Below are 49507 nucleotides of genomic sequence, written 5' to 3' on the forward strand. Positions count from 1 at the left end.
TGGTTGTTGGAATAAATGGAAGTCCCAATAAAAATGGAAATGTTTCATATCTTCTTGAGGTTGCTTTAGATGCCGCAAAAAGGAAAGGGGCAAGTGTTTGCATGGAACATGTTTCTGATGCTCTTAAGGGACAAAGAAAGCCATATTGTGATGCATGTTCGAGCCCGTGTAATAAAAGTTGTTTTAAGAATACATCTTTGGAAAAATCGTTTGAATATTTAAAAAAAGCCGATGCGATTATTCTTGCAAGCCCGGTTTATTTTGGGAATGTCTCATCACAAATTAAGGCTTATTGGGATAAAACGAGATGGCTAAGGACAGAAAAAAATCTTTTAGGTAAACCAGGCGGAGCTATAGCTGTTGGGGCTTCAAAGTTTGGTGGGCAAGAGACCACAATAAGAGCGCTTCACGATATGATGTTAATCCAAGGAATGAGTATAGTAGGAGATGGGGCAAAGGAATTTGATGTCGGTCACCAAGGTGTTTGTGGAGTAAAACCGACAAAAGATGATTTATATGCGATTAAACGAGCAAAGATATTAGGGGCAAGAATTTTTGAAGAAGCAAGTAAAGTGGTAGATGGCAGATAGCAGATGGCTAAAAGCATAGAGCAGAGAAAATATAGAGCATGGAGTATAGGGTGTGGAGTATAGAGATTAGAGCGGAGAGCTTAGAGCAGAGAGAAAAACCAGCAAGCCAACCAGAAAACTCCCAACTGCCAGCTGCCAACTAATAACTCCCGACTGATGGCTGATGCTTGCCCGTCGCTGGTGGGACTAATGGAATATAGAACATAGAGTATAGAAGAAATAAAAAACGAAGAATGAAAAATCATAATTAAAAATTAAAAATGTTTTAATAACATTTTAAGAATTTTATCTTTTAGGATTCGGTTTTCAATTTTAAATTTTTATATATCATTTTTCTTTTTTCACTTTTATTTAATCGACTGGCGACTGGAAGCTGGTTTTGGGGTAAATAATGAATATTCGTGAGGTATTAGAAAAAAAAGAAAAAGAGTTTCTTTCTCCTCGTGCCCAACTTAGTGAAAACTCTAAAGGTCGCAAGATTTTTGTTAAACAATGCCCTATCAGAACGGAGTTTCAACGAGATAAGGATAGAATAATTCATTGCAAATCATTTAGACGTCTTTCTCACAAAACTCAGGTTTTTTTGGCTCCTAAGGGTGATCATTACCGCACTCGTTTAACTCATACTTTAGAAGTTACTCAAATATCTCGTACGGTTGCCAGAGCGTTAAAGTTAAATGAAGATTTAACAGAAGCTATTGCTTTGGGGCATGATTTAGGGCATACACCTTTTGGTCATACCGGCGAAGGTGCGTTGACTAAATGTTTGCAAGAGATAAAAGATGATTATAAAGGTGTTCCTGAATTGTTTGAGCATAATAAGCAGAGTCTTCGTGTTGTTGATTATTTGGAATATGAAGGCAAGGGGTTAAATCTTACGTGGGAAGTTAGAGATGGCATATTAAACCACACGGGGAATAATTTACCCTCAACCCTTGAAGGACAAATTGTAAGGATTGCTGATAGGGTAGCTTATATTAATCACGATATTGATGATGCTATACGGGCAAAAATGGTCAAAGAAAAGGATTTGCCGGACAAATCCGTAAAGATTCTTGGCAAACATCACGGGGTAAGGATAAATAATATGGTTTTCAATATGATTGAGGCGAGCAAGGACAGCAAGCAAATAAAATTAAGTAATGAGTTTACAAAAGCGATGGATGAGTTGCGCAATTTTCTCTTTGAAAAAGTGTATATTAACTCTGCTGCAAAAACCGAGGAACCCAAAGCTAAAAAGGTTATTGAGATGCTCTTTTTCTATTATTTAAATAATTTAGACGAGATGCCTCAGGAATTTCAAACGGATAAAAGAGCTGAACTTCCTATAAAGATTTGTGACTATGTGGCCGGAATGACTGATAGATATGCGCTTAACAAATTTAAAGATTTTTTTATGCCCAGGGTATGGATGGCATAGAACGTGGCTTTTTCCCAAAAAATTGTTTTAATATATTAATGCTATGTGCTAATATTATTAAATTATTTTAAATGAAAGGAGATTGTTAAATGGTTGAAAATTTAGGTTTTCTCGCTCCTCTTGCCGGGGTAATAGCTCTAATTTTTGCCGGTTGTTTTGCTAGTTCGGTTATGAAGCATTCCCCGGGAAATGAGAAAATGCAAGAAATTTCAAAGGCAATTCAAGAGGGAGCTATAGCTTTCTTGACTCGCGAGTATAAGGTTTTGAGTTTCTTTGTCTTAATTATGGCTATTTTGCTCTTTGTTTTCATCAATCCCTTTACAGCCGTGGCCTTTGTGGCTGGGGCCGTCTTATCGGCTACTGCTGGATTCATTGGTTTAAGCATTGCCACCAGGGCAAATGCTAGAACCACGAACGCTGCAAAGGAAGGTGTGGCTCAAGCACTAAGCGTTGCCTTTAAAGGCGGAGCTGTAATGGGAATGTCCGTTGTCGGTCTTGGGCTTTTGGGTTTAGGTATATTTTTCATGATATTTAAAGATTATACTAACGGGTATGAAATTATTAACGGTTTTGCTTTAGGCGCCAGCTCAATCGCTCTCTTTGCTCGTGTCGGCGGAGGTATTTACACCAAGGCAGCCGACGTTGGAGCTGACTTAGTGGGTAAAGTTGAGGCCGGTATTCCTGAAGATGACCCGAGGAACCCCGCTGTTATAGCTGACAACGTAGGGGACAATGTCGGTGATGTAGCTGGTATGGGAGCTGATTTATTTGAGTCATACGTGGGTTCAATAATTGCCGCAATGACTTTAGGGTGTATTGTTTTGAAACCAGTTGGTATGGCCGCAAACGGGATGTTGCTACCATTTTTAATTGCAGCAGCCGGGATTATATGTTCGATTATAGGAGTTTACTTCGTCCGAGTTGGCAAAGATGATACTCATCTACATAAAGTTTTAACCAGAGGGACTTATGCTGCCGCGGTTCTTGTAGTTATTGTCTCTTTTGGTTTGGTTTACTGGGTTTTAGGAGCTGATAAAATATCTTTCTTTTGGGCAATTGTAGCGGGACTTATGGCTGGAGTAGCAATAGGATTTGTAACGGAGGTTTATACCTCTGCTGCATACAAACCTGTAAAAGATATAGCTAATTCAGCTAAGACCGGACCGGCGACAACCATTTTGACCGGATACTCTATTGGATTAAAGAGTACGGTTTGGCCGGTTATTTTAGTTTGTTTAGCTATTTTTGTAGCCTATGTATCTGGTGAGGATGCAATGCAGGGTGGTGGAGTGTATGGGATATCTCTTGCAGCCCTTGGTATGTTGGCTACAACCGGTATTGTGGTTGGGGTTGATGCTTATGGGCCCATTGCTGATAATGCTGGCGGAATTTCCGAGATGGCTGGCTTAGGACCTGAGGTTAGGAAAGTGACCGATAGCTTGGATGCTGTTGGAAATACTACAGCTGCCATAGCGAAAGGGTTTGCTATTGGTTCAGCGGCCTTAACTTCACTTGCCTTATTTAGTGCTTACTCGATGGCTGTTGGATTAAAAACTATAGATATTTTAAATTATAAAGTAATAATAGGTATTTTTATTGGAGCCGCGTGTCCTTATCTTTTTGCTTCTTTAACTATTCAAGCTGTAGGGAAAGCTGCTTTCTCGATGATAGAAGAAGTGCGGAGACAATTTAGGGAAATTACTGGCTTAATGGAAGGAAAAGCAAAGGCCGATTACGCTAGTTGTGTGGATATTAGTACAACAGCTGCTTTAAGAGAAATGGTTCTTCCAAGTCTTCTCGCGGTAGGTGCTCCCCTTTTAATGGGTTTGGTTTTTGGAGCTGAAGCCTTAGGCGGGTTACTCGCGGGGGTTCTTACCTCAGGATTTTTAATGGCTGTTATGATGTCAAATGCCGGAGGAGCTTGGGATAATGCCAAAAAATATATAGAAGCCGGCAACTTAGGCGGAAAAGGTTCAGATGCTCATAAAGCAGCTGTTGTGGGTGATACCGTTGGAGATCCATTTAAGGACACAGCGGGGCCATCCATGAATATTTTAATTAAGATTATGAGTATCGTGGCACTTGTTTTCGCTCCTATCTTTGTGAATTCACTTATTCATTAAGAGAGGGAGTTTGATATGAATAAAAAGAGAGCGCGGTCGCGCTCTCTTTTTGTATTCTAAACCAGCGATCCTGTGGCCGGTGGTAATTTACTTTCAAGGATTATTAATTTTCATGTCGAATAATAATAAAACTGAATGAATTATATTGATGGCTATGTTTTGTATCTGCGAAAATTTCAAAATTTTATAGAACATATTGCGGAGTGGGTAAAAGTATGTTTGGGCACATAAAAGAAGAAGACATAAATGAAATTAGAGAAAGAAACGACTTGGTTGAAGTTGTGTCAGGGTATGTTAATTTAAAAAAAACGGGAAGGCTTTTTAAGGGTCTTTGTCCTTTTCATAAAGAAAAAACTCCCTCATTTATAGTTGATCCCATAAAACAGCTTTACCATTGCTTTGGTTGTGGAGAAGGGGGAAATGTTTATAATTTTTTAATGAAAATTGAAAATATTGATTTTCCCGAAGCTGTTCAAATGCTTGCTGAAAAAGCAAATTATTCTATACATTACGAGCAGACTAGTGATTTTAAAGCTGTTTCGCACAAAGAGAAAATGTATAGCATAAACGAGCTGGCTCAAAAACTTTATAACTACGATTTATTCAAGACCACAGAGGGAGAAAGAGCAAGAGATTATTTAAAAAAACGAGGATTTCAAGAAAAGACATTTAATGATTTTAAATTGGGTTTTGCTTCAACAGACGGAAAAAGAATCCTAAAATTTTTAATGGAAAAAGGATATGATTTGCAAGAGCTGGTCGATGTTGGCCTGGTGGTCAAAGGGGAGAGAGGCCCTCACGACTTATTTAGAAACAGGATTATATTTCCAATACTTAATTTAAGAGGTAAACCTATTGCTTTTGGGGGAAGAGTGGTGGGTCAAGGGCTTCCGAAATATATAAATTCGCCCGAGACGACAATTTTTCACAAGAGCTCAACGTTGTATAATCAATCTCTTGCAAAAAGTGAAATAGTAAAATTAAACTATGCCCTGGTTGTAGAGGGGTATACTGATGTTATTTTACTATATCAGGCTGGAATAAAAAATGTTGTTGCTACGCTAGGAACGGCCTTTACCTCGGATCATTTACATCTGCTGTCCAGGTTTACAAACAAAGTTGTTCTTCTGTTTGATGCGGACAAGGCCGGGATGGCAGCTGCCGAGAGAGGATTAAACTTGTTTGGACAGTCAAAAGTAGATATATTCGTTGTTTCTTTGCCAACCGGCAAGGATCCTGCGGATTTTATCATTAGCGAAGGGAAGGATGCTTTTAAGGAGCGATTAGATAGCGCCATCCCTTTAATTGAATTTTGTATAAATCAGGTACTTCAAAAATATAATTTAAAAAAGCCTTTAGAAAAAGCAAGGGCAGCGGACGAAGCTGTGGGCATAATTGCTCGCTTAGAAAACTTTGTTTTAAAAGAAGATTATTTAAAAGAATTGGGCGATAAATTAAACATCTCATACGATTCACTTTTAGCTCAACTAAAAAAAATAAAAAGGAAAGGGTTTGAGAGCAAGGAATCTATTGTAAATGTATCGTTAGATGTTCAAACTAAGTGCGAGAAGGAAGCCCTGAAATTTATCTTGCAATATCCGGATGAGGTAAGTCGATATTTATCTAAAATCTCGGAAAAGTATTTTATTTTCCCTCCATATAGAGATTTGCTTAATTTTTTAAAAGGGTTGCCCAAAGAGAGTATAAATTATGCTAATTTAATTAATTTAATTTCTGAAGAAAAACTTATTAATTTAGTTACGGCTCTTGCTCTTGAGCCAATTAACATTGATGCCGATAATTGTAATAAATATTTTTTAGATATTTTAATTAGACTCAAGGATTTTCATATCGAACGTCAAATTAATAAATTGAGGGAAAAATTAAAAGAATCTGAAAAAGAAAAATTAACAAGTAACACAGAGACAATCGATTTGATTTTCAATGAATTAAATGAATTAGAAAAAGTGAGAAGAAAGTTAAAACAACAAATTTAAGTACTTATTTAAGACAACAATTGTTTGGAGGATTGAATAAGATTGAAAAAGAGTGAGAACGAGCTTGAGTTAAAAAAAGTAAAGCAGCTTATTTCGGAAGGGAAAAAAAATGGGAGCATCACGACCGATGAGATTGTGGAGGCTCTCCAAGACGTTGATCTTACACCAGAGCAAATAGAAAACATCTATTCTAAGCTGGCAAGCATGAATATCGATATTGTCGATTCAACGGATTCATTAGACCTAAAAGATACCGAAGAAGAGCCGGAGGATAATAAAAGCAAGACGAAAAAGGTTAAAAGAAACTTTGAAGCTTCAATAAAAACCGCAACCAATGATCCGGTGCGGATGTATTTAAAGGAAATAGGAAAAGTATCTCTTCTTACTGCAAAAAAAGAAGTTGAGCTGGCAAAAAAGATTGAAGAGGGTGAAAATGCGGAGAAAAAGTTAGAAGAAGAAGAGGAAGTATTGACAACCCTTGAAAAAAGGCGTTTGAAAAGAGTGGAACGTGAAGGCCAGGCGGCAAAGAGGAAGTTAGCGGAGGCAAACCTAAGGCTCGTGGTCTCAATTGCAAAGCGGTATGTAGGAAGGGGAATGCTTTTTCTTGACTTGATTCAAGAAGGAAATTTGGGTCTAATTAGAGCAGTTGAGAAGTTCGATTATCGTAAGGGTTATAAATTTTCAACCTATGCTACATGGTGGATTAGACAAGCCATAACAAGGGCTATAGCGGATCAAGCGAGAACAATTAGAATTCCTGTTCATATGGTTGAAACAATCAATAAACTTATTAGGGTGCAAAGGCAATTATTACAAGATTTAGGACGAGAGCCAGTGCCCGAAGAGATTGCAGAAAAAATGGATTTTACTCCCGAAAAAGTTCGGGAAATTTTAAAGATATCTCAAGAGCCTGTATCATTAGAAACTCCAATTGGAGAAGAAGAAGATAGTCAGCTTGGCGATTTCATTGAAGACAAAGAAGCCCAGGTGCCGGTGGACGCGGCCTCATTTAGACTTCTGCAAGAACAATTAAGAAATGTGTTGTCGGAATTAAACGAAAGAGAGAAAAAGGTTATTGAGCTTAGATTTGGTCTTTTAAATGGATATCCTCGAACATTAGAGGAAGTAGGTCGCGTTTTTGGAGTAACTCGTGAGCGTATCAGGCAGATAGAATCAAAAACGTTGGGCAAACTTCGTCATCCTTGCCGAAGCGAAAAGCTTAAGGATTATTTAGAATAAATTTAGATTATTCGTTAACAGATTTCAAAAACATTTTGTCTTATTTGTTTTATGCAAATTTTGCACTTGAAATCCCCATTTCTCTTATCGTATAATTCACTGGTGCTAAAAATAAACCGGTAAAATTTATTCCTCGGTAGCTCAACAGGTAGAGCGGGTGGCTGTTAACCACTAGGTCGTAGGTTCGAATCCTACCCGAGGAGCCAAAATAATAAAAAAATGCCTAATAACTGGGCATTTTTTTATTATTTCAAAAAAAATCAGATTTTAAGTATTACGAGAAAGTTGAAATAAACATAGTTTTTTATTAAATCTTTGTAAGTGTTGATGTTGAGAAAAAAGAAGAATTAAATTTGTTATCAAGCAATCTTTATTTTAATATAGTTTATGAGAACAATACCCCGGGAGGTAATTTTGTGCAGGTAAAAAAAGGTGATAAGGTAAGCGTACATTATACAGGTCTTTTTGAAGATGGGCAGGAGTTTGATAGCAGTAAAGGTAGAGATCCTATAACTTTTGAAGTTGGCAGCGGACAGGTTGTAATTGGATTTGAAGAGGCCGTGTTAGAAATGAAAGAAGGAGAAAAAAAGGAAGTTTCCTTTTCCCTGGAAAAGGGATACGGAGAATATAAAAAAGAGCTCATAAAAGAATTTTCGCGAAGTGTACTCGGGGATTACCAAACATCGGTTGGCCAGGTTGTTCAACTTAATACTCCTGAAGGTCAAGTTGTTTCTGCAACGATTAAAGAGATAACCGATGATGCTGTAACTTTTGATTTTAATCATCCTTTAGCTGGAAAAACTCTTTGTTTTAAACTTGAATTGATTAATATCGAAAAATAGTTTATAACAAATAAAGTAAGCATCGTTAGATACTTTTAAATATTTAAGGAGATTAGTTTTACCATAAAAATTTTTTTAATTTAATACTTACTAAAAAGGTGTAAATATAGGAAAATTTGCTTAATTAAACAAAGCCTTGCTTTTCTATTATTATAAAAATGGTAAAACTAAGTTTAAAATCCACATAGAAATGAGGAATCAGGATGATAGCAACGGTGACTTTAAATCCTGCGTTAGATAAGGTTTTTATTCTTCCAACTCGCTCAATAGAGAGATTGAATTATGTTGAAAGGGGAATAAGCATTCCGGGTGGTGATGGTATAAATTCAGCATATGCGATTCAAGCGTTGGGAACAGAAGCTATTGTTATGGGATTTATTGGAGGAATAGCTGGTAAATTTATAGAAGAAGAGCTCGGAAAAACCCAAATTAGCACCAATTTTACATATATAGAGAAACAAACTAGAACAGATCATATTATTTTAAATAAGCGGAACAGAGTTTTAACTCAGATAAATGAAAAAGGGCCATGGATTAAACCAAAAGAGATAGAGTCATTTAATGAAAGTTTTAAAAGAATGCTTTCTCGCTGTGAAATGGTTTTGTTTTCCGGCAGTGTTCCTCAGGGGGTTGGTGCAGATATTTATGCTCGTTTAATATCTATTACTCAAGAAAAAAAAGTTCGTACTGTTTTGAATGCCACAAAAGAAGCATTGCTACACGGAATTGAAACCGGCCCCTATATGGTCTTTGCCGATCTGAAGGGCATAGATGTTTTAATGGGAGTAAAAATTAATACTATTAAAAAATTATTAGAGGCAGCACAGAAAATTTTAGATAAAGGGACAAAAATTGTAGTTTTTAATTTCAATGATAATAAACTGGTGGTAACTTCCGAAAAAGTTTGGAAAATTAATTTACCGGATATCAAAGTAGTAAATTCTGTTGGTATGGAAGATGCGTTAATTGGAGGCATGATGCATATTCTTAAAGATAGCGAAGATTTATTTGAAGCTATCAGATGTGGGGCTGCTGCATCTATTGCTAGCGCGTTACAGGTTGAAGCAAAAGTAAAAAGCAAAGAGCAGGTAGAGCAGTTTCTCGACAAGGTTGAGATAAAGGAGCTGAACTTATCTTGAAAGCAAAAGACATAATGACCAAAGATTTAACTTCTGTTACAGAAACAGCTACATTAAAAAAGGTTGAAGAACTACTTTCCAGAAGCAGGTTAAGCGGAATCCCCGTTGTGGATGATGAGGGGAAAATTATAGGCTATATTTCTGAAAAAGACATAATAGAGTCGGCATTTCCCGCATTAGGTATGGGGACCGATATGCTTTTTGTACGTAACTGGGCCAAAAATTTTCTTCGTCTTAGTCAGGTTGGGGAAAGCTTAGTTAGAGATTATATGACCAGGGAGCCGGTTTGTGTAACGGAAGAGGCAAGTGATTTTGAGATTGTTGAAAAAATGATAACTAATCATAGAAAAGTTCTTCCTGTTATAAGAGATGGTAAACTTGTCGGTATAATTACTCGCTCGAATTTAACGAGGGCTCTAATGGAGAAAAAAGAAGAGCAATAAAACAAGAGTTGTTTTCTAAGAGACCGCTAATTAAATTATTCCCTCGTAAGTACAGCATATTTCCTTATGTGTAGGTAATCAATTGCATAAGAGGTTTAATTAAAATTAAAGATGTTTTAAATCCCCGGTTTTAAAAAAACGAATTTTATCCACTTTAGCAATAAAAAACACCCGGATTTTATAATAATAAAGAGATTGTGGCTAAGAATTTTTTTGTGATGCTCATCTATCGAGAGTATTATTGGTTAAAAATAAACAAAATGTTGATGTGGGAGAGTATTTGTTAATCGATAACGAAAGCTGTAATACAAAAAATCTTATGGGAAGCAGAAAAATTGAAAGTCACAATAGTTTACGATAATGAAGTTTATTTAAAAAACATGAGGTTGAAACCATCATGGGGATTTTCGTGTCTGATAGAGACAGAGGACAAGAAGATACTTTTTGATTCAGGTTGGAATGGGGGAATATTAACTTCAAATCTGGAGGAGCTTGGTTTTTATCCAAAGGACTTAGATTTTATTATTATTTCTCATCAGCATTGGGACCATATAGGTGGCTTAAACCATATATTGGATGCAAGTTCGAATATCGAAGTTTATGTCCCAAAAAGTTTTTCCCGACATCTAAAAAACGAAATAAAATCCCGGGCTAAACTCATTGAAGTTTCAGGTGGCAGGGAGATTTATCAAGATGTTTATACAACTGGTGAGCTTGGCGCAACCATAATCGAACAGTCCTTAATTTTAAATACTCCGAAAGGTTTAATGATAATTACGGGCTGCGCTCATCCTGGTGTAGAATCTATACTTCAGGCGGCGAGCAAGAAAGGTAAGATATATGGCTTGCTTGGCGGATTGCATAATTTCAACAATTTAGAATTGCTGAAAAATTTAAATTTAATCGTCCCTTCGCACTGCACCAAATATAAAGACGAGATTTCAAAGGCTTTCCCGGACAGTTTTAAGAAGGGTGGAGTTGGTAGGAGCATAACTATTGATTGAAAATTTTTATCAAGTTAAAGTTCTTGCCTGTTAAATATAAAAATTCCCAGAGTCAAGAGAGAAACAATTAGGATAAAAGATGCAATAATTGGCCAGGTTGCCTCGGAAAAAGATGCCTCACCATAGATAATTTTATTTCCAATACCCAATAAACCCGCAGGAGATATTTTATTTAAGTATTTGGTCTTTTGTGCCGATATTATACGTTGATATTATAGTTTTCTAAAAGAGGGTTACATGAAAACAAAAAGCAATTTTTTTTCTGATAAAAAGAAAGAAATATACATAGGGTTAATTTTATTGTGTGTCATCATCGAGGCAATTTGCCATTTTGTTTTGAAAACTGAAGTTGTTTATACTCACATTTTTTATATTCCAATTATTTTGGCTGCTTACTGGTGGGGCTTAAGGGGTGGATTGTTAGCAAGCTGTTTTCTTTCTTTATTGCATATAATTCCAAATTTATTGGGATTGTCCAATATTTCGAATCTTCAAATTATAGAGACGTTGACAAGGGGGACTTTTTTTATTTTAGTCGGTTTTTTTGTGGGACGTATAAGCGAAAACAAACTTAATATAGACAAAGAGTTGATTCAGTCAAAAGAAGATCTTAAATTATGGGGAGAGACTCTTGAAAAAAAAGTTGATGAGAAAACGAAGGATTTATCGCTATTATTTAAAGTTAACAGCATTGCTTCCTCTACGATGAACTTGGATAGTCTTATAAAGAAAATTTTAAATATTTTTGTGAAAATAACTGATGCAAAAAGCGGAATTATCTCGCTTATTGATTCAAGCACCATCCATCATTGTTGGGAAATTAAAAGATGTTTTAATTTTGAATGCCCGGCCTTTGAGATAACTAAAAGTAGATGCTGGGAAATACCGGGAACGCCGTGTTATGAAAATTATTTCAAAAAGGCTAAAGATAACCAAACCATGTGTATTGGTTGCGAGGTTTTTCAAGAAGCCGAAATTGTTCCTTATGCAAATAAAGGTTTAAAAAAAGAGATGCTGAACGAGTTTAAAGGGAAAGTTGAGGATTCTATTTGTGGCAAAATAATTGCAAAAGAGAAACCTTCAATTTTACTTTTTAAGTCGAAGAACAAAAATTGTAACTTAGATTTTAATAACGAAAACTTTTTAGGGGTTCCCCTTGTCACAAGAGAAGGCGTAATTGGGGTTATGTGTCTCTTTGGAGTTGATGACGAAAAATTCAACAAAGAAAAGATGGATTTAATATCGACTGCCTCTATGCAGATAGCAGTAGCTATCAAAAATGTTCAACTGTATGCTGCTGCGGAAACCTTGGCTTTAACTGACGATCTTACAGGGCTTCATAATTACCGGTCTTTTCAAAACAAATTACTGGAGGAAGTGGAGAGGGCGAAACGAGGCAATTGTCCTTTGACGATGGCTATCGTAGATGTTGATGGTTTTAAGATTTATAATGATAACTTGGGTCACATGGCGGGAAATAAAACTTTAAAGAAACTTGCTTTTTTACTCGAAAATGAAGTGCGTGTTTACGATATAGTTGCTCGATACGGAGGAGATGAATTTTGCATTATTTTCCCAGGGACCGATAAAGAAGAAGCCCTTGAAATTGCCGACAGAGTGAGAGCCTCTGTCGAGAAGCATAAATTTTCTATGGAAGATGCAGTCCCCGGGGGAATAACCTTAAGTACCGGTCTAGCGACTTACCCGTCAGATGCAAAATACATAGAAGACCTCATTGGATGCGCGGATAAAGCTCTTTATGAGGCAAAAAATGCTGGGAGAAATTTAATACGAGTTGCAAAATCTCTTGATAAAAGAGCCATGTAATAATCTGAGCAATTTCTTAGGATTTTTGTTAAAGATTAAATTTGCGTTTGTGCCGAGTAATTTTTTGAATATATTCACGTTTTTCTTTGCGGTCTCTAAAAGGGAAGTCTTTTTCAAATAAGACTTTATTTATATCGATTTTATCAATCAACCTTAAGATGAGTTTATCTTCAATGTTCCCCAGAAGGTAAGCTGTGTCGAAATAAACATTCTCGTATCTCAAAAGTGTTTCCAAATTGTCCCAAGCAAGGTAACCTCCCAGATGAGCAAGGACTATCTTCACTTACAATTTTTATGTATAAATGATTGGGAAACATTTTTAAACTCAATTTTTTAAATCGGAGGCATTGTTTTGGAATGGGACACATTAGCTTTAAAAAGATTACACTCAATTAAGGCGAAAGCTTTGAGCATTGTACCCGAAAAGCTTAAAAAGACAGCGAAGTCTAAAATGTCTGAAACTGAAACTCAAGTTCGCGAACAAGCTGAACTGCTTGCCGGGAAGGCGGGCAAAGAAAAAGTGGTCGAAGAAGATTTAATCGAGGCCTTAAAGTGGATGGTTCCATTCGATAAGCGTCCATATCTTATTAAGATTCTTTTGATGGCAAACGTCGATGTTTCAAAATATTTTGATAAATATGACTTATATGATTTAGATAAGTAAATAGAGCATATATTCTTGCTAATTGTTCTTTGGATGATATAATTTTTATTGCATTTAATAGTAGTATTTTTTCACTATTCACTATGAACTATCAACCATAAACTATAATCTGTTTTTGGGCCCATAGCTCAGTTGGTTACCTGCCCGCCAATGCCTAGCGGCATAATAGGCGTAGGCAGGCGGGGAGCAGCGGACCCAGGTTAGATGTATTACACTTATGTGTTATTGAGTGAAAAAGATAAAAAGCTATATATTGGTTGGTCAGAAGATTTGAAGAGCAGGCTTAAGGAACATAATGATGGCCTAGTAGAATCTACTAAAAGCAGAAGACCGCTTGAACTAGTTTATTATGAAGCTTGTTTAAATATGAATTTGGCAATTAAAAGAGAGAAGTATTTTAAGACAGGTTCTGGAAGAGCTTTTTTAAAGAACAGAATTGGGCCCATAGCTCAGTTGGTTAGAGCAGCGGACTCATAATCCGCGTGTCGTAGGTTCGAGTCCTACTGGGCCCACCATCATATTTTGAAGAAAAACTCCTGTTCAGGATACATTCCAATTATCTAACTAACAAAGGATTCGAGTTTTTAATTCAATTATAAGTTCACCAACCTACCTCTAAAAAATGCTTAAAAAGCCTCTCATTAATCCGTTTACCTGGGATTTTATATTCAGCTTTAAAAAAGGAAATTGTGCATTTATTGCGCTCCATTTGCAGCGTTATCTTAAAAATTAATCTTGCAATAAGTTAACAAATATGTTAACTTACATTTGTGAAAGAGATTATCTTCTACAAGACAAGAGCAGAAAAATCTCCTGTTGAAGATTTTTTAGATACTTTGTCCGGCAAACAGGCTCAAAAAGTTACCTGGGTACTCAGTCTTATCGAAGAACTAGGCAGTATTCCAAGTACTTATATGAAACACCTTGTTAATACAAATGAAATTATTGAAATTCGCGTTCAATTGGGAAGAGATGTTTTTAGGTTATTAGGATTTTTATATAATAAACATTATGTTGTACTTATAAATGGATTTCAGAAAAAGACGCAAAAAACTCCAAAACAGGAGATTGTGCTTGCGGAACAAAGAAAATGTGAATATCTAAGAAGGAGAAAAAGCAAATGAGTGATCTAAAGAAATACATTAACAAAAGAAAAAAGAGAGATTTAGAATTTGTGGAAAACCATGATTCTGGATATAAGGAATTTAAAATTGGAGTCATGTTAAAACAGGCAAGAGAAAAAGCTGGATTGACTCAAGAAGATATAGCTAAAAGATTGCATACTAAAAAATCTGCAATTTCAAGAATTGAAAATCATGCAGAGGATATCCGTCTTTCAACATTGGAAAAGTTTGTTCAGGCTGTTGGTAAAGAACTTAAAGTAAGTGTTCGATAAATAATAAGATAACCACTTAATCAACCTAACCCAAAATTGCGCAGTGATTTTAGTCTCATTAATTTAAATTGTTACGCCACTTCAAGCAAAAAATCTAACACTTTCTCATCTACCGGATTTTTGGTAATATATTCTCGGATGGGTCCGAAGATAGTCCTACTGGTTCCACCATTCTTCGCCCTATGGGCTTCGAATGGCAAGCTGTTTTAAAAAGTGAGGGAAATTTATTTACCGAGTCGAAGGACCTATTTATTGTTTTTAAGTTATTTATTGTTGGGTTGCATTTAGCTAATAACTAACAACCCACAGACAGCAGGGCGATTGGCTCAGCGGGAGAGCGCTGTCCTCACACGGCAGAGGTCACAGGTTCAAACCCTGTATCGCCCACCATTCGACCTCGAGCTCAGGGTCGAGAGGTGATAAGCTGTTTTAAAAAGTGAGGGAAATTTATTTACCGAGTTGAAGCATATTTATTGATTTAAACTATCAGTTATTGAAATTGGTCTTCAAATTAAAAAAATAGGAATTTTTTATAGCATGTTAGCCTTAAATGGCACCCAGCTATCGGGTGCCATTTTTTTTGGAGGAAAATTTGATTTATCCAAGTTTTGAAGAATTTAATAAGCTGGCTGAAGATGGAAAGCGTATTCCCGTTTGCAAAATAATACCTTTCGAGGGTGATTTTTTTGACTTAGCTTCAAAAGCCGGGATAAGTGATTCGGGAATTCTGTTTGAAAGTCTCAAAGGTTCTGCCAAGATATCGCGGTATTCAATCTTTGCTGTTGCCCCCTTTTTAACGATTGAAAGCAAAGATGGTGTTGTAAAATTGACCAAAAATGGAATCAGCAAGGAATTTAACGGTAGCCCCATTGATGAAATACGAAAAGTTTTAGCGGAATACAGAACAATTTCGCTTCCAAAAATACCTTCTTTTTGTGGAGGGGCGGTAGGTTATTTTAGTTATGATGCGGGTAGATGGTTTGAAAAGATTCCTGACGAAACAGTAGATGACACCAAGATGCCAGATTGCCAATTTCATTTTTTTGAAGTTGCTTTTGTTTTTGATCATTTTAATAAAACTCTTTTTGTTACTACGACCACACCGGTTGACGGAAATTTAAAACTTGACTATTTTGAGGCGGTTAAGAAGGTTGAGGAATCGTTCGCCAAACTTGAGAAAAAAAGAGTCCAAAAATCATTTATACGCGTTGGTAAAGTCAGTCCAAATTTAACTCAGAAGCAATTTGAAGCGATTGTTAAGCGGACAAGAGAATACATTTTTGCCGGCGATATCTTTCAAGCCAATCTGTCTTTGCGGTTAGATACACCGTTTGTCGGGGATTCGTTTGAGCTTTATAAGATTTTAAGGAGAGTTAATCCATCTCCATTTGCGGCATACTTAAATTTTAAAGATATAGATATCGTTAGCTCTTCCCCGGAACGGTTGGTAAAGATCGAAGACGGGGTTGTGGAGACCAGGCCCATCGCGGGCACGAGAAGACGCGGTATCAATTGTTTGGAAGACGAGAAGCTATCTGTAGAGCTTATACTTAATCAGAAGGAGAGGGCGGAGCACGTAATGCTTGTCGACTTAGAGAGAAACGATTTGGGGCGTATATGCGATTATGGAAGTGTCTGCGTCGATGAGTTGATGGTGATTGAACAGTATTCTCATGTTATTCATATAGTTTCAAACGTTAAAGGCAAAATTTTGCCCGATAAGGATCTACTGGATGTTATGAGAGCTTGTTTTCCCGGTGGGACTATTACGGGTTGTCCAAAGATAAGAGCAATGGAGATTATAGACGAGTTAGAGCCAACTAGAAGAGGTATTTATACCGGCTCAATCGGTTACTTGAGTTTTTCGGGTCACATGGATTTAAATATTGCCATCAGGACCATTGTAATTAAAGATAATGTCGCTTATGCTCAAGCCGGAGCGGGAGTCGTAGCCGACTCTGAGCCCAAAAAGGAGTATTTCGAAAGTTTGCAAAAAGCTAAGGCGTTGTTGAAAGCGCTGGAAGAATACAGGAAATAAAACTGAACATATATTGAAGCGCGCGGAGAAAATTATGAATGAAGACATAGTTTTTTTAAATGGAGAATTTATACCAGGCCATTTAGCAAAAATATCCATCTTCGACAGGGGATTTTTATTTGGGGATGGTTTATTTGAGACGATGAGAGCCTACAACGGCAAAATATTCAGACTTGACGCTCATCTTAAGCGTTTATTGAAATCCCTCGATATCATTCAGATAAAGCATCCTTACAGTCAATCTTACCTTGAACAAGCTCTTTATGAGACCATTGGAAAAAACAAGCTATCCGATGCTTATGTGAAGCTCATTGTTACCAGAGGAACAGATACGGGTAGTTTAATCCCGAGCCCCGATTCCAAGTCCACAATTTTAATCATTGCGAAGAAATTTGATATGTATTCTCCGGAACAATATGAAGAGGGGTTTAAGGTGATGATGTCAGATTTCCGTCAAAACCAATTTTCTTCTATTATTAATTTAAAGTCGCTGAATTTTTTAGAGAATATAATTGGTAAGCTGGAGGCAAAGCAGAGCGGGGCGGATGAAATCATCTTTATAAATCAATCCGGCTTTGTAACGGAGGGCTCTGTTAGCAATATCTTTATCGTTTGTAATGACGTAATAATGACACCGCCATGTGAAGTGGGAATTTTACCGGGGATTGCTCGTGAAACTATTTTTGAGTTGGCTGAAAGCTTAAATTTAAAGATAATTGAAAAAAATTTCTATCTTGAGGAGTTACTTTCTTGCTCCGAGTGTTTTTTGACAAATTCTTTAATGCGGATTATGCCGGTTACTCAAATTGAAGATAAGATTATCGAAAATTTTTCTGATTCACGAGGAGACAGATGGGGGAAATTAACCCGTTTATTAATGAAGGCCTATCAGGATTTGGTTGATAATGAAACATTGTAACATAGCTATCTTAAAGGTATTATAGGATTATTCGAATCATGGAGACTTGAAAATGAACAAAGAAATAATTTTACTTAAAGAAATTCAAGATGTCGATTTTAAAAGAGATGGGCTGCTTTCGAAGAAGGAGTCTCTCTACCAAGTTAAGAAAATGGATGAATTAAAAAAAGAGTTTGCAAAGTTAAGACGGAGTTACGACTTAAAGAAAGCTGAGTTAAACGGCGAAACAAAAAAGCGAAAAAAATTAGAGGGACAATTGGAAGTATTGACCGAGAAAATAAACAAGGAAGACAAAAAACTTTATGGCGGCTTAATTAAAAGCCCAAAAGAATTAGTAGATATTCAAAATGAAATTAAGTCCTTGAATGAAAATAAAGATGAACTCGAATCAGACTTGCTCGAAAAGCTGGAAAATATTGAAAAGCTGGAAAAAGAGTTGAAAGTGCTGGTGGAATCTTTAAGAAAGATAAAGAACGAAAACGATGTTTTAATGGCCGAATACAAACTGGCAATTTCTGAAATTGATGAAGCGTTTCAAGCTGAGAGCGTGAAAAAAAACAAATTAACAGCCCGCTTGAATAAAAAATCCCTCTTTTTATATGAGACACTTCGCAAAAAAGATAATTTGGTGGTTGCTGATTTAAAAGACGGAATTTGCCAAGGATGCCACGTCAAGCTTCCTTCAGAAGAGCTAGATAAAATTTTGAGCGCAGATAAATTATGGAGATGTCCCAATTGCGAAAGGATATTGAATTCTAAATGAAGGAAAATAAACCTATTTGTCAGGAAGCACGATTGATATTAAGAGTTGATGGGGCGGCCCGAGGAAATCCGGGGCATGCTGGCATAGGAGGAGTTATTCTAAATGAATCCGGCTCTCAACTTTTTTCTTTTAGCGAGTACATAGGAGAAGCGACAAATAATGTCGCGGAGTATTCGGCATTGATTTTTGGATTGGGAGAGGCCGCAAACTTTAAATCCAATTCGGTTGTAATTTATTCCGATAGTGAACTTTTGGTGCAACAGCTAAATGGTTTTTATAAAGTAAAAAATGCGGGTTTGAAGCCACTTTTTGAAGAAGCCAAAAAATTGCTATCCTCTTATACGGGAGTGACAATAAAACATGTTCCCCGGGAAGAAAACAAAGAAGCCGATGAATTGGCCAATCAAGCAATTGATGATTATTTATCTGGGAAAAAACAGATGATAAAATTGAGATTAACATCTAAACAAGAAAGCTTATTTTAAATATTGACAAATTTATGGAAATTAAGTTTAACAAAAATTTAAATGAGGTGAATTTTGTTATGTATGAACTTATGATTAAAACCCACTTTGACGCGGCCCATAGTTTGCGAGGTTACCCCGGTCCTTGTCGCAATCTTCATGGACATACGTGGAACGTAGAGGTCGTTGTCGCGGGGAACGAACTGGATGAAATAGATTTAATATATGATTTCAAAGAGTTAAAAGATGAAGCAAACGATATTATTTCAAAATTTGATCATAAGCATCTCAATGAAATTCCTCCCTTTGATATTCTTTCTCCAACAGGTGAAAATTTAGCAAAATATTTTTTTGATGAGATAAAAAAAACATTGCCTAATCGTGTTTTCCTTAAAAAAATAAATGTTTGGGAATCGCCAAATGCGTGCATATCTTATTATGAGGATTGAAAAGTCTGCCACCAGCCTCCAGGGAAAAATATGAATAAAGAAAAAGAAGGGTAAAGGGTGGTAGGGGAAAGTTAAAAGATATAAGCAGAGAGCATAGAGCAGAAAGAGTATGGAGTATGGAAAATAAAAGGGTAAGGTTTAAGGAGAAGTTAGGTGGTAATTAAGTTGTAATTAAGTGGAGATTAAGTGGTAATTACAACAAATTACTATAAATTACAATGAATTACTATTAGTCTCAATAAATTACAATGAATTTCAATATCAGCACTCAGCAGAAAGAGTATGGAGTATGGAGTATGGGAACCAAGTTGCTATGTAACCAACAAACTCCCGACTCCTTGCTAAGAGACTCCCGACTGATGGGTAAGAGGTGAAGCGTTGAGGTTAAAAAAAGGGCTGGTTCAAGTTTATACGGGCGAAGGCAAGGGGAAAACCACAGCGGCTCTCGGTTTGGCTATGCGAGCAGTTGGGCATGACTTAAAAGTTTATATGTTTCAATTTTTAAAAAACCGAGAAAGTGGCGAGATAAATGTGGCCAATATTCTTGGTCCTAATTTTATTATTGAGCAAGGTGGTGGGCAATTTTGCCGACAAGGGAAACCTTCTGGTGAAAATATTAAACTTGCGCAAAGTCTATTTGCAAAAGTACGAAATACGGTCCTTGAAGGCCTTTACGATGTGGTGATTTTAGATGAGATAAATGTAGCAATTCATTTTGGACTGATAAATATCGAGCAAGTCTTAACTCTCATTAAAGAAAAACCTCAACATGTGGAGTTAATTTTAACAGGAAGATATGCACCATCGAAGATTATTGAAGCTGCTCAGCTGGTAACTGAAATGGTCAAAATTAAACATCCATATGACCAAAAAATTAAAGCACGAAAGGGTATTGAAGAATAACAAACCCCCCCAGTGGGTTCTCGAGACCCGTGCCTCTATTAACCATGGGGGGAAATTTAAAGCCCCAAGAAATCTTCATTAAGTTACCTTTTACTTGTAAGTTTCCCTTTTCGTACCCGCTAATAGTCTCTTACTGGACCTCTTCTCGCGAATTAGTTTTTCAGTTTCTATCTTAAGGCCGCTACTGGTACGTTTACTTTCAAAGTTCACCTTGTAGGACTTCTTGGGACCTATAATTATTTTAGCACAACCAACTTTTATGTCAACATAATTTAAAAAAAATTTTAAAAGTTTTTTTAAATAAAGTACCTCCTAAAACACCTCTCGATCTTTTTGTTTGTTTTTTTAAATTGTGATGAAGAAAATGCCGGTTAGTTTTTGCTCTGGTTTTCATGTTCCTTTCGTTTTATTTCAATTTACAATTCAATTTTACTCAACATTTTGAATTAGTTGTCAGACATCTATAATTTAACCACTAGTTTCTGTTATAATAACAATGGAAGTGGGCCGGGTAATCGCCTTGCAGAAATACTGCGGGGAGGAAAGTCCGGACTCCATAGGGCAGGGTGCCTCGTAACACGAGGGCGGAGTGATCCGACGGAAAGTGCCACAGAAAAGAAAACCCCTTGTTTATTCGGGGAAAGCTGAAACGGTGAGGTAAGAGCGTCACCAGCACCGCTGTAAAGCGGTGGCTTGGCAAACCCCACCCGGAGCAAGACCAAATAGGGGAGGAATCGTGGCAGCTCGCTGCGTCATAACTCCCGGGTTGGTCGCATGACTTTAATGGCGACATTAAGGCAAGATGAATGATTACCTAATCCCGTCTTTGGCGGGACGGACAGAATCCGGCTTACAGGCCCACTTCCAAAAATAAAATAAATAACTTTTTGTTAATATTTTTTTAAAAATTGACGATAATTATGTTATCTGGCTTAAGTTTTATGTGGCTTAATTTGTTAAAAGATACTTTAAATAAAAAAGATTCCAATTAGACTTAACTTAAAACAATTAAGTTAATACTTAATTTTACAGGTAATAATAAAACCGGTTTCAACTTTTATTTAATTGACTAAGGATGTTTTTCTGCGGGGAGCAAAGATGGAATCTAAGAAAAGAGATTTACTTTTTTTGCAATCCCTTAAAGCTTCTGGAGGAGAAAAGCTCTCCTTTTTTTTAATTTTTTATCGTTGGGCAAATTGGTTATTGGCACTAATCTTTCTTATTTTAAGGTTTAGCCCGGAGATTTCGCCTGTAAGAGCTTGGTTTCTTATTTTTTTTGTATTTTTATATAATTTCTTCCTCACAATTTTTCACCCATTTATTTACAAGAAAATTAAAAAACAGCCGCTTCTTTTGGGTGTAGATTATTTAATGTGTTTTAGCTTCGTAGTTTTAAGTGGTGGCTGGCGAAGCCCTTATTATCTTTATTCGTTTAGCCCAACATTGTTGGCTGCTATTTTAGGAAAAATGAAAGGGGGATTTATAGGGGCCACTATTTCAGCTTCCCTTAATCTTTTAGCGCTGTCGTTAAATGGGTATAATCCTCAAAAATTAATTGGCATAGGATATAAAGACGATCTTATAGCGGACCAGCTTAGTTTTTTCTTAATCAGCATATTTTTTGCTTATCCGGTCATATTAACGGAACGACTGGATAAAAGTAAGGCTATTCTTGAAGAAACGAAGAGAAACTTAGAATCTCAGGTTGAGGGCTTAAAATCAATTTATTCGATAGCGACAACATTTACTTCAAAATACTCTTTGCAAGAAGTGATGAAGGAAATCGTTGTTAGCATAAAAAAAGTTACGAAAGCGAGAAGAGTTGGGCTTTGTCTTTTTGTTGAAGGAGCTAAGGAATTATGTCTTGATTTATCGACTTTAACGATAGAAATTGCTTCTTCTGTTTCTTCCACCGAAAAGGGTTTTAAGTCTAAGAAGAAACGCGAGCATTACGCGACGCTGTTGGTAAGTGAAATGTTAAGCAACATGGAAAAATGTGCTGAGAGCGACAGCCCCTGCCCCGGGCTTTCGAAAAAGGGAGAAGGGAGAGAGGAGTGGTTGGCGTGCTTTCCGTTAAAAGTTCAAGATAAGAAAATAGGCATTTTAATCGTTGTTACCCCAAAGCTTTTTGACGATAAAAACAAGATAGTCGCAGGTATTTTAGCTAACCTTGGCGCCATGGCCATCAAAAATGCAAGGCTTATTGAGGAGAGAAAGAAGCTTGTCTTGATTGATGAGAGGAATCGTATTGCAAGCGAGATACATGATGGCGTAATTCAATCTCTCTTCGGTGTTAACATCGGTCTTGAAACTTATCGCAGTCTTCTTCTTAAAAGACCGGAGGAAGCAGACGGGTTGCTTAAAGAGCTGGAGGGGGAAGTTTCTCTGGCCATACAAGAGCTAAGAAATTATATATTTGATTTGCAAAAGAGTCATTTGATAGAAGAAGTTGGGTTAACCAAAGCCCTAAAAATGTATGTGAATCAGTTTAGTGGATTTTACGAGACAACTATTAACTTTACCGTAGAGGGAACTGAACAAGATTTATCACATGATGTTCAAAAGAAAATTTGCCATATTATGCAAGAGGCCTTAAATAATGTGGTTAGGCACGCGGAGGCAGATTGTGTGGATGTGAAGTTGGTTTTTGGGAAAGGCATTGTCAAACTAGTTGTTTGCGATGACGGGAAGGGATTTGATGTAAGGAAAGCATTTTTAGATGTGGCGGAGCGAGGCAATTTGGGTTTATTTGGAATGAAAGACAAAGTGGAGAGTCTGAATGGTTCGTTAAATATTGTTAGCAATATTGGGGCTGGGACTAAAGTCGAAGCCATTATTCCAACTAAGGAGAATTAGATGGAAAAAATTAGACTGTTTATTGCCGAGGACAACGATTTAGTTCGCAATAAACTAATTACGATGCTTAAAATCCAGGGGCTGGAAGTCGTGGGAGAAGCAGCTAATGGCCAAGAGGCATTAGTTAAAGTTGAAGAGCTAAAGCCCGACATTGTGTTGATGGATTTAAAAATGCCGAAAATGAATGGAAGTTCCGCTTGCAGAGAAATAAAAAAGTTGTTGCCGGAAACCAAAGTGATGGTTCTCACCTCTTTTTCAAATGATGAGCTGATACAGCAAGCCATTGAGGCGGGAGCAGACGGATATTTGCTTAAAGACATTCAGCCAAAAGAGCTATTAAAAGCCCTAAAAGAAACCAATGAGGGGAAATATCCTTTAAATTCGGAAGTTGCCAGAAAAATAGTGGAAAAAATTAAGTTGGGAAAAAAGCCGGTTGTGGAGCTTGACTTAACTGAACGAGAGATGGAAGTGCTGGAACTTGTTGCTGCGAGTCACACAAATAAGGAAATAGCCCTTGAACTCGAAATTTCTTCTAATACTGTGAAATATCATGTTAATAGAATTATAAAAAAGGTGGGGAAAAACGATCGCATTCAGACAGCAATTTATGCTATCGAGCACGGAATTGTAAAAAAAACTTAAATTAAAAATATTTAATTTTTTTTACAATTCAATACCAATGGGTAGGTTACAAACTTTATTTATGAGTTTATAATAAACGCTTATAAACTCAGAAAGGAAGTAAAACAATGCAAATGATGGTGTGTCCAAAGTGTGGAGCTAAAAATTACACTTCATCAAGAACGAACGTGCCTCCTTGTCATAATTGTGGATATGATTTTAAGTCTTGCACCAAGGAAGCCGAGGATATAGACCCAAAAGACTCTACAGAAAAACCACAATAATCAATAGTTGAAAATTTCAATTAAGGGCTTTAAGCAAAAAAAACAACAAGCAACAAGTGTTCTTATATTTATTTAGATGATATATATCGTTTGGTGTTAAGCGAAGAAAAGAAATAATATTTAATTTTTAAATTCTCTCCTTTATAAAAAAATCCTTTAATTAAATCTTTCTAAACCTTGCATAGGTTTTGCTTGCAATGGATATTGAAGAGTGGAAAAATGAGAAAAAGAAGACTGTGTTCAAGGGCAAAGGAGGAATTTATGCAACAAGCCCAATTGTCCAGAAAAAAAACTTAAGGTGGAAGTATACACTTTAAATTTGAGAATTTTGGGCAATTGTTATTTTCCTGTTAATGTCCATAAAGGTAGGCTTACTGATTTATTGAATGAGATGGGATGTGAATTTATTCCGATTACGGATGCACAAATTTATGATCGAAATTCCAATAAGCTAGTTAAAGACAAGGAATGTGTTGTGATAGGGGAAGCTCTTTAATTAATTGCTATAAAAATTGGCACGTGAGGTTTAAAAATGAATGAATGTAGAGATTTATTAGGTTGTCCCGCCAGTATGTATTTTAATTGCCCGGCTTATTTAATGGATAAAAATTGCTGGGAAGTTTCTGATGTTCAATGCTGTCGTCGGAATGATAAGACTCGATGTCAAGCGTGCTCAGTATATTTAATGCATTTAAGCGGGAAGAAGGAACAGGTATATCCCATGACCGTTGTAAAAGATGAGAGCGAAAAAAACCTAGTTAACGAACATAAACATCTGTAATTAACAACCGATAGCGATATTGAAGCGACAGATGCCAGTAGTTAAGTATTATTTGCTTTTGATAAAATTTAATAAATACTCTAGAAGCTTTAAATATACGAGAGTCGATAATTTTGACCCTCGTATATTTTTTTGTAAAGAAACCGGGACGTTAGATTGAACAACCGGATGCTTAGATAAGACATAAACAATTCTTTTAAACCTTCAATTTCTTACGAACTTATTTTTATCTTATTTCATCTCTTTCTATGATTTTACCTTTATCAGAAGATAACACTCTTTATTTATCAAATTCCTTCAATTGATTTACCTAGTCCTCTATCTGGTCTGTTACCCAACCATATTTGTAAATATGAGCACTTAAAGAAAAACAACCTGTTTTATCCCGGTCATTAAATTGATATCTGCATTCGTATATCTATTTAAAAAAACGATTAAATTAAATTTTTTTGAAAAAACATTAAAGTTTTAGCAATTTTTTGCCGAAAATTATATCATAGTGTTGCAAAGTGGAACAAAGTGGAATATAGTGGAAATATCTTAAGTTAAGGAGCAAGGATGTTTTTAGGAGAGTTTCAACATTCATTAGATGAAAAGGGAAGGATAATATTGCCATCTAAGTTTAGGGATGGCCTTGCAGATGGTGTCGTAATAACCGTGGGCATGGAAAAATGTTTATTTATAATTCCTAAAACTGAGTGGCCACGATGGGAAGATAAGATTAGGTCACTTCCTTTAGCAAAAAAAGATGCAAGAAAATTTTCCCGTTTTTTCTTTGCGGGAGCAAGCGAAGAGGACATTACGAAACAAGGAAGGATATTAATTCCAAGCACTCTACGAGATTATGCGGGTTTAGATAAAGACATTGTGATTATTGGAGTATCGGATAGATTGGAAGTTTGGGATAAGAAGAACTGGGAAGCCTATCAAAAAGAGGCAGAGGGTTCTTATTCTGATATAGCAGAAGAGCTTCTAATTTAACCAATTGACAACTAAATATTGTAAAGAAATTTTGCCGGCTGGAGTTATTTGATTGGAAGACTGTCATACACCTTGGGCGGGGTAAGGCGAAGTTCCATCAAAAATTGCACTTTAATCTCAACAAATATTGAAGCAAATACTTTAGCCGGCGAATAAAAGTAGGGATTTAAATGAAATATAAACATATTCCGGTTTTGCCGGTTGAGGTTCTAAAATATCTGAAATTAAAAAATGGCAGCATCGTAGTTGATTGCACCTTGGGCGGGGCAGGACACGCGAAAGCAATTTTAGAAGCAATAGTGCCAGACGGTTTTTTGCTAGGAATCGACAAAGATGAAGCGGCAATTAATAAGGCAAAAGACGAACTGTCAAGCTTCAGCCGGCAAATTAAGTTAATTAAAGGGGATTTTGCTAATTTAGATGATATTTTGCAAGAAGCCGGTTTTTCAAAAGTGGATGGTATTTTGTTTGACTTAGGAGTGTCTTCGTATCAGTTTGACTTCCCTGAAAGGGGATTTAGTTACAGGTATGATGCTCCTCTTGATATGAGGATGGATTTAAATCAAAAGTTAACAGCGTATGAAGTTATAAACGAATATCCGGAAGCCAAATTAACGAAGTTGATGAAGGAATACGGTGAGGAAAGATGGGCAAGTCGGATTGCGCGTTTTATTGTAGAAGCGAGAAAAAGAAGTCCAATAAGGACAACTTTTGAACTTGTTGAGCTCATTAAGAACGCTATTCCGGCAAGCGCAAGACGAAAAGGTGGTCATCCCGCAAAAAGGACTTTTCAGGCTTTAAGGATTGAAGTAAACGAGGAGCTGACTTCTTTAGAGAAGGGGTTAAGGGGCGCTATAAAGCATCTTAAACCGGGGGGGAGAATAATGATAATTTCATACCATTCTTTAGAAGACAGAATCGTGAAAAATATTTTTAAAGAGCACGCGAGGGGCTGTGTTTGCCCGCCAGAATTATTAGTTTGTGTGTGCGGAAAAAGTCCCACACTAAAGGTATTAACAAGAAAACCAATCGTACCGACCGAGAAAGAAATGGGGTTTAATCCTCGATCTAAAAGCGCGAAATTGAGAGTTGCAGAGAAGGCTTCTTAAGATCTTTCATTGGGAATATGGAGCGTGATACAGATGCAAACAGCAAAGAAATTAGCACATAAACCGGTAAAAAAACAGGCCAATAAGGAACTAAGGTTAATAACTAATAAGCGGAAACAAAGCATTTCATTAGGATTTGTCGTCGTAATTCTTACTATCTTATCGGTAGCCATTTTGTTTAATGCGGTTCAGCAAACTTTAGTTACTCAAAATGCTATTGAGATTGAAAATTTGCAAGAAATTTTAAGTGAAGAACAAGCTTATAATCAAAAACTGGGAATTGAAGCAGCGCAACTTAAATCGCTTGACCGAATTCAAGAGATTGCGCTTGGTAAACTTGGCATGGTTGTTCCAAATAAAGTAAGATATGTGAAAATATCGGACGATAATATTAAAAACAAGTTGGCAATGAGGAACAACCCCCATGAAAAATTCGATAATTAAATCTCATTTACTTTTATCTAACCTCGGGAACGTCTGTCATATTCTTTGTATGAGGAGGAAGTTTAGTGTCTGCTAAGTCTCGTGAGCGAGGCAATGCAAGATTTTTTTTTATAATTGGGATTTTCTTCTTAGGTTTTCTGGCAATTGCAATACGATTAGTAAACGTCCAGGCCGTGGAAAGAGAAAAATATGAAAACTTAGCAAAAAACCAAAGATTAAAATCTATTGAAATTCCAGCTAAACGAGGTGATATCGTTGACCGAAATGGTAATTTATTAGCTACAAGCATGGACGCAATAACTATTTACGCAAATCCTTATTTTATTAAAGACCCCGAGAACGTCGCCTCTCAACTTTCTTCTATACTGGGAATCAATAAAAAAACTATTTTGGAAAAAATTGATAAAGACAGTGGTTTTGTGTATATTGCGCGGAAGGTTGACCAATCTGTAGTCAAACGCGTAAAAGCTCTCAAAATTGAGGGGATTGGTTTTTTAAACGAAAGCAAAAGATGTTATCCATATAACGAATTAGCGTCACATGTTGTTGGTTTTGTGGGAATAGACAATGATGGATTAGTAGGTCTTGAAATGTTTTATGACGATGTTTTAAGAGGGTTGCCCGGGCACCTTTTGGTTGAAAAAGACCCAATTGGTAGATCCATATCTACCGGTATTTTCGAATTGTCGCCATCTGTTGATGGGAAAGATATAGTTTTGACCATAGATAGGGCTATACAATTTAAAGCTGAGGAAGAGCTAAATTCATGTATAGATAAATTTAACGCAAAAGCAGGCAATATCGTTGTGATGAGGCCTGACACCGGCGAAATATTGGCAATTGCCAACTATCCTTCATTTGACCTAAACAATTACACTCAGACGGATTCAGAGTGTTTTAGAAATCGAGCTATAACAGATCTATTCGAACCCGGTTCTACCATTAAAGCAATTATAGGAGCGGCGGCATTAGAAGAACGAGTTGCTAAACCAATGGATTTTTTTAGATTGCCTGATAGCATTGAGGTAGCCGATAAAGTGATTAAGGAGTCTCATAAAAGGCCGACGGAAGATTTTACTTTTACCAAAATAATTACCGAATCAAGCAACGTGGGAGCGGTTGTGGTTGGGCAAAAGCTTGGAAAGAAGAGGATATATGATTACCTTACGGCTTTCGGCTTTAATAAAAAAACAGGGATTGATTTTCCCGGAGAAGGGCAGGGTTATGTTCCGCCTCCTGAAAAATGGTCCGGTTCCACTATTGGGAATATTCCATTTGGGCAAGGAATGTCCGTAACCAGTCTGCAAATGCTTCAATCCTTTTCAACAATTGCAAATGATGGATTGCTGGTAAAACCTTACTTCCTAAGCAAGATTATTGATTCTGACGGGAAGATAATTAAAGAGGTTGCCCCACAGCAAGGGGAAAAAGTGTTGTCATCTAAGTCGGCCGAACAGATGAAATTGATTTTAGAGAAGGTGGTAACTGAAGGGACCGGTGAAAACGCACAAATAAGCGGCTATAGAGTGGCAGGTAAGACAGGAACCGCTCAAAAAGCGAAAGAGAATGGGAATGGTTACGAAGCAGGCAAATATGTATCTTCATTTATTGGATTTGCGCCAGTCGAGGAACCACGGCTGGCAATTATAGTGGTTATCGATGAACCAAAAACAACATTTTACGGAGCCACTGTGGCTGCGCCTGTTTTTAAAAATTTAGCCGAGTTTAGTTTGAGGTACTTAAAAATTCCGCCCGGGGAAGAATAAACCATATTCCTGGTTAGATTGTTTAACTTAGCTATGATAAAATTTATCAAACATGGTGAGAGAATTGTTTAAACTTAATGAAATTTTACCCTCTATAAAAGCAAAAAGAACAGAGGGAGAGTTAAATCTAAATATTGAAGATATTGCATACGACTCACGGAAAGCAATACCGGGGAGTCTTTTTGTATGCGTAAAAGGGCTTAAAACTAATGGCCACCTCTATATCGACCAAGCAATTAAATTAGGAGCAGTTGCGGTTGTAACTGAGCATTGGCAAGATATTCCGGACTCGATAACTCAAATACAAGTTCAAAATTCCAGAGAAACGCTGGCACTTTTATCAAAAGTTTTATTTGATGACCCCTCATTTAAATTAAAGCTGGTTGGGATTACCGGTACTAATGGGAAAACCACCACAAGTTATTTGGTTGAAAGCATTTTTAAGAAGGCTGGTAAAAAAACGGGCCTAATAGGTACGATTGAATATAAAATTGGCGACAACGCGCTCCCGGTAAAAAGAACGACGCCTGAATCATATGATTTGCAAAAAATTTTAAAGAAGATGCTTGATGAGGGGGTTACTCATGTAGTTATGGAGGTTTCTTCTCACGCAATTGACTTGCATCGCGTTGACGGGTGTCATTTTGATGTCTTGGTGTTTACTAATTTAAGTCAAGACCACTTAGATTACCATAACAGCATGAGTGAATATTTTAAGGTAAAGCAAAGGTTGTTTGAAAACCATAATGATGCTGTGAAAGTTATAAATATAGACGATCCATATGGGAAAATAATAGCTTCTAATGGCCAAAAAATAGTTAGTTACGGGTTAACGGAGTCTGCCGAAATTAAAGGGGATAAAGTTAGCGTTCGATGGAGCGGCTCAAAATTTAAGTTATTAACCTCAACCTTAACTTTAGACTTATCAATAAAACTAAAAGGCCTGTTTAACGTGTATAATTCCTTAGCGGCAATCGGGGTCGGGCTTTCTATGAAAATATTACCTGAAACAATAAAGGCTGGAGTTGAAGATATTTCAAGTGTACCGGGAAGGTTTGAAGCTATAGATTGCGGACAGAAATTCGGTGTTTTTGTTGATTATGCTCATACTCCCGACGGTATGGAGCAGTTGATTAAAGCAGCCGGGGAGATAGCTAAAGGACGTATTATTACTGTTTTTGGTTGTGGTGGTGACAGGGATAGAAAAAAAAGGCCCTTAATGGGAGAAATAGCGGGTAGATTAAGTGATTTTGTTATTATAACATCCGATAACCCAAGAAGTGAAAAACCTATGAAAATAATTAAAGAAATTGAAGATGGTTTACTGAACATGAATTATTCAGATTATCTGGTGATTGAAGATAGAAAAGAGGCAATTTGTCGTGCAATTTCTTTGGCAAAAACAGATGATGTTGTTTTAATTACAGGAAAAGGGCACGAAACAGGTCAAATTTTTGACAATAAGACTATTCCCTTCGATGATCGTGAAGTTGCCATGAGCATATTGCGAAAGTTGATGTCATGTTAAAAATAGGTGTATCAGAGTTAATTTCCATACTGCCATCTGCTGAACTCATTTTTGGTTCCAGCGATTGTATTATTTCATCAATATGCACGGACACTCGCTTCTTAAAGGAGGGCGATTTCTTTATTCCCCTCAAGGGAGAGCGCTTTGATGGTCACAAGTTTATTGAGGATGCTGTAAAAAAAGGTGCTTCCGGTTTTTTTACTGAACACTGGAACGAGCAGATGGAAGCGAAAATTAAAGCAATCTGTCTACCCTCGGATTTTGTGATTATAAAAGTTCAAGACAGTTTAAAAGCCCTTCAATTAACAGCGAGTTTGGTTCGCAAAAAACTTAATTGCCAGGTTATAGGTATAACCGGAAGCACCGGAAAGACAATAACTAAAGATATGATAGGAAGTATTTTAAAGAAAAAGTTTTCTACGGTTTATAGTGAAAAAAATTATAATAATGAAATAGGTGTTCCGTTAACTATTATAAAAGCGGATTCAAATACGGATGTTTTGATATTGGAACTGGGCATGAGAGGAAAGGGGCAAATTGCAGAACTTTGTGAAATTGCGCTTCCCACCATCGGGCTCATCACAAACATAGGGAAAGCCCATTTTGAGTTACTGCGTTCAGAAGAGGCCATTGCGAGAACAAAGGCCGAACTCGTTAAAAGTATTCCTTCTAACGGAGTTGTGGTATTAAATTGCGATGACGGCTGGACAAGTATTTTGGAGAAGATGACATCAGCCAAGATAATTAAGTATGGTCTTTCGCGTAAAGCGGATATAAGAGCTGAGGGAATAAGTGTTGATGCAAGCGGCTGTCCTTCTTTTAAAATTATTTACGAGAACAATTCAGCCTTTTTAAAACTTTCTTTTCCCGGTAGACACAACATTTACAACGCATTGGCGGCAGCATCAGTGGCAATTGTTATGGGTTTATCGCTTGAAGACATAAAAGATGGTCTTGAAAAATGTGAGATCACAGAGATGCGTATGCAAGTCTTTAAGAATTCTAAAGGGGTTACAATTATTAACGATGCTTATAATGCCAATCCTGATTCAATGAGAGCATCGCTTGAATCGTTAAAAGAAATTGAATGCAAAGAGAGAAGGGTGGCAATCTTAGGAGACATGGCTGAGCTTGGGGAAATTTCTTTAAGCTCACACAAAGATGTTGGGGCTTTGGTTAAGAAAAAGGGTGTTGATTTATTATTCACGGTTGGAGAAAAGGCAAAGCAAATTGCGCGCGGGGCGATAGAGATAGGCATGGATGCAAAAAATGTTTTTATCTGCAATAATCTTAAAGATGCTGAACTAAAGGTTAAAAAAGTTATTAAATCGGGTGACGTTGTTTTAGTTAAAGGCTCAAGAATTATGGAGCTGGAAAAATTGATTCATTCTATTAGTTAAGGTGAAAAATGTTAGTACATATGTTTTCAAACATTTTTAATATTGAAAGATTTCCAACTTTTCAAGTTTTTATCACAATTGTTTTATCTTTAATTGTTAGCGGGCTCCTTACCCCTTTATGGATAAAACTTTCCAGGTCCAAAAATATTGGGCAAGTGATTCGTGCAGATGGCCTGCAAGGGCACTTAGTTAAATATGGAACACCTACTATGGGTGGATTAATTATATTAATCTCAGTTCTTTTTTCAACTTTAGTTGTATCTGGTTGGGGGAGCCTAACCACAGTAGCATTTTTTTTGATGATTTCATGTAGCTTAATTGGATTTTTTGATGATTATCTCAAGTTAATCAAGGCGAGATCTCTTGGGGTTAAGGCAAGGACAAAACTCATTTGGGAAGTTGTAATTACTCTTATATTTGGATTATTTGTGGTGAATTGGGTAGGAATTTCAACTGATGTGAGCTTGCCTCTTACGGGTGTGAATCTTCCCTTTGGCTGCATTGCCTCTGTTATAACGCTTGGTAGCAAAACAATTATTATTCCCTGGCTTTACCTCGTATTTTTATATTTAATTATTGCCGGCACGTCAAATACGGTTAATTTAACCGATGGATTAGATGGTCTTGCGGCTGGCACGATAACTATAATTATGCTTACGTATGCGGGAATTGTTTTTCGACAAAATCATCTGGATTTGGCAATTTTTTGCGCGGCAATTGCTGGGGCTTGTATTGGGTTTTTATGGTACAATTCTTATCCTGCCGACATCTTCATGGGTGATACCGGTTCTCTTGGCTTGGGCGGAGCCATTGCCGCAATGGCAATTTTAACCAAGACTGAATTGTTGCTGATTTTAATAGGTGGGATTTATGTTATTGAAGGTCTTTCGGTCATAGCTCAGGTGGTATGTTATCGCCGTTTTGGTAAACGAATATTAAAAATGGCACCTATTCATCATCATTTTGAAATGTTGGGATGGTCTGAAACAAAAATTATGATTAGGTTTTGGATAATAACCGGAATTCTAGCCGGCGCTGGTTTCTCTTTATATTTTATGTCGGCAATGCACTAAATTATTGAACAAAAAACTTTTATATTAGGATTGAGCGTTGTGGAATTTAAAGGAAAAAAAATTTTAGTTTTAGGAATGGCCCGAAGCGGTATAGCTGCAGCTAAAAAATTAAAATCTATGGGAGCAGAAGTTTTAGTCGTAGATAAGGGGGATAACTCCTCTTTGCGTAAAACGGCCAACATTCTCAAAAAAGAAGGCATTTCTGTTCACATCGGGTCACAACCGCCACATATTTTAAAAGGGCAAGAGATTATTATTATTAGTCCGGGGATTCCAAACAGCATCTCCTTAGTGGAAAAAGCGATGAAGGATGGAGTGTCCATATGGAGTGAGATAGAGCTTGCTTATCGCCTTGCCGGCCCGTCGCCTTTTATTATCGGAATTACGGGAACAAACGGGAAAACAACAACTACTATGTTGATTGGCGAGATGTATAAAAAAATGTTTCCCACAGTGGTCGCGGGGAATATTGGGCAACCGCTAATAGAAAGTATTGGCAATACTTTACTGAATACCAAATTTATTGTGGAATTGAGCAGTTTTCAGCTTGAAAATATCATAAAATTTCAACCTCGGATAAGTGTTCTTTTAAACATAACGGATGACCATCTTGACCGGTACACAGGTATCGATGATTACGCAAAAGCAAAGGCAAGAATATTTTCCAGTCAAACCGAAGAAGATTATGCAATTTTAAATTATGATGATCCTCTGGTTTGGAGTTTTGCTCCCTCCATAAAAGGAAAAATCTTCCCTTTTAGCAAGTTCAACCAATTTAAAGTGGGGATTTTTGTTAAATCCGGCAAAATTTTCTTTAAAAACGGTAAAGTTAGTAAGGAAATTTGCGCAGTTGATGAGTTGAAAATTAAAGGTGAACATAATTTAGATAATGTTATGGCCGCCGCAGCGGCTGCTTTAATCGGTGGTGTTCCGTTGAAATTAGTGAGAGAAGCGCTTTTGAGTTTCAAGGGACTGGAACATAGAGTTGAACACGTGGCTACCATCAAGGGGGTTGATTTTTATAATGATTCTAAAGCAACCAATCCGGATGCCGTGATTAAAGCGTTAACCTCTTTTGAAGATAGGCCAATAATTTTGCTTGCCGGAGGCCGTAATAAAGGGAACACTTTTCGAGGTGTTGCCGAGGCCGCTAAGGGCAAAGTGAAAACGGCAATTTTGTTTGGCGAAGCAGCAGATGAAATAAGAACCGCTTTCCATGCATCAGGCATAACGACGAAAAAGAGCCCTTCTTTAGTTGATGCGGTTCATGCAGCCGTCGATGTTTCTGAAGCCAATGACGTTATCCTTCTTTCCCCAGCTTGTGCAAGTTTTGATATGTTTGCTAGTTATAAGGAGAGGGGAGAAGTTTTTAAAGAGGCCATAATATTACAGAAAAAGGAAAATTTTTATGGCTCGAAAAAAGCTTAAAACGAGATTATCTTGGATTTTACTGGGAACAACTTCAATTTTACTTTTTATTGGAGCTGTTATGGTTTTAAACGCGAGCTCAGTTATGGCTTTTTCAAATAAAGGGGATAGTTGTTATTATCTTAAACGGCAAGTTATATCTATTTTAATTGGTTTGTTAGGAATGGTTGTATTTGCTTGTTTGGATTATCGTTTTTTAAGAAAGTTTTCATCGGCATTTATTTGTCTATCTGTAATTCTTCTTATTTTAATTTTTGTTCCAGGGATTGGGCAGGAAGTTGGAGGGGCGCGCAGGTGGATTTCGGTTGGAGGTTACTCATTTCAGCCTTCGGAATTTGTAAAGTTTGCAGTAGTTTTATATGCTGCTGATATTTTAGCCAAAAGATGTGGTAAATTAAAAAAAATTAAAGACTTATTCGTTCCTTTTTTAGGAGTTATGGGATTAATCGTTGCATTACTGTTTATGCAGCCCCACTTAGGCGCAATTTTAATTATTTGTTTTTCTGTTTTTTTTCTTATGTTTTTAAATGAAGTTAAATTGCGTCATTTGGCGAGTTTAGGGTTAGTTGGTTTGTTTTTGGTCGGTGTGTCTATTATGTTTGAGCCGTATCGGTTAAGGAGGTTTTTTGCTTTTTTAAATCCCTGGGGAGATCCGAAAGATACGGGATTTCATATAATTCAGTCGTTACTTGCGTTTGGCTCCGGCGGTTTAACCGGAACAGGGCTTGGCATGAGTCGACAAAAATTTTTATATCTTCCCGAAGCGCATACGGATTTTATATTTGCGATAATCGGCGAGGAGTTTGGTCTACTTGGCACGCTTACCGTGGTTTTTTTATTTCTTGTTTTGATTTTTACCGGTTTAACTATATCATTCAAATCTAACAATAATTTTGGAAAATTGTTGGGCTGCGGAATGGTTTGCTTGATTGCCACCCAAGCTTTAATTAATATGGGTGGAGTTACGGGGATTTTACCAATTACCGGGATAACACTCCCTTTTTTGAGTTACGGGGGTTCATCGCTTTTAGTTAATCTCTGCGGTATTGGTGTTTTATTAAATATTGCGAATTCATCAAAGAAAAAAAGATCTATTTTACGGAGTTAATATGCGAGTTATTATTACCGGCGGAGGAACAGCCGGACACATTTACCCAGGATTAGCGATAGCCGATGAGATTAAAAATCATATATCTGAGGCTAATATTTTATTTGTGGGAACAAAAAAGGGTTTAGAGGCAACGGTTGTTCCTAAGGCGGGTTATGATTTTAAAACAATAAATATTTATGGGCTTAAAAGGAAAATTTCCCTTCATATTTTTGTGACTCTTCTCTCTTTTTTTGCCAGCTCTTTAAAATCGCTAAAAATATTGCGTGATTTTCGACCTCAGGTTGTTGTGGGCACGGGTGGTTACGTGAGCGCTCCATTAATTGGGATGGCAATTTTGCTTAGAATTCCGACTATTATTCACGAACAGAATTCAGTGCCCGGATTGGTCAACAAGGTGATGGGGAAGTGGGTGGATGTAGTGACTGCATCTTTCCCCGACACAAAGAGCTTTTTTAAGGGAAATTGTATAGTAACCGGGAATCCAGTTCGAAAAGAAATTTTAAAAACTGGGCGAAAAGAGGCCTTAAGCTATTTTCCCATTGACTCAAAAAGAAAAACTTTGCTGGTTTTTGGGGGGAGTCAAGGTTCAAAACGAATTAATGAATCATTAATAGAAGCATATGATAAATTTCGTTACTGTGGTAATTTACAGATAATTCATGTTACGGGTAGGATTGCTTTTGACGGAATTTCGGATAAAATAGAAAAACAGAAAAGACGGGAAGACAAGGTGTTGTACAACTGCTATTCTTATTTAGATTCTATCGGTAAAGCATATGCCGCGTCGGATTTAGTTCTTAGCCGAGCAGGGGCAACCACAATAGCGGAGATTACAGCCATAGGTATTCCCTCAATTTTGGTTCCTTACCCTTATGCTACGGGTAATCATCAAGAGAAAAATGCTCTTATTTTGGAACATAAAGGAGCTTCTCGGATGATTTTAGATAAGGAATTAAACGGCATAGCGGTTTTTAATTTAGTAAATGAGCTAATTTTTAATGATGAGTCTCTTGGCAAGATGAGGAAGAATGCGGCTATGATTGGGAAACCCAAGGCGGCTTTTGAGATAGTGAAATTAGTGAAGATGCTTGGAGAAAGGTAAAAAACAGCCATCAGTCTCCAGACTCCATGGAAAAATATAAATATAGAATATAGCGTATAGAGTATAGAGTAGAGAGCAGTTCATTCTTATCATTATGAGGGTTTAGTCCGCTTTGCTTAATGACAAGTAAACTAACAAACTAACAACTTTAAAGAAGGCTAAGAAAAGGAAAGTTATGGATTACAAAAAGATACATTTTATTGGGATTGGTGGAGCAGGAATGAGTGGCATCGCCAAAGTGCTTTTAAGTATGGGTTATAACGTTTCCGGCTCCGACTTGAAGGAATCGCGCAACACTTTAGCCCTAAAAGAGCAAGGCGCAAAGATAGTAATTGGTCATAATCCCAAAAACATAAACTTTGCAGATGTAGTTGTTGTTTCATCTGCGATTAAAGAAAACAATTCAGAATTAAAGTTTGCCAGAGAAAAGAAAGTGCCAGTGCTCAAACGTGCGGAAATGCTATCAAAAATGAGCGAGGGGAAAATTGGCATAGCAGTTGCGGGAACCCATGGGAAAACGACGACCACATCTATTATATCGTCTGTATTTGAGCAAAATAATTTAGACCCCACTTTTTTAATTGGAGGAGAATTAAACGATATTGGGAGTAACGCAAAATATGGAAAAGGTGAGTTTTTTATTGCAGAGGCCGATGAAAGTGATGGCTCTCTACTTTTTTTGAAGCCAAAGATGATAGTAATTACAAATATTGAAAAAGATCACTTAGATTATTTCAAATCAATAGAGGACATTGAGTCAACTTTTCTTAAGTTTGTTGAATCGCTTCCCCCGGATGGGCATCTTATTATAAATGGTGACCACCCAACAAATAAAAAGTTTATAAAAAAGATTAAAAGTAAATATATTACCTATGGTTTTGAGGAATCAAATGATTATCAGGCTAAAAATTTAAAACTTGGTGCGCTTGACAGTTCCTTTGATCTTTTCGTAAAGAATAAAAAAAGAGAAAGTGTGCATTTAAATCTTCCGGGCAGACATAACATCTGTAATTCACTTGCCGCGTTTGCGATTGGAAACTTGGCCGGAATTAAATTTTCAGATGTGGCGAATGTATTAGCTGAATTTAACGGAGTTAAAAGAAGATTCCAGGTAGTTGGAGATTCTTTGGGAATAACGGTCGTAGATGACTATGCGCATCATCCGTCGGAAGTTAAGGTCACTTTAGATGCCGCAAAGCAAGGTGACTGGGGCAGGATTGTCTGTGTTTTTCAACCGCACAGGTATTCTAGAACCAAATTTTTAGCTCGAGATTTTGGAAACTCTTTTAACCAAGCTGACGTTGTAATTGTTACAGATATTTATGGTGCGGGAGAAATGCCTGAGCCGGGAATAGACGGAAAACTTATTTTAAACTTTATTATAGAAGAAAACCCTCGCTCAAACGCAGTATATTTGCCTAAAAAAGTTGACGTGAAGGACTTCCTTTCCATATATGCAGAAAAGGGAGATTTAATTTTAACAATGGGAGCGGGCGATATTCACCTGGTAGGCGAAGATTTTCTTTTATCCCTAAAGGAAAAAGAGGCGATATCGGGGTGAGCAATTGAACGAGGCGCGTGCTCTGGAAAAAGCATATTTAAGATTAAATAGAGAAATGTCAGGAAGGATTTATCGCAATGTTTCCATGGCTAAACAGGTAACGGTTAGAACGGGTGGCCCGGTAGCTATTTTAGCTGTTGCGAATACAATAAGTGATTTGAGGTTATTACTTCAAACGGCTGACAGATATCGAATTCCTTACTTTGTGTTGGGTAAGGGGTCAAATCTTTTAGTTTCCGATAAGGGGTATAAAGGAATAGCTATTGAGTTGGGCTCTGATTTTAAGAAAATTTCTTTGGATCGACATTGCATCCAGGCAGGAGCGGCAACCTCTCTTTCAACATTGGCACAGGTAGCATGGAAAAACTCCTTAAATAATTTGACTTTTTCTGTTGGAATTCCAGGTACCCTGGGCGGTGCTTTGGTTATGAACGCGGGGGCTCACGATGGATGTATGTCAAACATTGTCAGCACTGTTACAATTTATACACATAATTGTGAGCTTCAGATTTTAAATAAAACAGAGCTAGGATTCGGTTATCGCACCAGTTCTATTCCATCGTATGGAATTATAGTGGAAGCAATGTTAAAGTTAGAGCCGGGAAATCAAAATAGAATTAGATTTTTAATGGAAAGATATTTTAGAAAAAGAAAAGAAACCCAGCCTTTTGAGCATCCCAGCGCTGGCTGTGTTTTTAAGAATACTTCAGGGATATCGGCAGGTAAACTTATAGATGGGGTTGGTTGTAAAGGATGGCGCATTGGAGACGCGGAAGTGTCCACAAAACATGCCAATTTTATAGTTAATTTGGGTGGGGCAACCGCCACTGATATTTATAAATTAATTAAAGAAGTACAACTCAAAGTTTATCGGGAAAAGGGTGTTTTACTGGAACCAGAAATTAATATCTTAGGTGAATTTAAAGATGAATAAAAAAATTGTTCAAGACAAAGCTACTCAACGAATGAGGAACATTAAAAAAATCAAGAAAAAGAGGCGTTTAGTTACATTGTCCCTTTTTCTCTTAATAGTCATTGGGATTGTTGGGCTCGTCTTTCTTTGTAATTCAGATTTTTTTAACATTAAAAAAATAATAGTTGTTGGGAATAAACATGTTTCTGAAGATAAAATTATTAAGCAGAGCAGCATAGGCACAAACACAAGTTTGTTTGGCCTGCCATCTAATGAAATAAGAACAAGAATTCTTAAGGAAGCATGGATTGAGGATGTGGAAGTAGTTCGTCATTTTCCAAACTCAGTAGAGCTCAAGGTAGTTGAGAGAGAAGCAATTGCCATTGTTCCCTTTCAAGACATCTACTTGATAGTAGATAAAAACCTTGTTGTATTGGAGTCACGAGAATCGATTGATGATTTGGCCCTTCCGGTAATATTGGACTTAAAATTAACTAAGGCAAAAATTGGTGAAAAAATTAATTTGCCTAGTTTGGAAAATGCCGTTAATTGCCTTGTATCTTTCGATAAAGATTTCAGAAAGACCATAATTATGGCTAACGCTCCTTCGATAGAAAAATTAACTCTTATGATTTCGGTGAAAAATGGTGATGGAGAGTTACATGATGTCGAGGTTTTATACGGGGAAGCCGATGATGAAGATGTTGCTTTAAGGAAGAATGCCATTATTAAGAAGATACTTACAGAGAGCAAAAAGCATGTAATCTATATCGATGTGAGGGTTGTCACAAATCCGGCTGTTAAGTTTCTTGACGACGTTTATTAATTTTTAAAAATTGGTTGCATTTTTAAAATAGATAATATAAGGTTTATGTTAAGGTTTACCAGCAAATACTCTCAAGTACAACTTGAGAGTTTGGTTTAAAAAGGTTTTTAAAGGAGGAAATAAATGTCAAATAACATAGCAAAAAACTACTTAGCTTTAATTAAAGTTGTTGGTGTCGGTGGTGGAGGGACTAATGCCGTTAACAGAATGATTGAGGCTAATTTAAAGGGTTGTGAATTTATTGCGATTAATACTGATTCGCAAGCACTTTTAATGTCTGACGCTGATTTTAAAGTTCATATCGGTGAAAAACTTACAAAAGGTTTGGGAGCCGGGGCAAATCCAGAAATTGGTTTTCAGGCGGCGCAAGAAAGCAGAGAGCAAATAAAAGAGGCACTTCAAGGTGCTGATATGGTATTTATTACGGCCGGCAAGGGTGGCGGTACCGGAACGGGGGCCGCACCTGTTGTAGCTGAGGTGGCAAAAGAATTAGGTGCTTTAACTGTAGGAGTTGTCACAAGGCCATTCGGGTTTGAAGGAAGAAAACGTGCCATGCAAGCTGATGAGGGTATTGAAAACTTAAGGGAAAAAGTTGATACGTTAATAATAATTCCAAACGACAAACTCCTTAATGTAGTAGAAAAAAAGACTTCAATTTTAGACGCATTTCGCGTTGCCGATGATGTTTTAAGGCAGGGCGTTCAAGGGATAACTGATTTAATAACAATGCCTGGATTGATTAATTTGGATTTTGCTGATGTTAGAACCATTATGGCAGACGCGGGATCATCGTTAATGGGAATCGGAGAAGCTTCAGGAGAAAATCGAGCAGCAGAAGCTGCAAAAGCGGCAATTTCCAGCCCATTACTTGATTCATCAATTGAGGGGGCAAGAAGAGTTTTACTTAATATATCTGGCGGAAGAGATCTTGGACTGTTTGAAGTTAATGAGGCGGCTGAAGTTATTGCTACGGCTGCTCATCCTGATTCGAATATAATATTTGGTGCTGTAATTGACGATAGCTTGGAGGATATGGTTAGAGTGACGGTTATTGCCACAGGGTTTGACAGGAAGAGGCAACAAGAAAAACTAGAATTTGCTCTGGGCAAGGACGCATCACCCTCTTTTGAAACAAATGATCTTGATATTCCGGATTTTCTTAAAAAAACAGAATAAAATCAACAAAAGGTGTTTGAACGAACAATGCCTTCTTTAAACCTTGAGCGGGTTGAAAAGGGAAAATTTGTATTTTTTACCTCAAAGGAGTTATTTCAAAAAAGCGATATTCTCATTGCTTTTACCACCAGGCTAAAGGGGGCCAGTAGTCCTCCTTATAAATCATTAAATCTAGCGTTTCATGTGGGCGACAAGAAAGAAAGAGTAATCCAAAATAGAAAAATTCTTTGTTCTGTCCTTAATTTAGATTTTCCTCGCCTTACTGCTTGTGAGCAGGTGCATGGTAATAATCTTGTAGTTGTTGACAAGAGCTTAATTGGGCGCGGTGCTTTTTCACATCATAATGCAATCTCAAATACAGACGCGCTTATTACTAATCAAACAAAAGTTCCGTTAGCTATTTTTTGCGCGGATTGTGTTCCAATAATCATTGTTGATCCAACGAAGCGAATTGTAAGCGTAGTTCATGCTGGCTGGAGAGGTTCTTACGCAGAAATTGCAAAAAAAACCGTACAGATGTTTGTCGATAAATTTCACTCTCTTCCTCAAAGCCTGTTTTCGTTTATCGGCCCATGTATAGGAGATTGTTGTTATAGAGTAGATTCTACTCTTGCTCAGGAATTTGAAGAAAAATTTGCCCTTCACCTTGACACTCGGCAAGGTGAAAGTTACCTTAATCTTGTAGAAATAAATATTAATCAACTTTTAAAAAGTGGAATAAAGTCAGGAAATATTTACTGCAGTAATATTTGCACAAGTTGTGATTCCGATTTTTTTTCACACAGAAGGGAGAACGGTGTAACCGGCCGCCAAAGTGCCTTAGTAGCCGTTTTTTGATGGTTGAAAATGTTGCAGAAAATATTTTAAAAATACGTGAAAGAATATCGAAAGCGGCGTTGAAATCGGGTCATAAGCCCGAAGAGATAAGATTGGTTGCAGCTATAAAGAAAGTGCCGGCTAAAAAAGTTATTGAAGCAATAAATGCTGGTGTTGTTGATTTGGGTGAGAACCGGGTTCAGGACGCTGTCGCTAAGTTTAACGAGGTAGGAGATTGTGTTAATTGGCATTTTATTGGCCACTTGCAACGCAATAAAGTTAAATATATTGTTCCGTTTGTTGAGTTAATTCATTCTGTTGATAGTATTAGGTTGGCGCGAGAGATTGATAAACAGGCAAGAAAAATAGGCAAGGTGCAGAAGGTTCTTTTAGAGGTGAATATTTCACACGAGAAGAGCAAATTTGGTTTTTTTTCAGATGAAATTAGTGCAAAATTAAAAGAGATAGCAAAACTTAAAAATGTGAAAGTTAAAGGATTGATGGGAATACCTCCTTTAACAGATAAACCGGAAAATTCACGAAGATTTTTTAAAGAACTTAAAGAAATTTTTGATAATATAATAAAAGAAAATGTTCTTTGCGTTGAATTTTCATATCTTTCTATGGGCATGACAAATGATTTTGAAGTGGCTATCGAAGAGGGGGCAAATATGGTTAGAATAGGAACAGGAATTTTTGGATTTAGGGAGGTTGTTAAATGAGGAATATATGGAAGAAGACTTTGGCTTATTTTGGTTTTATGGATGACGATGAAATGTATGAGGAGTTTGATGATATGGCCGAAGACGAAGGATTTGATTATGATGATATTTACTCCAAACGGTCTATAAAGAAGATAAAACGAGTGCCAGATAGGTCTGCTTTTGAACCTTCCGAGGAAGTGATGTCGCCTCAATTAAAATCAATTTCAACCCCGAAATCTCGAGTTCATGTAATTGAGCCTAAATCTTTTAACGACGCGCAAAATATTGCTGATAAGTTCAAGGCTAGCATTCCTGTAATTATGAACCTTCAAATGGTCGATCAAGACCTTTCAAAACGTCTAGTAGATTTTGCTAGTGGTCTATCCTATGCTTTAAATGGCGGCATGCAAAAAGTTGCCGAAAAAGTTTTTCTCTTAACTCCTGCTAATGTACAGGTCTCAGCGGAAGAGAAGAGAGTGCTAAGAGAAAAGGGGTTTTTCAATCAACTTGGCAAATAATGAAAGAATTGGAGACAAATTGATAGTTTCCTTTATTGGTGCAGGTAAGATGGGCGAAGCTCTTATAAGTGGAGGAATAGCGTCTGGAAGCTTGCAACCTGAAAATATTTATTTATCAGATGTTCGAAAAGAATCATTAGGGTGCTTAAGAAGCAAATATAATGTAAAAATTTCTGATAACAATATTGATGCAGTTAAGGTAGCGGATTTTATTATATTAGCGGTTAAGCCTCAAAATATAGATGAGGTTTTAGATGAGATAGCTGGTTATGTTGACGGAAGCAAGACAATTGTTTCGATTGCGGCCGGTATAAACATAGAAAGAATTACCCAAAAACTTCACAAAGAATCTCAAATAATTAGAGTGATGCCAAACAATCCGGCTCTTTTAAGAGCAGGAATTTCGGTAATAAGTGCTTCATCTGGCGTATCAAAATCGGCTCTTGAATTTGTGACAAAGATTTTTTTAGGGGTTGGGGAAGTAGTTTTTTTGGATGAAAAATATCAAAATTTAGCGACTGCCTTAAGCGGATCCGGCCCAGCTTATTTTTACTTATTGGTTAAATTATTAATAGAAGCGGGCATTAAGTTGGGGCTAAAACCCGACATTTCAGAGAAACTTGTAAAACAAACCCTTTTTGGTTCAGCGAAGATGATTAAGGAGATTAAAAAAAGCCCCGAAGAACTAATAAAAATGGTGGCTTCTCCTGGAGGAACAACCGAAGCAGCATTGAAGGTTTTTGAAAAATTTAATTTGAAGAAAGGGGTTGTTGAGGCGGTCAGAAAAGCAGAAAGTAGGGCGATTGAACTTGGAGAAAGGAAGATTAACTAATTGTGGCAAGAAGTGCGATGCAGTTTGTAAATTTAGTTTTTACAGTATATATTTGGTTAATAATTATAAGAGTAATTCTTTCGTGGTGTCCTGTTTTATCGGGAGAGTTTTTTAAATTATTTTGCCGTTTTGTTTATGATGCAACTGAACCAACTCTGGCTTTTTTTAGAAAAATACTGCCGTCAATGGTTGTTGGTTCAATGGGGCTTGATCTTTCTCCGATAATTGTCATATTTGTTCTCCAATTTTTACGTTGGCTTATTTTAACAATTATCGGGCAATTTTTTATATATATTTAATCAATCAACATAAAGGAGGAGACGGGAATGAGACTTACCCCTTTAGACATCCACAATAAAGAATTTAGAAGAGCCATTAGAGGTTACAATGAAGAGGATGTAGACGTTTTTCTTGATAAGATAGCCGAAGAGCTCGAATTACTTTACAAAGAGAATAATGATATGAAGGAAGAGTTGGAAAAGATAAATGAGAAGATTAAACAATATGAAAACATTGAGCAAACTCTTCAAAATACATTGTTAACGGCTCAAAAATCTGCAGAGGAAGTACAGGCAAATTCAAAAAAAGAAGCTGAGTTGGTAATTAAAGATGCGGTGCTGAAAGCTCGGGAGATAATTCAGGATGCTGTAAACGAGAAACGGGAAAGTGAAACTAATTTAAAAATATTAAAGCAAGCTGAAGAAGAATTCAGGATGAGATTTAAGTCCGTTCTCGAATCTTATCTAAACGTTTTAAACGAAACTGAAGGAATTGAAGAAATAGAGAAAAAAGTTAAAGAATTAGAAGAATTTAAAAAAGAAAATTTAGTTGAAGAATCAAGTGAGTTGGCGACTGAAGAGTTTGCAGAAGAAAACGATGAATTGCTTGATCAGCCAAGTGAAGAAAAGGTTGTAATTAACGAAGAGCCGGAAGAGGCTTTTGAGTCACTTACAAAGAAAGAGGGAGAAGAAGACAAAATCGAAGAAGAAACTCAAAAAACAGAAGCTGACGAAGAAGCAGAAGAAGAGACTCAAAAAGAAGCCGAAGAAGAGAGCAAAACCAAAAAAAAATCTTCAAAAAAAACTGAAGACGAAGACGAATCAAATGAAATTAAAACCGTAGAGATTCCCTCCTTTTTAAAAGAAGGGCCAAGAGAAGATTTTTTAAATAATAAGAATAATGATATTGAGGAGATTTCATAAGATTAATGCCGGAAATTAATGAACGAGAAGAAGGTGTCGTTTTAACCGTTTGGGTTCAGCCTCGTTCTTCTCGGGCTGGAATAGTTGGCATTCAAAGAGACGCATTAAAGATTAAAGTTTGTTCGCCATCTCAAGAAAATAGAGCAAATAAAGAAACTATAGAGATTTTAGCTGACTTTTTTAAAATACCAAAATCAAAAATATCAATATTATCTGGAAAAACTTTCCGTCGTAAAAAAGTTCTGCTTTATGGAAAAAAATGTGATGATATATTGAAAACTATCGAACAGTTTTAATTTAATTATTTGCTATTAGGTAAACAGGGCCCCGACATTGTTTGACATCCCATTTAACCTATGTTAATTTTGGTAAAATCAAAGCTAAATGATGTATTTTGTTTTAATTAAAAGATAGATTTGATAAATTTTAGAATCTGTTTTAATAAAAGTCATTTTAGCCGACAATTGGGGCAGGGTTATTAAGATGTATTTGATTACGAAAATATCGATAATGAGGTTTATGAATGGATTATAAAAAAACGTTAAATCTTCCTAAAACTAAATTTTCAATGAAGGCAAATTTAGTCCAGAAAGAGCCCGAGATTTTAAAATTATGGGACGAAATTGATATTTATAAACTGGTAAATAAAAAAACATCCGGTAGACCTTCGTTTGTTCTGCATGACGGGCCTCCTTATGCAAATGGTGATATTCATTTAGGGCACACCATTAATAAAGTTTTGAAGGATATCATCGTTAAATACAAATCTATGAAAAATTTTTATAGTCCCTTTGTCCCTGGTTGGGATTGTCATGGTCAACCCATTGAGCATAATGTTGAGAAGAGTTTGGGTTCCAAAAAAAGTGAAATAAATCAGGTCCAACTAAGAAAACTTTGTAAAGAATATGCTTTAAAATTTGTTAAACGGCAAGCTGAACAGTTTAAAAGATTAGGCATACGGGGAGATTTCGAAAATCCATATTTAACTTTAAGACCACTTTATGAAGCAACAAATATTGAGGTTTTTGGAAAGCTTTATGAAGAAGGATATATTTATAAAGGGAAAAAACCAATTCACTGGTGCTATCATTGTGAGACGGCTTTGGCAGAAGCTGAAATTGAATATGATGACGAAAAATCACCATCAATTTATGTTAAATTTCCCTTTAAGAGCGATTTTGCTAAACTTTCTGATTATCGTTTACCGAAATATTTTTTAATCTGGACTACAACTCCCTGGACATTGCCTGCAAATGTGGCGATAGCTGTTAATCCTAAACTTGAATATGCTGCGGTAGAAGTTGGTGGCGAGATTTATATTTTAGCCAATGACCTAATTAAAGGGGTTCTTTCCAAAGCTGGAATTTCACATTTTAAGGTATTAAAAACTTTTACGGGTTGTGAGTTAGAAAATTTAGTATGTTTACATCCTTTCCAGCCGTGGGATTCGAAAGTTATCTTGGCTGATTTTGTAGCTTTGGATACTGGAAGCGGTTGTGTTCATATTGCACCCGGTCATGGGCAGGAAGATTACCAGGTTGGTCTTGCTTATAAATTACCGATTCTTATGCCTGTGGACGACAAAGGGTTTTTTACTAAACAGGCAGGAAAATATGCGGGTCAACATGTAGAAAAGGCAAATGAAACGATAGTAGCCGACTTAAAAAAAGAGAATTTTTTATTTTATGCCTCATCAATTGTTCATTCTTATCCTCATTGTTGGCGATGTAAAAAACCGGTTATATTCCGGGCAACGGAACAGTGGTTTGTTTCAATGGATAATAAAAACTTTCGAGAAAATGTTCTCAACGAAATTAAAAAAGTTAAATGGATGCCGGAATGGAGCGAGAAAAGGATAACCGGCATGGTAAAAGATAGACCCGATTGGTGTATATCTCGACAGAGATCTTGGGGAGTGCCAATACCTGTATTTTATTGCAGTAATTGCCGGAAAGAAATTGTAACCAAAGAGACCATAAACGCTATAATTGAGCTTTTTAAAGAAGAAGGAGCTGATGCTTGGTTTATTAAATCAGCCGATGAAATTTTACCAAAAGGAACTATCTGCCCGGACTGCAAAGGGACGGAATTTATTAAGGAGAACGATATTTTGGATGTTTGGTTTGAGTCCGGGGTGAGTCATTTTGCGGTTTTAAGAAACAGGCCGGAGTTAATTTGGCCGGCTCAAATGTATCTTGAGGGAACAGACCAACATCGGGGCTGGTTTCAATCTTCGTTGTTAACTTCGGTTGGTTGTACGGGTAGAGCGCCATACGACTCAGTCCTTACACACGGATTTTTAGTGGATGGTAATGGACGAAAGATGTCGAAGTCTCTTGGTAATGTAGTAGATCCACTTGAAGTCATAAAAAAATCAGGTGCCGATATTCTACGTTTGTGGGTAGCTTCTGCAGATTATTCAACTGATGTAGCTGTTTCTGGTGAAATTCTTGAACGGATTGCAGAAGCATATCGCAGGATTCGCAATACTTTGCGTTTTATTATGGGGAATCTTTGCGATTTTAATCCTCAAAAAGATAAAATTCATTACGAGGATATGGAAGAAATTGATAGATGGGCAATCAGTAGACTGCAAAAGCTAATTGAGGATGTAACTCAAGCGTTTGATAAATATAAATTTTATTTTGCATATCATGCAATTTATAATTTTTGTGTTACGGATTTAAGCTCATTCTATTTAGATGTTTTAAAAGATAGACTTTACACATCTTCGCCTACATCAAAAGAACGCAGGTCGTCTCAGACCGCTTTCCATGAGATATTAATGTCTTTGATAGGATTGCTTGCTCCAGTTCTTGCCTTTACTGCGGAGGATGCTTGGATGAATTTAGACGATTGTTATAAAACCGAAGTCAGTGTTCATCTTACGAATTGGCCCAGCGTAAATAGAGAATTTATTGATGATAATCTCGAAAAAAAATGGGGCATGCTTTTAAGAGTAAGAGCCGAAATTTTAAAAGCTTTAGAAATAGCAAGAAGCGAAAAGTTGATAGGCAATCCTCTTGAAGCTATGGTTACAATATATTGTGATCCTGACCTCTTTGAGTTTTTGAGTTTAAACCAAGATGTTTTATCGTCTATTTTTATAGTTTCTCAGGTTGAGCTTGCGAGTTCAGATAGCAAAAAAGATAACGTTATTTTTCTTAGTGAAGAAATCCCAAATTTTGCAATTTTGATATCTAAGGCAAAAGGCAAAAAGTGTGAGCGTTGTTGGAATTATAGCAAAAGCGTGGGCGCGAATAGTGAACACCCGACGATTTGTTCCAAGTGCTTGGATGTTATAAAAAACATGACAGAATAAATTGAAATAAAACTTTAAAAAAACATAGTAGTAGTTTGATAAATTGTATATAATTCATTTGAAATTTAGATGGCACTAAAGAAATCTTGAAATAGGAGGGCGATTGCAATAGACGACAAGAGATTAGTGATTTTAAAAGAAAAGTTAGAAAGTGAAAAAAGACGATTAGAGGAAGAGCTAAAAGAAATTGAAGAGGGAAATTTAAAAGAAACGCAAAATGAAACTACTGGCGAAAATTCTTTTGAGGACAATTTTGCAGACAGTGGAACGGCAACATTTGAGCGTGAAAAAGATCTTTCGTTAGAAATAAACATAAAAGACTTACTCTCACGGGTTAATGGTGCTCTCGAGCGTTTTAAAAAAGGAACATATGGAAAATGTTTTATGTGTGGTGGTGATATAGATCCGGCAAGATTAAAGTCTTTACCCTATGCGGATCTATGTATTGAATGCAAAAAGAAAGAAGAAAGTAGCTGGTAGTTTAGTGCTATAAACTACCGGTTTATCTGGCCTGCCTGTACCAAGCTGGTCTGACGATATGTTTTAAAACGAAGCAATTTAAAAAAGTTTTTATCCAAAGGATAATTGTACACTGGACAAAAATGATTGATTGGTTCGTTTTCTTATTCGCCTAAGATTTTATTTTTTATGGGTGGGCAACAGATCTGGATTGTCTGTCTGCCGGCAGACGCCGTGCCTATTTAATCGATTCTTTCATTGCGAAATTGCTATTTGTCCTAAAGGACACGCAATTCCTGCCTGCCCTGCCTGCCGGTAGGCAGGCAGGCAGGCAGGCACGGTGCCGCAGATGTTTGAATCTTCTTCGATTAACGGTGTGCTCATATGCCTGCCCGCCGGAGCATTGTCGGAGGAGGGTCGCTGTTTACCCGACCCACAGGGGTTAAAATAACTAATAAAAAGCTTTTATTTTTG

The 49507-nt window shown here is 36.8% G+C and carries 48 protein-coding genes, 3 tRNA genes and 1 other RNA gene; 50 read left to right on the forward strand and 2 right to left on the reverse strand.

Translation table 11 applies throughout. The features are described from left to right. From Q7U95_RS00990 to Q7U95_RS01040, 11 genes are all read left to right on the forward strand, one after another. Window positions 1–590, forward strand: a 590-nt coding sequence (locus tag Q7U95_RS00990; protein ID WP_308751415.1) for a flavodoxin family protein, incomplete at its 5' end; no start/stop codon positions are given. Between the two features lie 391 nt (window positions 591–981). Then, window positions 982–2010 (forward strand): deoxyguanosinetriphosphate triphosphohydrolase, encoded by a 1029-nt coding sequence (locus Q7U95_RS00995; RefSeq protein ID WP_308751416.1) that lies wholly within the window; start codon window positions 982–984, stop codon window positions 2008–2010. An 89-nt stretch (window positions 2011–2099) separates the two neighbouring features. Continuing rightward, window positions 2100–4133, forward strand: a complete 2034-nt coding sequence (locus Q7U95_RS01000; RefSeq protein WP_308751417.1) for a sodium-translocating pyrophosphatase — start codon at window positions 2100–2102, stop codon at window positions 4131–4133. Between the two features lie 215 nt (window positions 4134–4348). Further along, window positions 4349–6130 (forward strand): DNA primase, encoded by a 1782-nt coding sequence (gene dnaG / locus Q7U95_RS01005; RefSeq protein ID WP_308751418.1) that lies wholly within the window; start codon window positions 4349–4351, stop codon window positions 6128–6130. A 42-nt stretch (window positions 6131–6172) separates the two neighbouring features. Beyond that, entirely contained in the window at window positions 6173–7369 is a 1197-nt protein-coding gene (gene rpoD / locus Q7U95_RS01010; RefSeq protein ID WP_308751419.1) for an RNA polymerase sigma factor RpoD, read from the forward strand. A 130-nt stretch (window positions 7370–7499) separates the two neighbouring features. After that, a tRNA-Asn gene (locus Q7U95_RS01015) sits at window positions 7500–7575 on the forward strand. A gap of 210 nt (window positions 7576–7785) precedes the next feature. Continuing rightward, window positions 7786–8211, forward strand: coding sequence for a peptidylprolyl isomerase (locus Q7U95_RS01020; RefSeq protein WP_308751420.1), 426 nt, complete (start codon window positions 7786–7788; stop codon window positions 8209–8211). Between the two features lie 203 nt (window positions 8212–8414). Further along, window positions 8415–9350, forward strand: a complete 936-nt coding sequence (locus Q7U95_RS01025) for a 1-phosphofructokinase family hexose kinase (protein ID WP_308751421.1) — start codon at window positions 8415–8417, stop codon at window positions 9348–9350. Further along, complete coding sequence (locus tag Q7U95_RS01030) at window positions 9347–9793, forward strand: CBS domain-containing protein (RefSeq protein ID WP_308751422.1); 447 nt, start codon at window positions 9347–9349, stop codon at window positions 9791–9793. The genes Q7U95_RS01025 and Q7U95_RS01030 overlap by 4 nt, the downstream gene beginning before the upstream one ends. A gap of 335 nt (window positions 9794–10128) precedes the next feature. After that, a complete protein-coding gene (locus Q7U95_RS01035; protein ID WP_308751423.1) occupies window positions 10129–10797 on the forward strand; it encodes an MBL fold metallo-hydrolase in 669 nt (222 codons plus the stop codon). Window positions 10798–11034: 237 nt separating this feature from the next. Beyond that, a complete protein-coding gene (locus Q7U95_RS01040) occupies window positions 11035–12624 on the forward strand; it encodes a diguanylate cyclase (protein WP_308751424.1) in 1590 nt (529 codons plus the stop codon). Window positions 12625–12652: 28 nt separating this feature from the next. Here the strand turns inward: Q7U95_RS01040 and Q7U95_RS01045 are convergent, their stop codons facing one another. Then, on the reverse strand, window positions 12653–12907 hold the full coding sequence (locus Q7U95_RS01045) for a hypothetical protein (RefSeq protein ID WP_308751425.1): 255 nt from the start codon (window positions 12905–12907) through the stop codon (window positions 12653–12655). 69 nt (window positions 12908–12976) lie between these two features. Here Q7U95_RS01045 and Q7U95_RS01050 point away from each other — a divergent pair, with 69 nt between their 5' ends. The 39 genes from Q7U95_RS01050 (at window position 12977) to Q7U95_RS01240 (ending at window position 49054) form a co-directional block, all read left to right on the forward strand. Then, window positions 12977–13288 carry a hypothetical protein gene (locus Q7U95_RS01050; RefSeq protein ID WP_308751426.1) on the forward strand — a complete coding sequence of 104 codons (312 nt, stop codon included), beginning with the start codon at window positions 12977–12979 and terminating at the stop codon, window positions 13286–13288. Between the two features lie 438 nt (window positions 13289–13726). Next, window positions 13727–13803 (forward strand) — tRNA-Ile (locus tag Q7U95_RS01055). 255 nt (window positions 13804–14058) lie between these two features. Continuing rightward, window positions 14059–14412 carry a type II toxin-antitoxin system RelE/ParE family toxin gene (locus tag Q7U95_RS01060; protein WP_308751427.1) on the forward strand — a complete coding sequence of 118 codons (354 nt, stop codon included), beginning with the start codon at window positions 14059–14061 and terminating at the stop codon, window positions 14410–14412. After that, window positions 14409–14684: a helix-turn-helix transcriptional regulator gene (locus tag Q7U95_RS01065; protein ID WP_308751428.1), complete on the forward strand. Its 276-nt coding sequence runs from the start codon at window positions 14409–14411 to the stop codon at window positions 14682–14684. Before Q7U95_RS01060 ends, Q7U95_RS01065 begins: the two co-directional genes overlap by 4 nt. A 315-nt stretch (window positions 14685–14999) precedes the next feature. Continuing rightward, a tRNA-Val gene (locus Q7U95_RS01070) sits at window positions 15000–15074 on the forward strand. Between the two features lie 202 nt (window positions 15075–15276). Then, the gene (gene pabB / locus Q7U95_RS01075; protein WP_308751429.1) at window positions 15277–16722 is read left to right on the forward strand and encodes an aminodeoxychorismate synthase component I; all 1446 of its coding nucleotides are present in this window, start codon (window positions 15277–15279) and stop codon (window positions 16720–16722) included. A gap of 34 nt (window positions 16723–16756) precedes the next feature. Beyond that, on the forward strand, window positions 16757–17641 hold the full coding sequence (locus Q7U95_RS01080; RefSeq protein WP_308751430.1) for an aminotransferase class IV: 885 nt from the start codon (window positions 16757–16759) through the stop codon (window positions 17639–17641). A gap of 52 nt (window positions 17642–17693) precedes the next feature. Continuing rightward, window positions 17694–18404, forward strand: a complete 711-nt coding sequence (locus Q7U95_RS01085; protein ID WP_308751431.1) for a C4-type zinc ribbon domain-containing protein — start codon at window positions 17694–17696, stop codon at window positions 18402–18404. After that, a complete protein-coding gene (locus Q7U95_RS01090; RefSeq protein WP_308751432.1) occupies window positions 18401–18889 on the forward strand; it encodes a ribonuclease HI family protein in 489 nt (162 codons plus the stop codon). The genes Q7U95_RS01085 and Q7U95_RS01090 overlap by 4 nt, the downstream gene beginning before the upstream one ends. Window positions 18890–18948: 59 nt before the next feature. Next, window positions 18949–19317 (forward strand): 6-carboxytetrahydropterin synthase QueD, encoded by a 369-nt coding sequence (gene queD, locus Q7U95_RS01095; protein ID WP_308751433.1) that lies wholly within the window; start codon window positions 18949–18951, stop codon window positions 19315–19317. Between the two features lie 378 nt (window positions 19318–19695). Beyond that, a complete protein-coding gene (gene cobO / locus Q7U95_RS01100; protein WP_308751434.1) occupies window positions 19696–20220 on the forward strand; it encodes a cob(I)yrinic acid a,c-diamide adenosyltransferase in 525 nt (174 codons plus the stop codon). A 499-nt stretch (window positions 20221–20719) separates the two neighbouring features. Next, an RNA gene (gene rnpB, locus Q7U95_RS01105) (RNase P RNA component class A) lies at window positions 20720–21089 on the forward strand. Between the two features lie 229 nt (window positions 21090–21318). After that, window positions 21319–23076 (forward strand): GAF domain-containing sensor histidine kinase, encoded by a 1758-nt coding sequence (locus Q7U95_RS01110; RefSeq protein WP_308751435.1) that lies wholly within the window; start codon window positions 21319–21321, stop codon window positions 23074–23076. Next, window positions 23077–23718 carry a response regulator transcription factor gene (locus tag Q7U95_RS01115; protein ID WP_308751436.1) on the forward strand — a complete coding sequence of 214 codons (642 nt, stop codon included), beginning with the start codon at window positions 23077–23079 and terminating at the stop codon, window positions 23716–23718. A 107-nt stretch (window positions 23719–23825) separates the two neighbouring features. Next, window positions 23826–23981 carry a hypothetical protein gene (locus tag Q7U95_RS01120; protein ID WP_308751437.1) on the forward strand — a complete coding sequence of 52 codons (156 nt, stop codon included), beginning with the start codon at window positions 23826–23828 and terminating at the stop codon, window positions 23979–23981. 532 nt (window positions 23982–24513) lie between these two features. Continuing rightward, on the forward strand, window positions 24514–24762 hold the full coding sequence (locus Q7U95_RS01125; protein ID WP_308751438.1) for a hypothetical protein: 249 nt from the start codon (window positions 24514–24516) through the stop codon (window positions 24760–24762). A 558-nt stretch (window positions 24763–25320) separates the two neighbouring features. After that, window positions 25321–25743: a division/cell wall cluster transcriptional repressor MraZ gene (mraZ, locus tag Q7U95_RS01130; RefSeq protein WP_308751439.1), complete on the forward strand. Its 423-nt coding sequence runs from the start codon at window positions 25321–25323 to the stop codon at window positions 25741–25743. A gap of 170 nt (window positions 25744–25913) precedes the next feature. Continuing rightward, window positions 25914–26852, forward strand: a complete 939-nt coding sequence (gene rsmH, locus Q7U95_RS01135; RefSeq protein ID WP_308751440.1) for a 16S rRNA (cytosine(1402)-N(4))-methyltransferase RsmH — start codon at window positions 25914–25916, stop codon at window positions 26850–26852. Window positions 26853–26885: 33 nt separating this feature from the next. Then, a complete protein-coding gene (locus tag Q7U95_RS01140; RefSeq protein ID WP_308751441.1) occupies window positions 26886–27296 on the forward strand; it encodes a cell division protein FtsL in 411 nt (136 codons plus the stop codon). A 65-nt stretch (window positions 27297–27361) separates the two neighbouring features. After that, complete coding sequence (locus tag Q7U95_RS01145) at window positions 27362–29062, forward strand: penicillin-binding protein 2 (protein WP_308751442.1); 1701 nt, start codon at window positions 27362–27364, stop codon at window positions 29060–29062. Between the two features lie 64 nt (window positions 29063–29126). Continuing rightward, complete coding sequence (locus tag Q7U95_RS01150) at window positions 29127–30590, forward strand: UDP-N-acetylmuramoyl-L-alanyl-D-glutamate--2,6-diaminopimelate ligase (RefSeq protein WP_308751443.1); 1464 nt, start codon at window positions 29127–29129, stop codon at window positions 30588–30590. Next, window positions 30584–31990 (forward strand): UDP-N-acetylmuramoyl-tripeptide--D-alanyl-D-alanine ligase, encoded by a 1407-nt coding sequence (gene murF, locus Q7U95_RS01155; protein ID WP_308751444.1) that lies wholly within the window; start codon window positions 30584–30586, stop codon window positions 31988–31990. The genes Q7U95_RS01150 and murF overlap by 7 nt, the downstream gene beginning before the upstream one ends. A gap of 8 nt (window positions 31991–31998) precedes the next feature. After that, entirely contained in the window at window positions 31999–33063 is a 1065-nt protein-coding gene (gene mraY / locus Q7U95_RS01160) for a phospho-N-acetylmuramoyl-pentapeptide-transferase (RefSeq protein ID WP_308751445.1), read from the forward strand. 39 nt (window positions 33064–33102) lie between these two features. Beyond that, window positions 33103–34491 (forward strand): UDP-N-acetylmuramoyl-L-alanine--D-glutamate ligase, encoded by a 1389-nt coding sequence (murD, locus tag Q7U95_RS01165; RefSeq protein ID WP_308751446.1) that lies wholly within the window; start codon window positions 33103–33105, stop codon window positions 34489–34491. Beyond that, a complete protein-coding gene (gene ftsW, locus Q7U95_RS01170) occupies window positions 34472–35599 on the forward strand; it encodes a putative lipid II flippase FtsW (RefSeq protein WP_308751447.1) in 1128 nt (375 codons plus the stop codon). The genes murD and ftsW overlap by 20 nt, the downstream gene beginning before the upstream one ends. 1 nt (window position 35600) lies before the next feature. Beyond that, window positions 35601–36704, forward strand: a complete 1104-nt coding sequence (gene murG, locus Q7U95_RS01175) for an undecaprenyldiphospho-muramoylpentapeptide beta-N-acetylglucosaminyltransferase (RefSeq protein ID WP_308751448.1) — start codon at window positions 35601–35603, stop codon at window positions 36702–36704. Between the two features lie 175 nt (window positions 36705–36879). Beyond that, a complete protein-coding gene (gene murC, locus Q7U95_RS01180; RefSeq protein WP_308751449.1) occupies window positions 36880–38265 on the forward strand; it encodes a UDP-N-acetylmuramate--L-alanine ligase in 1386 nt (461 codons plus the stop codon). Between the two features lie 4 nt (window positions 38266–38269). Continuing rightward, window positions 38270–39199, forward strand: a complete 930-nt coding sequence (gene murB / locus Q7U95_RS01185) for a UDP-N-acetylmuramate dehydrogenase (protein ID WP_308751450.1) — start codon at window positions 38270–38272, stop codon at window positions 39197–39199. Next, on the forward strand, window positions 39192–40004 hold the full coding sequence (locus Q7U95_RS01190; RefSeq protein ID WP_308751451.1) for an FtsQ-type POTRA domain-containing protein: 813 nt from the start codon (window positions 39192–39194) through the stop codon (window positions 40002–40004). The genes murB and Q7U95_RS01190 overlap by 8 nt, the downstream gene beginning before the upstream one ends. A 123-nt stretch (window positions 40005–40127) precedes the next feature. Further along, window positions 40128–41180 carry a cell division protein FtsZ gene (gene ftsZ, locus Q7U95_RS01195; protein WP_308751452.1) on the forward strand — a complete coding sequence of 351 codons (1053 nt, stop codon included), beginning with the start codon at window positions 40128–40130 and terminating at the stop codon, window positions 41178–41180. Window positions 41181–41207: 27 nt separating this feature from the next. Then, window positions 41208–42017 carry a peptidoglycan editing factor PgeF gene (gene pgeF / locus Q7U95_RS01200; protein WP_308751453.1) on the forward strand — a complete coding sequence of 270 codons (810 nt, stop codon included), beginning with the start codon at window positions 41208–41210 and terminating at the stop codon, window positions 42015–42017. After that, window positions 42017–42718, forward strand: coding sequence for a YggS family pyridoxal phosphate-dependent enzyme (locus Q7U95_RS01205; RefSeq protein WP_308751462.1), 702 nt, complete (start codon window positions 42017–42019; stop codon window positions 42716–42718). Before pgeF ends, Q7U95_RS01205 begins: the two co-directional genes overlap by 1 nt. Further along, complete coding sequence (gene sepF, locus Q7U95_RS01210) at window positions 42715–43218, forward strand: cell division protein SepF (RefSeq protein WP_308751454.1); 504 nt, start codon at window positions 42715–42717, stop codon at window positions 43216–43218. Before Q7U95_RS01205 ends, sepF begins: the two co-directional genes overlap by 4 nt. Continuing rightward, window positions 43208–44050 carry a pyrroline-5-carboxylate reductase gene (gene proC / locus Q7U95_RS01215; RefSeq protein WP_308751455.1) on the forward strand — a complete coding sequence of 281 codons (843 nt, stop codon included), beginning with the start codon at window positions 43208–43210 and terminating at the stop codon, window positions 44048–44050. Before sepF ends, proC begins: the two co-directional genes overlap by 11 nt. 2 nt (window positions 44051–44052) lie before the next feature. Beyond that, the gene (locus Q7U95_RS01220) at window positions 44053–44349 is read left to right on the forward strand and encodes a YggT family protein (RefSeq protein WP_308751456.1); all 297 of its coding nucleotides are present in this window, start codon (window positions 44053–44055) and stop codon (window positions 44347–44349) included. Between the two features lie 27 nt (window positions 44350–44376). Further along, entirely contained in the window at window positions 44377–45252 is an 876-nt protein-coding gene (locus tag Q7U95_RS01225; protein ID WP_308751457.1) for a DivIVA domain-containing protein, read from the forward strand. Between the two features lie 5 nt (window positions 45253–45257). Continuing rightward, window positions 45258–45548: a DUF167 domain-containing protein gene (locus Q7U95_RS01230; RefSeq protein WP_308751458.1), complete on the forward strand. Its 291-nt coding sequence runs from the start codon at window positions 45258–45260 to the stop codon at window positions 45546–45548. Window positions 45549–45775: 227 nt separating this feature from the next. Next, a complete protein-coding gene (gene ileS, locus Q7U95_RS01235) occupies window positions 45776–48574 on the forward strand; it encodes an isoleucine--tRNA ligase (protein ID WP_308751459.1) in 2799 nt (932 codons plus the stop codon). Window positions 48575–48700: 126 nt separating this feature from the next. After that, window positions 48701–49054, forward strand: a complete 354-nt coding sequence (locus Q7U95_RS01240) for a TraR/DksA C4-type zinc finger protein (RefSeq protein WP_308751460.1) — start codon at window positions 48701–48703, stop codon at window positions 49052–49054. Between the two features lie 234 nt (window positions 49055–49288). Here Q7U95_RS01240 and Q7U95_RS01245 read toward each other — a convergent pair whose 3' ends face one another. Next, window positions 49289–49417: a hypothetical protein gene (locus Q7U95_RS01245; RefSeq protein WP_308751461.1), complete on the reverse strand. Its 129-nt coding sequence runs from the start codon at window positions 49415–49417 to the stop codon at window positions 49289–49291. Window positions 49418–49507: the final 90 nt, after the last annotated feature.

The organism is Candidatus Oleimmundimicrobium sp. (assembly GCF_030651595.1).
Classification (GTDB): Bacteria; Actinomycetota; Aquicultoria; order UBA3085; family Oleimmundimicrobiaceae; genus JAUSCH01.

Bases quoted from the DNA above. Each gene is read 5' to 3' on its own strand.
- Q7U95_RS01025 (WP_308751421.1), top strand. From the start codon at position 8,415: ATGATAGCAACGGTGACTTTAAATCCTGCGTTAGATAAGGTTTTTATT.
- Q7U95_RS01040 (WP_308751424.1), top strand. From the start codon at position 11,035: ATGAAAACAAAAAGCAATTTTTTTTCTGATAAAAAGAAAGAAATATAC.
- Q7U95_RS01110 (WP_308751435.1), top strand. From the start codon at position 21,319: ATGGAATCTAAGAAAAGAGATTTACTTTTTTTGCAATCCCTTAAAGCT.
- pgeF (WP_308751453.1), top strand. From the start codon at position 41,208: ATGCCTTCTTTAAACCTTGAGCGGGTTGAAAAGGGAAAATTTGTATTT.
- murC (WP_308751449.1), top strand. From the start codon at position 36,880: ATGGATTACAAAAAGATACATTTTATTGGGATTGGTGGAGCAGGAATG.
- rsmH (WP_308751440.1), top strand. From the start codon at position 25,914: ATGAAATATAAACATATTCCGGTTTTGCCGGTTGAGGTTCTAAAATAT.
- Q7U95_RS01245 (WP_308751461.1), bottom strand. From the start codon at position 49,417: ATGAGCACACCGTTAATCGAAGAAGATTCAAACATCTGCGGCACCGTG.
- Q7U95_RS01090 (WP_308751432.1), top strand. From the start codon at position 18,401: ATGAAGGAAAATAAACCTATTTGTCAGGAAGCACGATTGATATTAAGA.
- Q7U95_RS01140 (WP_308751441.1), top strand. From the start codon at position 26,886: ATGCAAACAGCAAAGAAATTAGCACATAAACCGGTAAAAAAACAGGCC.
- Q7U95_RS01080 (WP_308751430.1), top strand. From the start codon at position 16,757: ATGAATGAAGACATAGTTTTTTTAAATGGAGAATTTATACCAGGCCAT.
- ftsZ (WP_308751452.1), top strand. From the start codon at position 40,128: ATGTCAAATAACATAGCAAAAAACTACTTAGCTTTAATTAAAGTTGTT.
- Q7U95_RS01000 (WP_308751417.1), top strand. From the start codon at position 2,100: ATGGTTGAAAATTTAGGTTTTCTCGCTCCTCTTGCCGGGGTAATAGCT.
- Q7U95_RS00995 (WP_308751416.1), top strand. From the start codon at position 982: ATGAATATTCGTGAGGTATTAGAAAAAAAAGAAAAAGAGTTTCTTTCT.
- Q7U95_RS01205 (WP_308751462.1), top strand. From the start codon at position 42,017: ATGGTTGAAAATGTTGCAGAAAATATTTTAAAAATACGTGAAAGAATA.
- sepF (WP_308751454.1), top strand. From the start codon at position 42,715: ATGAGGAATATATGGAAGAAGACTTTGGCTTATTTTGGTTTTATGGAT.
- Q7U95_RS01120 (WP_308751437.1), top strand. From the start codon at position 23,826: ATGCAAATGATGGTGTGTCCAAAGTGTGGAGCTAAAAATTACACTTCA.
- mraZ (WP_308751439.1), top strand. From the start codon at position 25,321: ATGTTTTTAGGAGAGTTTCAACATTCATTAGATGAAAAGGGAAGGATA.
- mraY (WP_308751445.1), top strand. From the start codon at position 31,999: ATGTTAGTACATATGTTTTCAAACATTTTTAATATTGAAAGATTTCCA.
- murF (WP_308751444.1), top strand. From the start codon at position 30,584: ATGTTAAAAATAGGTGTATCAGAGTTAATTTCCATACTGCCATCTGCT.
- murG (WP_308751448.1), top strand. From the start codon at position 35,601: ATGCGAGTTATTATTACCGGCGGAGGAACAGCCGGACACATTTACCCA.
- Q7U95_RS01125 (WP_308751438.1), top strand. From the start codon at position 24,514: ATGAATGAATGTAGAGATTTATTAGGTTGTCCCGCCAGTATGTATTTT.
- Q7U95_RS01065 (WP_308751428.1), top strand. From the start codon at position 14,409: ATGAGTGATCTAAAGAAATACATTAACAAAAGAAAAAAGAGAGATTTA.
- Q7U95_RS01225 (WP_308751457.1), top strand. From the start codon at position 44,377: ATGAGACTTACCCCTTTAGACATCCACAATAAAGAATTTAGAAGAGCC.
- Q7U95_RS01230 (WP_308751458.1), top strand. From the start codon at position 45,258: ATGCCGGAAATTAATGAACGAGAAGAAGGTGTCGTTTTAACCGTTTGG.
- Q7U95_RS01085 (WP_308751431.1), top strand. From the start codon at position 17,694: ATGAACAAAGAAATAATTTTACTTAAAGAAATTCAAGATGTCGATTTT.
- ileS (WP_308751459.1), top strand. From the start codon at position 45,776: ATGGATTATAAAAAAACGTTAAATCTTCCTAAAACTAAATTTTCAATG.
- Q7U95_RS01190 (WP_308751451.1), top strand. From the start codon at position 39,192: ATGAATAAAAAAATTGTTCAAGACAAAGCTACTCAACGAATGAGGAAC.
- queD (WP_308751433.1), top strand. From the start codon at position 18,949: ATGTATGAACTTATGATTAAAACCCACTTTGACGCGGCCCATAGTTTG.
- dnaG (WP_308751418.1), top strand. From the start codon at position 4,349: ATGTTTGGGCACATAAAAGAAGAAGACATAAATGAAATTAGAGAAAGA.
- Q7U95_RS01115 (WP_308751436.1), top strand. From the start codon at position 23,077: ATGGAAAAAATTAGACTGTTTATTGCCGAGGACAACGATTTAGTTCGC.
- ftsW (WP_308751447.1), top strand. From the start codon at position 34,472: ATGGCTCGAAAAAAGCTTAAAACGAGATTATCTTGGATTTTACTGGGA.